The sequence below is a fragment of the Rouxiella sp. S1S-2 genome (assembly GCF_009208105.1).
GTDB lineage: Bacteria > Pseudomonadota > Gammaproteobacteria > Enterobacterales > Enterobacteriaceae > Rouxiella.
In genome coordinates this window covers 1,325,246-1,382,916 of sequence record NZ_WFKL01000001.1, presented here as the reverse complement: position 1 = coordinate 1,382,916, position 57,671 = coordinate 1,325,246, and the positions used below count along the sequence as shown (strand labels likewise).

Sequence of the window (57,671 nt, the reverse complement as noted above, 5' to 3'; positions counted from 1 at the left end):
CTTTTTTTTGCCCATTTTTCAGGCTTGTTTACTGTAATCTTATTTTGCTCATCGACAGACGTCAAAAAGCCCTGCTGTTTAGGCAAGGCTTGTTGTTTCATCCCCTTTCCCGGCGCTTATCTCCGGCACTCGTTTAAAACGGCGTTAGCTCTGCAAGGGGATATTTCTGATAATACGCCTCTGGCCAAATAAGATTTAACAATTCCTGCTCTGCTTATCGTCACCCTTGATGCGTGACTGGCGCGATTTTTCTCCACGCAAACAGTCGCCCCTCTGCGCTAGCTGTTGAGTAATTTCCTCACCGAAATACCGGCCGCCAGCACCGGATTAATAATCGGCAGAGTAGTGTGAGGCGCAACCAGCGCAGCAACGTCCGTCGTTGCCATGCCGGTACAGGCCAGTGCAATGACCTTAGCACCCTCTTTTTCACAGGCTAAAACGGCTTCGATGATCGCCGATTTTCCTGCTTCGGTATGAATATCGTGGGTGCGGTTCACCCCTTTCGGCTTTCGGTAGGTACGCAGTTTGTCGTGTAGAATTTCATAGAATACTTCGGGCGCGCGGGGTTCTATACCTATCACGCCAACGCTGTGGCTAAAGGTAAGCGCTTGCTCACAGCAAGACATGATGCGCGTAAACGCATGACTCAACGCGCTGTATGAATCATAACCTAAAGTCTGTTCGAGGGAAGATATACGCTGATTTTCAGTGCGCATGTGTAGACAGGGTGTCGCGGTACAAAAGTTATGTAGGGAACTCACCGGCGCACGCTCACGCCGATGAGTAGTGCGCAGGTTTAACGCTTTAGGGAGGCACCGTTGCTTTGGATAATATCTTGATACCAATAGAAGCTTTTCTTACGACGACGCTCCAGCGTGCCGTTGCCCTCATCATCGCGGTCAACGTAAATAAAACCATAGCGCTTGGAGAACTCGGCTTTTGAGGCACTGACCAGGTCGATCGGCCCCCAACTGGTATAACCCAAGACTTCAACACCGTCGGCAATAGCTTCGCCAATCTGCACCAAATGATCATTGAGATAGGCAATACGGTAATCATCATTGATTGTGCCGTCAGCGTTAGGTTTATCGTATGCACCCAACCCGTTCTCTACGATAAATAATGGTTTCTGATAGCGGTCGTAAAGTTCATTCATCAGGATACGAATACCCTGCGGATCAATCTGCCATCCCCAGTCGGAGCTAGGCAGGTGTGGGTTAGGCACCATAGAAAGAATGTTGCCTCGCGCTTTCTTATTCAGCTCTTCATCGGTGGTTACGCAGCCGGTCATGTAATAGCTGAAAGAGATAAAGTCGACTGTCGATTTCAGCGCTGCTCTGTCTTCGACGGTGATAGTAATCTCTATGCCACGATCGGCGAAAAAGCGTTTCATATAGGCCGGATAACTCCCGCGAACCTGAACGTCACCAAAAAATAGCCATTCGCGATTCTGCTGCAGAGTTTCCATCACGTCTTCGGGTTTGCTACTTAACGGATAAAGCAGTCCACCCAACAGCATATTGCCGATTTTTGCATCAGGAATAATCTCGTGACAGGCTTTAACGGCTTTTGCACTGGCAACCAACTGATGGTGAATGGCCTGATATATGGCTTGCTGGCTGCTGTTTTCTGGCAGACCCACGCCGGTCAGCGGCGCGTGCAGCGACATGTTAATTTCATTAAACGTCAGCCAATGTTTCACTTTATGCTGATAGCGCTGGAATACGGTCCGCGCGTAGCGTTCGAAAAATTCAATGGTTTGACGGCTTCCCCAACCACCGTGATTAATCACCAGCCCATATGGCATTTCATAGTGCGACAACGTAACCAGTGGCGTGATGTTGTATTTTGCCATTTCGTCAAACAACCGGTCGTAGAATGCCAGACCGGCTTCGTTAGGCTCGAGCTCGTCGCCTTGCGGAAAAATGCGCGTCCAGGCAATTGAGGTACGCAGACAGCTAAACCCCAGCTCGGCAAACAGCTTAATGTCTTGCGGATAGCGATGATAAAAATCAATCGCGACATCTTTAATTCCTTTGTCTCCGGCCACGCGCTCAACCACACCGCCAAAAATACCTTTTGGCTGCACGTCGGAGGTGGAAAGGCCTTTGCCATCGGTCAAATAAGCGCCTTCAACCTGATTGGCGGCAACCGCGCCGCCCCATAAGAAATTATTTGGAAACTGTTGGCTCATCGTCTTTCTCCTGTTTTAACGGACCAAGGTCAATAAAGGGGTATTTTCTTCAACATCGCTGACATCAGAGACAATAACGTCGCTAAAATCATCACTATTGGTGATGAGAATCGGCGTATCAAGGCTATATCCGGCCGCGCGAATGGCGTCAGCATCAAATTCCAGCAGCAGTTGGCCGCGAACGACTTCGTCGCCTTCAGCCACGTGCGGAGTGAAATATTTTCCATCGAGTTTGACGGTATCAATGCCGACGTGAATCAATACTTCGGCGCCGCCCGATGACTCCAGTCCGATGGCGTGAAACGTCTTGAACAATGAGGCCACTGTTCCGTCAACGGGTGACACTACGCGACCTTGGGATGGCGTAATAAATGCGCCTTTACCCAATAATCCTCCGGAAAAAATGGGATCGTCTATTTGTGTCAATGGCTTCAACCTGCCCTGCATCGGACTGGTGATAGTCTCCCGCTCAACCTGCCCATGCGTTTGTGTTAACGATGCGTCCACCGCGCTATCGGCACAGGGAACCGTTTTGGGCGCATTAACTCGCGCAAAGAAATAGGTCAGCAGCGTTGAAAGCGTCAGAGAAACTAACAAGCCAATAATGGCGGCAGTTACCGTGAAATCGTAACCCGTAGGTGGAATAAGCTGTGTGAGGGTGAAAATGCTGGCGAAACCAAACGAATACACCGCACTGTGAAAATAGCCGACTACGCCTGCTCCCGCTGCGCCGCAGAGACAACCAAAAACAAAGGCGCGTCGGTTGGGCAAAGTAATCGCGTAGACAGCAGGTTCGGTAATTCCACAAATCCCAGCCACTAATGCCGATCCTGCGCTACCTTTCAACTGTGCATTTTTAGTGCGTAAAAATATGCCTAAGGTGGCGCCAACCTGCCCAAAAATGGCAGGAACCAGCAGCGGGATCAGTGTGTCGTGACCCGTTATACTTATGTTATTCATCATGATAGGCACCATGCCCCAGTGGACGCCAAAGATGACACAAACCTGCCACAGGCCCCCCATTAGCATACCGGCAATGGCTGAATTAAAGCCGTAAAGCAGTTCGTAACCCAAGGCGAGCATTTTACTCACCCACGTTGCGGCAGGGCCAATCAGCAGGAATGTCAGGGGTACGGCCACCACGATGCAAATCAGCGGGGTGATAAAATTGCGTACTGCACTTGGCAGCCGAAGATAAATTAGCCGCTCAAGCCACGCCGACAGCCAGCAGGCAAAAATAATCGGAATAACCGACGAACTATAATTAATCAAAATTACCGGTAGCCCAAGAAAATGATGCGGCTGCGCACCGGGCATTTGCGAGGCGGTAAAAGCTGCGATCATCAACGGATGGACCAGCGCGCCACCAATCGCCATGCCAATGAAGGGATTGCCCTTAAATTTTTTGCAGGCCGTGTAGCCAAGAAAAAGTGGCAAGAAGTAGAACATCGCATCGCTGGCGGCAAACAGGATCTGGTAGGTACCGTTTTGCGTCGTCAGCCAGCTTGCCACCAGGGCTACCGAGAGCAAGCCTTTAAGCATCCCTCCGGCGATAAGCAGGCTAATAAACGGGGTGAAGATTGCGGAAATGATGTCGATAAAGCGTGCAAAAAAACCTTCGTTTCCCGCTGGCTCAGCAAACTGCTGCTCGGATGCATCACCACCAAGATGGGATGCGATCAGCTCATAAACCTGGCTTACCTCGTTGCCAACCACGACTTGATACTGACCGCCGCTCTCAACCACCATGATAATGCCGGGCGTATTTTTTAATGCCAGGGTTTGCGCTTTGCTGCTGTCACGCAGTTTAAAACGCAGGCGCGTGGCGCAATGAACCAGGCTAATGACATTTTCTGCCCCACCAACCTTTGCCAACACCTCAGTAGCTAATTCATTTAATTTCATATTCTTATCCATTAACTCTGCAAAAAGGCTATGCCCCGCCACACGTCACCTATGGAATTCAGGCCAAAAAAAAACCTAAACCGATGCCCTGTTACTCGCCCAAAAGGCGATAACAAAAAATCGGTTTAGGTTTTGCCTGCTTTCCAGTAACAATCCTAAATTTCAGAAGCAGCATGCCCTTTGAGACGCGTTTACTCAAGGCGGTAAATCTTTGGCGTTCTGGTTTTGTGAACAGGATCCCGAATTAGTCGCCAGTGCTGTTGTTCTGATTCAGCGTTTCTTTACGCACACGCTCAACGTGGATAGCGAGAAACATTTTTTCCTCTTTACTCAACGCATAGTGATAATTTTTCTGAATATGATGTTCCACTTTCAACACACAAAGCCAAGCTTGTGGGTACAGGTTTTTAACCTCATCGTGCAGGGATTCATCGTCACTGTGAACCAAATTTTTGCTGAGCATGCGCTGGGCAAAAAATTTCAAATGGGTAATGAAACGGTGATAGCTCAGAGTTTCTTCGCGGTAATCAAGACGAAGTTGATACTTCACAATATGCATGATTTGCTGAATAATTTGCGTTATTTTCACTACTTCAGACATCTCACCGTTAAGCTGCCCCTTAACCAGATGCTGGGCAATATATCCGGCTTCGTCTTCAGGTAGCCTTACGCCGAGGCGATGTTCGATAATATCAAGCGCCTCAAGACTGACTGCAAACTCACGGTGATAAACGCGTTTGATATCCCACAGCAACGCATTTGGCAACGTTATCCCCTGCTTAAATCGTTCGATAGCAAAATGGCAGTGATCGGTGAGAGCAATATATATATTATTGCCGAGTTTCTCACCAAGGCGAGTCTGCGCCAGGTCGATAATTTTCTCTGTGGTAGTTAATACATCAAGAGGAATTTCGGCCAGCAGTTCGCTAAGCCTCGCATTCAAAGGATTCCCCCGCAGTGAGAAAACCTTTTCAACCTTGTCGGAATCAAGCAGTTCACCGACCTTTTTTTGAAACGCCAACCCCTTCCCCATCATAACTTGTTCATGGAGATGTACGTCGACGGCAATCACCGCATTATTATTTAGAATTTTTATAATTTTCATAATCTTACCCAGCCTAAAACCACAAAATCCGCCTAAAAACCCACTGATGAACGGTGATTATTATTCTTGTAAATCGTGGGAAAAAGCGAGCACTCGTTTCTTATTGAGTAAAATTGGGGTAGGGTTTGCGTGTTTTAAACAGGAGGCTGTAATGAGCGATGAACATTTAATCCAAAGAATTGATCAACTGGAGCGCGTCAACCGCGAACTTCTGGTTCAAGTATCGGCTATGCGCATTTTGTTTGGCAGTGTCGGCAATACCATGAATACAAAGTTTGAAAATAGCTTTACGTCGGGCGTGAAAACCTTCGTTGAGCGCGAGAAAGAGGCGCTCAACGCGAGCGAAATCGAAGATGCATCGAAGAAATTCCGCACCGACGTGCTGAACTGCGTCTCTTCCCTGCTGCCGACCGTGCTGTAACGTCCTTTCAAATCCCTGCAGCACGCTGACTGCAGGGAAATTACTTGTCTTACTTAGCCATACAGCGCTGCCTGCGCTCATCAACCCGTCGAGCAAACCACGCGGTGGTGAGCTTGCGGGTAATTTTCGGGCTATTAAGTTCTATACCCGGCAGCATCTCTCTCGCAACGGATTTACCGGCGGTTTTATCAGCCAAGGCGAACACCAACTGCCAGGTCGGCGTTTTTTCGAAATCTATCGACTCCCCCAGTCTTAAATCGCGTGAAATATTCGAATCGCTAAGATCGAGCTTTTTCCCCAACCTGCGAACCGCCATTTCAGTCTTGCCTGGCTTGTCGTTGTAGCTCACCACGTCGCCATCCAACGCCAAACGCACCCCCGTTAAACGACTCACCGCTTGCTGGAATGCGGCGTTTCTACTGGCGTAGAACCCTGCGTTGTAATCGGCAAAACGATAAAGGGTTTGGCTGTAGTGGGTCGGATAGCCAAGAAGATGCGCAATACCGAAATAGACCCCGCCGCGGCGGCTAAATACTTCTCGTCGAATGCTGCCGTCTATCGGATACGGATAACCTTTGGCTTTTGACTCGGCAAAGGCGATGCTGACCTGCATCGGGCCGCCGGTATGCACCGGATTGAGATTGCCGAACAGTTTTTGTCCCATAGGAACCATGCCGATAAAGTCATCGAAAATGGCACTCAGCTCTTTTTCACTGCGCACATTGTCCAAGCGCTCGCTGTAGGACTTGCCGTTGGGTGAATTAATTTTTAGCGCGGTGTGAACCAGAAAAGCCGGGATATGCACCTCGCCAGCGCGCCGGTCTATTTCCTTCCAGGCAATTTTACCCAGCCCAGGCACCGGTGCATTGGCATTAAAATTTGATTCCTGCTCGGTGACGGCCAAAACGGCACAGATATTGTCTCTTGAAGGGTCAATTTTTTGCGTGGTGAAGGCGGTGTTAATATCTTTCGCCCACCCTTGCTTGTCCGCCACGTTGGCAGGCATCAGACTGACAATATCCGCCCGCACCTGCTCTGGACGCTTGCCATTTTCGGCCGTTTTTTGCGTACTGCACCCTGCGAGCAGCAATAATAGTGCAAAGCCAAGCAGTGGGAAAACCGGCAATTTTACGTGTATCTGCCCAAAGATTCTGGGACTAATTAATTGAATAGTGGAGATGTTAAGCGTCATCGGATCCCTGAAGAGTCTTATTAATTTTAAACTGAGCCAACCACAATTAGACCAATCCGTTCTAATAGTTGTGACTGTTGCCAAATGTCAATTTTGACGCCCTCGAGGTTTACTCGGCGTATATTTAAGTCACCCAGTTCAGAATTTGTAATATCACAGTGAGTGAAGTCAGCCGTGGCCCAATCAATTTGGTGGAACTCTCCGCCCGAAAGATCCGAACCGCTGAAATTTGCCCCCAGAAGATTTGCACCGGTCCAGCGGTTCTCCCACAGTTCGCACTTCTCCAACACCACTTTCTGAAAGTTGGCGTAGCTAAAGTTATTTTTGGTCATATAGGCGCGGCAAAAATAAGATCGGCTGGTGATCATATTCATAAAACTGGCACCGCGAAAATCGGCTCCAGATGCCTTACATTCACGAATTTCACAGCCAATAGCGTCAATATGTTTAAAATTAGCCATGGTTAGATCACAGCGAATAAAACTGCTTTCACGCAGCTGAGCCCGTTCAAATCTGCAGCCGATCTGCTGGCTATCGTCGTAAAAGCTACAGTCAGAAAATGCGGTTTCCGCCAAATCTGCACCGGTAAAATCGCAGCGGATAAAACGGCAGTTTTGCAGTTTTTCACCGCTAAAAGTCGCATCGTCTATGCGCATGTCACTGTAGGTTTTATTTTCGATCATCCTGTTCCTTGTTGACGTTTTTCAAACCTGAAGCTGGCTTTTTTAGCGGAAAAAAAAGGGTAAATCGCGTAATTCCATCCTGACTGCTCACCTGCCAGGTTCCTTGATGCAAACCCATAATACTGCGTACAATCGATAATCCCAGCCCGCTGGCGTGTGCCGTTGTGCTGCGAGAAACATCTGCGCGATAAAAACGGTCAAACAGTCGACTCAGATGCTGCGGCGCGATCGTAGGTCCATAATTGATAACACTTATGCGCGTACCTCCAGGCTCTTGCTCGGCCATTAGAGAAACTTCACTGCCGGTATCGGCATAGCGTATCGCGTTAGCAAGCAGATTAGCCAGCGCGCGTCGCAATAAATTGGCATCGGCCCATACACTGCCGCCACCGCTTAGGCTCACTCGCAGGCCGTGCTCGTCGGCCGGTCCTTCAAAATATTCACCAACCCGCTGAAACTCGTCTTCAACCTGAAGCTCCCCGCGTTCAATTGCGTGGTCCGCGTGCTCTGCGCGAGCCAAAAACAGCATATTGTCGGTCATTTTTGACAACCGAAGCAGCTCTTCAAAATTAGAGCCGAGCAGATTTTCATAATATTCCACGCTGCGTCGCTGACCAAGTGCGACCTCAGTTTGCCCGAGCAGGTTACCAATCGGCGTACGCAAGTCGTGTGCCATGTCAGCAGAAACCTGGCTCAGTTGAGTAAAACTGATTTCAAGACGGTCGAGCATTTGGTTAAAAGCGTCGATCAGCGTTAACAGTTCACGCGGCACCTGCGCATTATTAATACGCACTGACAAGTTTTTAATACCGATTTCCGCTGTTTGACCGGCCAGTCGGCGCAGCGGGCTAAGTCCTCGTCGTGCAATCAGATAGGCCAGAAACGCGGTAAGCGCTGCCGCTGCGATAGCCAACAGAATTATTTGCTCACGATAGACTTCTAAAATACGCGTGCGCTCAGTCATCAGCCTGCCACTGATAATGTCCAGCTGGTGTGGCTGGTCAGACGTTTTTGCCGCGGCAGAAACATAGATAAAAGGCGTGTCATTTTGAGCAATGCTGTGCTGAACCGCTGACAGCGTCAGATCCGCATCGGCGGGAACCGGCGCAATATTCGGTACCGGAGAATGACCAGGATTAACCTCAATCAGTGGGGGTTGTCCCGGAAAACGCAACACCAGCAGCGCTTCATGGTTGCCGAGCATATTGGCGAAAAGCTTGGGTTTGTCGTGAATAAGGTTGATCACGTCTTCATCGCGCAGCAGAGTGCGAATTTGCTCAACGCGCGTAAGAAGCGCGCCGTCATCACGGATGCTGAGCTGCTTTTCCAGCGTGCGATAAAGGGTGAAACCGACCAGTGTGATAATCACAAACGAAAGCAGCGCAAAAATAAGCGACAGTCGAGTCGTTAACGAGAGCCGACGCCTCACCGGCAAAGGGGACGCAGGCTTCATGATTCATCTTCACAGCGATAGCCCACGCCATGTACGGTGTGGATCAGCTTGTTTGCGAAAGGATCGTCAATTTTCTGTCGCAGTCTACGTACCGCAACGTCGACCACGTTGGTATCACTGTCAAAATTCATATCCCACACGCGCGATGCGATAGCCGAACGCGACAGCACTTGCCCCTCGTGCATCATAAATAGCTGGAGCAAATTAAACTCTTTATTCGTCAGACTGATACGATTTCCTGCCCGAATAACACGTCGCTTGGGAATATCCATTTGTAAGTCTGCAAGCTCGACAACTTCCTCCTGCCTGGCCTGACCCCCACGGCGCAGAGCCACCCGGATACGTGCCAGAAGTTCGGCAAAAGAGAACGGTTTAACCAGATAATCATCTGCCCCTAAATCGAGTCCTTTAAGGCGGTCTTCAAGCGTGCCTCGTGCCGTGAGGAAAAGTACGGGCGTTTTAACCTGCTTATCAAGCCGTCTCATCACTTCCCAGCCGTCCATCTCGGGCATCATCACGTCCAGCAGGATCAGGTCATAGAGGAACTCCTGCGCCAGGTGTAATCCGTCAAGCCCATTGGTTGCAACATCAACCACATAGCCGGCCTCGGTCAGACCGTTGCGCATGTATTCACCTGCTTTGGGTTCATCTTCAATGACCAAAATTCTCACGCTACTTCTCCTCTGCCATGCTGGCCGACGGGTACAAAAAACGCATTGTGCCCTGCCCGGTAATCATCGTGTTTATATCGTTGCGACTAGAGCTCGTTGCCTGAGAAGTTTCTTGCTCAATCAAATCTGCAAATAATTGGGTAGTTTGATTGAGCAACCTTATACCAACTTGGTTTCACCTTCCACGCGGGTCTGGAATACAAGCCGAAATGGAAGACACAAAGACACATTTTTTAATGAATTTTTCATGATTCTTCCTTAATGACCGTAGATCTTATGAGGCAGTTGCACCATGAGGACAGTGTATTGATTGGGCTTCCACACTAGCATGACGTAAGCATTACAAAAAAATGACGAGCCTACTTTTTCGTTGCGAATTTTGTTGCGGCGTAGTGTTGCGGATTAAAGCTTGAAAGACAAAAACGCAAAAACCCGCACTAAGGCGGGTTTTTGGTTTGGGGTCACTCAACTGCTCAGGTTTACACCTTCTTCGCTATCGTAAGATTGCCCCGTTGTTCACTTATTACAGTGCAACAACGTTTACTGCTGATGGGCCTTTAGCGCCGCTCTCGATAGAGAACTCAACTTTTTGACCTTCATCAAGAGTTTTGAAATCGTTGCTCTGGATAGCAGAGAAGTGAACGAACACGTCTTTGCTGCCGTCTGCAGGAGAGATAAAACCAAAACCTTTACCAGCGTCAAACCATTTCACTAAACCAGTCATTTTAGTAGACATAATAATTTCCTTTAAATTTTAGCCGCCATAGGGCGAGGGAGGTCTGTTTTTTTAGTTGTGATACTTATGGGGCACTAAAGAAGGAAATTCGCGGTGAAGAGATATCTAGTAAGGATAACGCTAATACAGTGAACTACTTTACTCAAATTGCTTTCATAAGGTCTGTACTACAAACCGAGGAGTGCATTAACGCACGCTGAAAAATTTTACGCAAGGTTTATTTTATTAATGCCTTACAGTGGCCCTGTTAAAAAACATGCGAACTATCAGGTTCATTTTGTTAAAACTTAATCTCAATCACAAAAAAATTTTCGCAACCGCGCCACTATTTGTCTAACAAATGGAGGAAGTACCTATGAACATTACTCACGGTAAGTCTCAAAGCAAAGTGACCATTCAGGACATTGAAGTGCTGGTGGCGATGCTGGCTATTGTTGCGATTATTCTTTGGGAACTTTTTTACTAACGCTGGCGGTTAGAAACCGCTGGCCTCAAGAACAAAGGGGAAGTCAATTATCAGGTTGGCCAACAATACCGCCAGACTGGAGTAAATAACCAATTTCAGCATAAAACCCTCAAAGCACAGCAACAAGGACGCAGAAATCAGTCCTGTTAATTAGTTTTTAGAAACCTGCATCATGAATTGCCAATCCATCAAGGCCATAAAGGCCAGACTGGCTGCACAGGCGACAATAAATACTTTCATAAAAATCCTTTTAAAATAATGACCTAATATGAGGAACAACGACCACGGGTAGTTCAACTGAAGCCAGCGCTGATAACCCCCCGCTGATGACGTAAAGAACCCTTTCTCAATATTGACGCTAGTAATAGCAAAAAGCTTAAATGTGATCAACATCACACTTAAGGCGTAGCATTTTTCATGCTTTCTCCGGGCGTGACACTGCCGCTCATCAGCTTAACTCTGGTTGTCCTCTCTCGCCTTTTTGGTGCAGAATGCCCTATGAGAATTCTTTACAGCCGTTGTCATTACGAGGCCTCCAGTGACTAAACTTACACAACAACAATGCATCATCCTCACCGGTTTTACCGGCATCCTGCACGGTGAATTCGAATGGTTTCACGCGGACTTGGAAAAAAGATTAGGTCGTGAGGTGCAAACATCAGAACTGGGGTATCCCGAATTTATGGACCAGTGCAAGGCCCTGTATGAAGAAGACTTTTCTGCACTCATGCCGGACTGATAGACCACATGTTTCGTTAAGCAGACCACTCTTTATTGTCTTGGTCATGGGCGACCAGCGCACTGCGCGGTTGCTCTAAACACCTTAAATTTTATTTTCTTTCCTGTTAATTATGAAAGTAAGCGCCGCCCTGCCGATTAATATTGAATTTTAACCAACGATTAGGACGAGTACGGAAAAAGGTTACTCGAGGGGAATATCGTTGTATTACATCCTGCTTTGCTATTTAATACACTTAGTTTCACAATCGAAGGTTATCTTAAAACCCTTATTTAAATGAGATATAAAACGGAGTGTCCGTTTTCACCTTCGCTTATTTAATTTAAAGATACATTCAATTATATTTATTCGGGTGATAACGTGAATACAAAAAACATGATGCCAAATATTTTACTTAACGACCCATTTGCCGATTCCCCTGCTATTACCTGCAAAGGAAATCAAATGAATATTAACAATCGAATTTTTGAAGTAACAGAAAAACACAAAAGGTTAATTATTTGCCTATTAAAGGGCATTACTCAAAAAAACGATATTATTAATGTTGTTTGGTATGAACAAGGCGGCATGGTCAGCGACAACAACTATCATCAACTTATCCATAAGTTTCGTAACCTGCTGTCTGAGAACAATCTGCCTAAGGCCATGTTAAGAACTATTCCACGACACGGTGCCATGCTTGACCTTACCCTGTTGCCGGAAATGCCCAGCATCGAATCGAGTCTGCCTGCACAAATTGCAAAAAAGACCTTCAATTTCGCCACATTAGGTGCGGGATTAATGACGAGCTTATCGCTGATCGCCAGGTCGTTTTATCGATAAGGTTGTATACTCAAGATCTCGTGGTACTGTGACTCACGTTATTTTAAGAGTAAGTTGAATGATTAAATGGGCGTTTCCACTGAAATGGTTACTGTTTTCATTGAGTTACTTATCTCTGGCTTTTATTTGCCTCCAAACGCGAGATAACGGCAGCCTATCTTCATCCATCTGGCTTCCCGCCGGACTTACTCTTGGTGTTTTGTGCACCACCTCGGTATCTCGCTGGCCAATATGGCTGGTCAGCGCCGGCATTTTGCATGTTTTCGCCAGTTATCTCCACGACCGGCCGATGGATATCGCGCTGATTTTTGCCATCAATGATCTGATAATCCTTTGTGTTAACGCCATGATTTGGCAGAGTGTGATAAAGGGAAGTGCTCGCGTCAACAACCTGACTGCTATGACTATTTTCATCAGCATTGTGTTAGGTACGAGCGCGGTTGGAGGCATGATAAACGTCTATCTTCTCAGGCTTTTGTCTTACCCAATTGTTTTCTCGCATTTCACCAGTTCCAGCATATCTAACGCGACCGGTTGCCTCGCAATGGCACCTCTCTTTGTGGTTAACCAACTCAGTCAACTTTCTGTAAATAAGCGCACCAATGGCCGAAGCCTGCTGTTGATGAGCAGTATTCTTATCTTGTCCGTTGCCATATTTTTACCCGAAAGTGACTTTGACCAAAGCGTGCCCGCTATAGAGTTTTCACTTTATTTACTGTTTGGCATGACACTACTCTCCTCATTATTTATTAATGAAAAAAAGCTTTCATTTCTCTACGTCGCACTGGCGCTTATCATTAGCATCACGACTATTTATCATCGCGGCCCGTTTTCTGCGGACTATTATGATAACGGCAGTGGAATCACCGCCTCTCAACTTTATCTGTTAGCAATATTTATATCCGGCCTTCTGGTACGCAGCGGCATTACCGACATCTACTTTGAAAAAAAACAAAGCGACCAACAGTTGCTTCTTGCCTATTCTGCAACACCCACCCAGTCCCATTATCAATTTAAAATTAACGTCACACTGCAAAAAATCATCTGGAGCGACCCCGCCAGTCAGTTAATTAATTTCCCGTCTGATTTACTGGCAACACCGGCTCAACTTTTAGGACGAATGACCCCAGATGACCGGATGATATTCACACCTTGGTTTGATGGTACAAATAAAACTGCAGCAACACCTTTTTCACAATCACTCTCATTAGTGTTAACCGACTCAACATTCGTTGATACGCACATTGCTTTGTTATGCGACCACGATAATACTGCCAATACATATGTTAATGGGGTACTGATCGTTTATCAGAACAATCTAAGCCAAACGGGCCGATAAAATGAAAACAGTATTGATAGCAGACGATCATCCGGTCTATCTACTCGGTCTTAAAACGTTGCTCGAAACGCAGTTTAGCCAAGACTTCTCCCTTAGTGGCATGGCCAGCAATGTCGATGAGCTGCTTAATGCGCTTAAAACTTCTCAGCCCGACCTGTTGCTCACTGATTTCACCATGCCGGGAAATCAGCAATCCGATGGACTGCACCTGATACAGTATTTACGTCGCACCTATCCCGCGCTACCTATAGTCGTGATAAGCGTTTTATCTAATCAGGCTATTGTTAACGTTATGCTTAAAGCTGGGGTAATTGCGGTTATAAACAAGCAGAGCCTGGGCACGGAACTTAACGCATGCTTGAAATCTCTGTCCATGGGCCAGGTCATACCCCGCAATAGTAATCCTCAGATTGAAACAATTCCCCAGAACGTCTCGGCCTATGGGCAACTTAGCCCTAAAGAGAGCGAGGTGTTACGTCTCATGAAACTGGGCCATACAGTCAACCAGATTGCCCAGATGTTGCACCGTTCAAAACAGACCATCAGCGGGCAAAAGAAGAGTGCCATGAACAAGCTGGAGCTGTTATCGGACGCCGAGTTGTTTGAATATCTACTTAAGATGGACTTATGAGTCGGTTAAGTGTCCTCTTCGTTATAATAATATTCGTTTGTGCCAATGGAGCATGGGCGGAGTCGTTACGTGTTGGCATTGACAGCGTTGACGTGCGCTACAACGAAATCAGCACCTCTATTCAAGACAATAATGTTGAACCTGCGCTGCTTACGCTGTTAGAAAAACAACTCAAGCAACAAGATTCGGTATTCAATGAATTTAAAATACTTCCCGTCAAAGATCGCAGCAAACGGAACACGCTACTGGCCGATAAAAACGTGGATGCCCTGTTTTCGGAAAGCGCATTCGAATCCATGCCTGGCAACTTGGTTGAAACTCTCCCTCTGTTTACGACTCACTGGCGTTTAGTTTCACTCAGCGGCAGACTGGCGCAGGGCCTTGATTTCAAAAACCTTAACGACGAACGCGTCATTGTCGTTAGCGATGCGCCAATCGAGGCCTTAAAACAGCGTTATCCGCAGGTCACTATTATCGTCAGCGCCTCTCTGGGTGATGCGGTCACACTGCTGAAAGCGGGTGCCGCTGATGGCGTATTTTGCCGAGAGCAGGCAGCCAATGTGCTCAGCGAAAACATATTCCCCGGGCAGTTGCAGGTTTATCATCTTGATTCTCTGATAACTCGAACGCATCTGCTAATGCGAAACGACAATCCTGCCGCCCTGGCTGCGCTTAATCAGGCAATACAGCAGTTACCGCAGGAACAAGTGAACAACATCATCAGCCGTAACTTCACCGTGCAGACACTGATGAATATTGTGCCCCTGCTTCAGCAGAATCATCGCAACTTTGATACTGCCGCAGTGATAGTGGCAGTTATCGCTTTATTTTTAATTGGCATTCTGTTTACTCAGATTTTACGGCGTAAAAAGGTCGAGCGACGCCTTAAGGATGCAATAAAGTTTTGGGAAACCTTGCTCAACAGCCTTTCGACGCCGGTGATGGTTTCTAATTCTGCGGGCGTCATTACTCACGTTAATCAGGCGCTGTGTCAAAGCCTGAAGATCGCGCCTACAGCCGTCATCGGCACTGCAGTTGAGCACTTTAATCAGCAGTTTTTTGCCAACCCTGCGCTCGATACCGCTGGATTAGTGCAGGCAAGCATCGCCACCGAAGCACAATTTTTTGAAGGCAGCTACAGCCTGCATAACAGCCAGCGCAGTATTGCTGGCTGGATAACGCCTTACAGCAATACACACCTAGTGCCACAGGGACTGGTTATCGGCTGGTACGACATGACAGAACGTATTCGCCTTGAAGCCCAACTGGCGCAGGCGCTGGACGAAGCCAACGCTTTCAGCCATGAAAAAAGTGAGTTTTTGGCGCGAATGAGTCATGAAATTCGCTCACCAATGAACGTGATTATGGGCGTACTTGAAATCGAAAATCAGCGCATCAATAATTCACAGTCGCCTATTTCGGTGGCTTATAACGCCTCTCGCGGACTGCTAAGAATAATCGGCGACATTCTCGACCTGTCTAAAATAGAGGCGGGCGAAATGAAGCTGAAACCCGCGCCGGTGTCTCTCTACTTCCTGCTGGAAAACGCAGCCGACGCCTATCAGAATCTGGCAGAAAGAAAAGGGCTGCGTTTGGACAGTGATATAGAAAGCTGCTTCGGCCAGGATTACCTTCTGGACGAAGGCAAAATGGTTCAAATCCTTAATAATCTGCTCAGCAACGCGGTCAAATACACCCAACAGGGTCACATTGCGCTGGCAATAAAGGTGATTGACCTCGGCGATAATACGCATCAAATCACTATTAGCGTCAGCGACAGTGGGATAGGAATTAAAGCGTCGCTGCTGCCGGGTATTATCAAACCTTACCGCCAAATCTCGTCAGCCACGCCTGACAGCACCGGACTTGGCCTGACTATTTGCCATCAGTTGGTCACCCTTATGGGCGGTAAGCTCGACATAACCTCGCTGCAAAACCTAGGCTCGACGTTCACCGTTACCCTACGTTGCCAATGTGTGGCACCTGCTAATGCCCCAGCCATGCCGCCTGCCTCCAGCTCAGACGGCGAGAGCTGCCGGCTGTGGATTATTGACGATTTGCCCGCTAACCTGCTGGTAATGAAGCTGCAACTTACCGCCCTGGGCCATCAGGTGATCACTTTCGACAGCGCCCATGAAGCACTCGAACAGCTGCAGCAACCCACGACTCTGCGACCCGATATGATCCTGACCGATTGCCAGATGCCGGGCATGTCGGGGTATGAATTTGCCACCCAGGTACGCCGTTTTGAAGAGGGTAAAACTGAGCATCTGCCGATCGTTGGGTGTACGGCGAACGCCTTTTCTGATGAGGAGACCAAGTGCATCAGCGCGGGAATGGACGGTCACTTAACGAAGCCTATGACCCAATCAGATTTGAAAAACTGCCTGCATGAAATGTTGTTTAATCGTCATGTCGACCTAAGCGAAGTGCTTTCACTGGCTTCAGGTCAGCAACCAGTGATCATCAAACTGATAGACGAACTGCAAAAAAGCAGTGCGGAGGACCTAATGCTCATTGAAGGTGCCTGGAAAGAAGATGACCTTGAGACGATGAAAAGCAAAATTCATCGTCTCAAGGGCAATTTTGCCCTGACGCATTTTGAAGCAGGACAACATCTCTGCATGATGCTGGAAACAAAGCTAAGCCATGCCGACAGTGATATAGCACTGCCCATGCTGCGACTTCACCACACCACACGCCAGTTTATTGCCCTGCTGCATAACATTTCGCGACAAAAATAAACTCCGCGCCACTGCCTTGGTTGATTAAATTTCGCCCTATCATGTTAATAGGTTGAAACCTGTGACGACGAGAGCGAAAATAGCAGGGTTTGATTCATTCACTTTCACATTCGTTGTCGGACCTATGAGCGCAAGTAAACCACGCCGTCCGCATGGACGTTGGACCTATTACATCATGCACGAAGACATTCTGTGGCCCTGCCCCGTTCGTTGGGAGTGGGAAAATGGATACGGCGGCTGGCTGCCTTTTTATTACTCGCCAACGCTGGAGTTTGTCGCGGGTGACCCTACCAAGGCCACCAAGGTTGCACCCGGTCGCGCCGCTGTCCCGAATAGATACAAACAGCTCGCTTTCTTTGCAACCCAGCATCGCTAATCGTCAGCCAAGTGCCTTTTGTACGGTTTCCGATTGGCGCGGCCCTGGCGTAAAGCCGGTTTTTCTGGCACTGAACGCAATCACCAGACTGATGATCACCAGCAGCAGCATTGCCCACGGAAATGCCCCCACGCCCTGCGATTTAAGCAATACGCCGCCCGCAATACCTCCTCCGGCAATTGCCAGATTCCACGCCACCACAATCATCGATTGTGCAATGTCCGCGCTCTCGCCCGCCGCATCGGCACAGGCGGTTTGCAGCAATGTGGCCGCGCCGCCAAAAGTTGCCCCCCAGGCAAAGATGGCGCAATAAAACACAGGAGCAATGTGGGCCACGCTGCCAAAAGTCAGTGCGCTAAGCGCAAAAATCGCCAGGCTGATAATCACACTCCTGCGCAGCCAACGGTCAACCAGAAAACCGGTCAATCCGATGCCCAACAGTGCACTCAGTCCAAACAAGAGCAGAATACTGTCCGTCTGCCCGGCCAGGCCGAGTGGGGTTAAAAATGGCACAATATAGGTGTAAAGAATGTTGTGCGCGGTTATCCAGGTAAAAATAACCATCAGCACCGGTCTCACGCCGGGCATCCGCCAGACTTGATACAACGAGAGCTGCTTTTGAGGCGCCTCTCCCGGAAAATCGGGCACTTTAGCCACTATCCAGCCAATGAGCAGCAGGGTTAACACGGACATAATGCCAAACGCACTGCGCCAGCCGACCCAGGAGCCAATCCAGGTGCCCAGCGGCACACCCAGTGACAGCGCCAAGGGCGTGCCAATCATCGCCAGCGTCATCGCACGGCCCTGCAGGGCGGGCACAACCATTCTTCGGGCATAACCCGCGATAAGGCCCCAGGCCAATCCTGCCGAAGCGCCAGCAAAAAAGCGCGCCACCAACGTAAGGGTGTAATCCGTTGAAAAGGTGGTCAGAGAGTTAAACAGTAAAAAACCGATGACTGAGCTTAACAATGCACTGCGCCGCCGCCAACCGCGGGTCGCCACGGTCAGGGGAATGGCCGCTACCAGCGAGCCCACCGCGTAAAGCGTCACCATCTGACCGGCCATCGACGGCGAAACATGCAGGCCGTCGCTGATTTGCGGCAGCAGGCCCGCGGGCAGTGTTTCAGTCATGATGGCGATAAATCCGGTCATCGCCAAAGCCAGCAGTCCTGATACCGGCAGTCGTGCGTCACGGCTCATAAGTTATCCCCGTTAAAAAGACTGGCATAGACCGCGTCACGCAGATCACTGACAAACTGCCCTGACATGCCCTCATACAACGTATTGGTCAACGCCACCACCGTCAGTTCACGTTGGCGGTCGACAAACCACGAATGACCGTACGCCCCACCCCAGCGCCAGGTTCCCACCGACTCGGGCGACGCGGCCTCCTGCGGGTCACGAAGTACCGAAAACCCCAGGCCAAAGCCGAATCCCGGCGCATCAGGCAACGCGGCACCCGACGTCTGGTCGCGGCCCATCTCATCAATAAGTGCTGCAGAAATGAGCGGCTCACCGCCCTGGCGCAGCACTTCAAAAAAACGCAGTAAATCAGGTGCGCTGGACACCATTCCCGCGCCGCCAGAGGGAAAAGCCTCGGCATTCAGAATGCGATGTGGCGAGTAAGGTATGCCAACGCTTTCTTCAAATGGCGAAACGGATTCATTTTCAGCCAAAATGTGTGGCCGCGGACGGTCACTGACGTAAGGCGTAGCCAGGCGCTCCGGCTGTCGGGTATAGAAGCCGCTGTCATTCATGCCTAAAGGGCCGGTAACCAGACTTTTTACCGCCTGGTCCAGCCGTTGTCCGCACACCTGCTCAATAACCGCACCCAACACGTCAATGGCCAGTGAATAACACCAAGCGGTGCCCGGTGTATAAAGCAGTGGCACGCTGGCCAACCGACGCAAGTTTTCACTCAGCGACTGCGTTGCGTCGTCCATCCCATCAGAAACACCGGCCTGCGCATAAGGCCCCTGCGCATCACTTTCAAGAAAACGGTATCCCAGTCCGGCGGTGTGGCTCAGCAGTTGGCGCACAGTAATTGTCGCCGCTTCGCCGCTGGCCAAGGTTGGGCGAAAATCCGCCAGCAGCGCGTCCAACGGCTGGTCAAGAGACAAACGCCCCTGACGAATAAGCGCCATTGCCGCCGCCGAGACAATCGGTTTGGACACCGACGCCAGGCGAAACAAGGTGTTCAGCGACATCGATTTCTGCGCTTCACGGTCGGCCCACCCGTCGGCGATTTGAAAGCAAATCTCCCCCCGATGGGCAACGATGACCACCGCGCCCACCAGCCGATTTTCCACTAGTGCCTGGTCGATCACGCTATTAACGGCAGAAAACTGTTCATACTGACTTTTATTATCATGCTGATTTTTGACCCACGAAGCTGACTGTTTCATGCGATATTCCCTGGAAGATTACGTCGTGAACTCAAGATAGAACGCTAGGGAATACGGAAAAAGTGGGGTAAATTTCTTTTATATACGGAACATTTTGTCCGTAATGGGAGATAAAATGGACAGCCTCAGTAGCCTTGGCGTATTTGTGCAGGTCGCAGAAACCGGCAGTTTCGTCGCCGCCGGTGGCACATTGGGCGTTTCAGCATCCGCCGTCGGTAAAAGCATTTCGCGGCTTGAAAACAAGCTCAATGTGCGGCTATTTCACCGCAGTACACGCAGTCTGACGCTGACTGCCGAAGGTCAGCTTTTTCTAGAACGAAGCCGCAGAATACTGGCTGAATATGAGGCCGCCGAGCACGAGCTTAGCCTTGCATCTCAGTATCCACGGGGTCGCCTGCGCATCAGCCTGCCGATGGTCGGCTCCCTGATGCTGCCGGTGCTGAGCGAGTTTATGTCATGCTATCCCGACGTCGAGTTGGAACTGAACTTTAGCGACAAAATGGTCGATGTCATTGAAGAAGGATTCGACGCAGTGATCCGCACCGGTGAAATGACCGATTCGCGGCTCAACCTGCGCAAGCTCGGCGATTACACTAAATTCGTTGTCGCCTCGCCCGCCTACCTCGCCAAACACGGCATTCCTCAGTTACCGGAGCAACTGGCGCAGCACAGCTGTCTGCATTATCGTTTTAGCCGCAGTGGAAAAATTGAACCTTGGCCGCTGGTGCACGAACTGCCGCTTGATCTCCCGCTATCCATGGTTTGCAATAATCTTGAGGCTCAGGTTTATTTCGCCCAGCAGGGCAACGGGATAACCTGCCTGCCAGAATTTGCGGCGCGTGAGGCGCTTGTCAGCGGCAAATTACAAAGTGTGCTTAACGAATTTATCTCACACAGCGCCTCTTTCAATATTCTCTGGCCTTCGGGCGGATACATGACGCCGAGGCTGCGGGCTTTAATCGATTTTCTGTGTGAACACACTTTTGCCCGGAGAAAAGTATGAAGGCCGCTGAAAGCAGTCAATTGATGACCCTTGATCGACTCAGCGATGAGCCTTTTTATCGTCAAATTTATCATCGTATCAGGGCATCAATTGCCGATGCCCTGCTAAAACCTGGCGACAGGCTTCCCTCGGCGCGACAATTGGCGAAAGAGCTTGGGCTGGCGCGTGGTACTATCGAAGCCGCCTATTCTCTGCTGACCGCAGAAGGTTATATTCAGTCCCAAGGCCAGGCGGGTACGCGTGTTACCCCCAACATACCGCCACAGTCTGCCCCAAAAGCCAACGCTGTTCCCGCGCAGATTCACCACGGTGGCATGCAGCCGAGCACGATTATGCCACTGCAAATGGGATTGCCTGCTCTGGACGCTTTTCCGCGAAAAATTTGGGCCCGACTGGGAGCGCGATACTTGCGAGCCATGCAGCCCAACGACATGAAATATCCCGCTCACCTTGGTCTACCGGCGCTGCGCAACGCGATTGCGGCCTACTTGCAGATAGCAAGAGGGATTAACTGTAACGGTTCGCAGGTGTTTATCACGTCGGGGTATCGCGGCACGCTGCAGCTGATTTTACACACACTGCTCAAACCCAACGATGAAGTGTGGGTGGAGGACCCCGGTTTTCCCCTGACCCGCGAACTGCTGCGAGGTGCGCAGATAAAGCAAATTGCCGTGCCGGTTGATGCACAAGGAATTCAGGTGTCTGAGGGAATGAAACGGGCGGAACACGCCCGTGCGGCCATTGTGACGCCAGCGCATCAAAGTCCGCTGTGTGTTTCGCTCTCACTGCCCAGACGTCTCGCGCTGCTTGAATGGGCCGCGTGCCAGCAGGCATGGATTATTGAAGACGACTACGACGGAGAATATCGCTACGTCAGCCGTCCACTTCCGGCGTTGAAAAGCCTGGATAATCAGGGGCGGGTTTTATACTGCGGCACCTTTAGCAAGGTACTTTTTCCGGGGATTAGGCTGGCCTATCTAGTGGTGCCCGAGCAACAGGTCGAACACTTTGAGCGCGCCAGCCTGAGTTTTTTTGAAGGAATGAACGAAATGCCGCAGGCTATCGTCAGCGATATGATGATGGAGGGGCATTTTTCGCGACACATTCACCGAATGCGAAAACTCTATGCAGAACGGCGAGCGATGGCGGTAGCCGGGCTGAGTAAGATACTCGGCCACTATATAACCATCGACCCGCAGCCCGGCGGCATGCATTTGGTTCTGCGTTTACGCGCTCCGCTCAACGACGCCAGAATTGCCGCCCGCATGCGCGAGAACGGGCTTTATACTCACGCGCTGTCGAGCTGGAGCAACAACAGCCAGGGTGAGCGCGGACTGCTTATCGGCTTTACCAATATTGAATCGCAGCACCAGGCCGAGAAAATCGGCCTAAAGATTCTGGCATTGCTGTGAGAAGTATTGCGCGGCACCTTATCCGTAATAACGCTAAGCTGCCGCGATAACGCCAATGTCGCGCGACGCAAACTCAGTTAAGCCCTGCCTTATCAAGCCCGTACGCGGCGTCGGCCGATCCCGGCTTCATGCGAACAGCAACGTTTAGACGGTTCCAGCCGTTAATCGCCACCACCAGGAAGCTGAGGTCGGAAAGTTCCTCTTCTGAAAAGTGGGTACGCACGTGGTCATAGATTTCATCCGACACGCCTTGAGCAGAAAGCGTGGTCAGCGCCTCGGTCCACTCCAGCGCCGCCCGTTCGCGGGGGCTAAACAGCGGTGACTCACGCCAGATAGCGATGTGGTGCACTCGTAGCTCGCGTTCACCCCAAATCTTGGCTTCTTTAACGTGCATATCCAGACAAAAACCGCAGGCATTAATCTGCGAGGCTCGCACGGTGACCAGTATCTTGAACTCCTTCACCACCGCGCTGTTGCCTACCGCAGTATTAAAATCGAGATATTTTTTAGCCAGTGCGGAAGAAAGCTGGAAGTAATCTAAACGCTGGTTCATTGGAAACCCTTTTCACTGTTGAATGATAGTTAATACAATAGGCATCGTGGCCGCGGCCTCGCTACCTGATGCAGACCATCATCGTAGAACTTGGCTCAGTGAGAAAGCGCCAAGAATCGCCTTATCGACTAGTCCATGATGGGCGAATCCCCCTCCCGGTGGTTCGCCTGTTCAACCAGCTTGAAATAACGGTTTAATTTAAAAAATCTGATACAAAAAGATTTTGCATAATTGTTATTCTTTAATCATGCTTATTTAGTGAAATTCACTTTTCAATAAAGCTGGAACTATTTTGCAAAACCTTAGAGCCTCTGCGCTCAACGCTATCAAGCGTACCCCTTGGTATCCCAAGCGGCGTTCCTATCGGGTACTGTTTTGGCGAGAGATAACGCCGCTGGCCGTGCCTATCTTCTTTGAGAATGCCTGTGTATTGCTGATGGGGGTGTTAAGTACCTTTCTTGTCAGTTGGTTAGGCAAAGAAGCCATGGCTGGTGTAGGTCTGGCAGACAGCTTTAATATGGTGGTAATTTCATTTTTTGCCGCTATCGATCTCGGTACTACGGTGGTGGTCGCCTTTAGTCTCGGTAAGCTTAATCACGAACGCGCACGCGATGCTGCCCGGCAGTCGCTTATTATCATGACGTTGTTCGCCATTATTCTCGCGCTTATCATCGAATTTTGCGGACAAAGTATTATTAATTTAATTGCCGGTAATGCGGCGCCGCAAGTAAAAGCCTTGGCGTTGAGTTATTTGCGGGTCACGGTGTGGAGCTATCCGGCGGCGGCTATTGCACTTATCGGCTGTGGAGCACTGCGCGGGGCAGGTAATACTAAAATTCCGATGCTGATTAACGGCGGCATGAACATTCTTAACATCGTGATTACCACCGTACTGATCTATGGCTGCTTTTCGTGGAAAGGTCTGGGCTTTATCGGTGCGGGATTAGGCTTAACGATTTCGCGCTATATTGGTGCCGCCGCGGTGCTGTACGTGCTGGCTATCGGCTTCAATCCCTCGTTAAAAATCTCATTAAAAAGCTATTTTACCCGTATCAACACCAACATTTTGGTTGAGGTGTTGGGCATTGGTATTCCGGCCAGCATCGAGTCTGTGCTATTTAACGGCGGCAAGCTGCTGACGCAAGTTTTCGTTGCCGGCATGGGTACCAACGTGATTGCCGGTAACTTTATCGCCTTCTCCATTGCGTCGTTAATTAACCTGCCGGGTAACGCCCTCGGCTCATCGGCCACGATTATCGTCGGCACCCGCTTGGGCAAAGGCGAAATAGGTCAGGCCGAGTTTCAGCTACGCCACGTTTACTGGCTTTCGGCCATAGGCATTTGTTCGCTGGCACTGCTGTCGGTGCCGCTGGCAGGCATGCTCGCATCATTTTACACCCGCGAAGAAGACGTCATTGACGTGGTGAAAATTTTGGTTTGGCTCAACGCCGCCTTTATTCCATTCTGGGCCGCCTCCTGGGTGTTACCCGCAGGATTAAAAGGCGCGCGCGATGCACGCTTTACCATGTGGGTTTCAATGCTCGGAATGTGGGGGTGCCGCATCGTGGCGGGTTATACCATGGGTGTCGTGCTGGGCTTTGGCGTAGTCGGCGTGTGGCTGGGCATGTTCCTGGACTGGATTGTGCGCGGGGCGTTCTTCTATTGGCGCATGGCCAGTGGTCGCTGGCTCTGGAAATATCCACGGCCGCCAAAAGACCTGCAGTCCACTAAAGAGGAGGTGACAGCCAATGGATAATTCAGCACCCTATCTGCAGCCAGGTGAACGCGTGATTATCTACGACGGCGTTTGTCGGCTCTGTAACGGCTGGGTCAACTTTCTGATTCGCCACGATAAAAAACACAGCGTTAGAATGGCACCGGTGCAATCCGAGGCGGGACGCGCGCTGTCGATTTGGGCCGGACTCTCACCCGAAAACGTCAATACTATTGTGTTGATTGACGGCGACCACGTTTATAAACGCTCAGAAGCCATATTTCGCGTCATGTCTTTTTTACCCTTTCCTTGGCGAGCGATGGCCGCGTTGCGTATTTTGCCGCTGCGTTTCAGAGATGCCTGCTACAACGGGATTGCGCTCAATCGCTACCGCTTATTTGGCCGTTATGACAGTGTAAAAAAGTTAGAAGCCGACCATAGTCAGAGATTTTTAAAAACGGGGGAAGAGGCTGGAGGATGACCACTGAAGTTTCAGCGGTCATCTGAGAAAACGCTATTGCGCACTGCGGGTCAAAATGAGTTGCCTAAAAAAATTTAATTATCTAACTCATATTTAAGGGTAATTTCAGCTTTAAGCAGTTTCGACACTGGGCAACCTTCTTTAGCCTTTTTGATGATGCTGTCGAATTTATCTTCTGAAATCCCCGGCAGTTTGATGTGACTGTCTAACGCGATTGCACTGATCGCAAAACCGCCGTCGACTTTATCAAGTGAAACTGTCGCTTTAGTATCAATGCCTTCGGGAGTGAAACCTTCTTCTCCCAGCATTAATGAAAGTGCCATCGAGAAACAGGCTGCGTGTGCAGCGCCAATCAACTCTTCTGGGTTTGAACCGGCTTTCCCCTCAAAACGGGTATTGAAGCCGTAGGGCTGATCTTTCAGAGCACCACTCTCCGTCGTAATGGTCCCTTTACCCTGCTTGATGTCGCCTTCCCAATGAGCCTGTCCATACTTTTTGATAGCCATAATTTCCTCTGCTCTGTTTAACACAGGAATAAGTATAGACGCTGATTCGGATAGTGACAGGGACTCCCCCTCCCGGCGCTTATCTCCGGCACTCGCTTGAGACGGCGTTAGCTCTGTATAAGGGGGGACTAAAAGCATATTAACATTTAAGATTTATCTGACGAAAGTTACTTTACGATTAATAATCATTATCATTTGAAAATTTACACAAGTGTTACTAAATATATCGCTCAAATCACTGTTTGGACGATTGTCTACTGGTCGTTCAGTTTACACTGTAGGCATATTTCGCTGGCTGACGAAGCATCACTGATGGCGTACGCGCAAGATGGCGGCATAATCAGACCAATAGGAAATCAAAAACCATGAGTGAATTTACACCTGCGATGCTGACCATGATTGCGGCTACCTTCTTGCTGGCCGGAACGATTAAAGGCATTACCGGCATGGGGCTGCCGACAGTGGCGATGGGGCTGCTGGGTTCACTTATTTCACCGGCGACGGCGGCAGGACTGCTGCTTTTACCCTCGTTCATCACTAACTTGCTGCAGCTGCGGGGGACAACTGGCCTGACTCGACTCTGCGTTCGACTGTGGCCGATGATGGTAATGATTGTTGCAGGCACTATGCTCGGCAGCCATTGGCTGGCGACGGGCAGTAATCATCACACCACGCTGGCGCTGGGTATGGCTTTAGTGGTTTACGCTGTCTGGACCCTGTTTGCCAAACCACTTTACGTCGGCGCACGGCTAGAAGTGTGGCTGTCGCCGCTGATTGGCCTGACAACCGGCCTGCTTACCGGGGGAACCGGCGTCTTTGTTATCCCCGCGGTACCCTGGCTACAGTCGCTGGGGCTGGAAAAAGACTCGCTAGTGCAGGCGCTGGGCCTCTCTTTTACCGTCTCGACCTTTGCGCTGGCCGCAGGTTTAGGCTGGCATGGTGCGTTGCATACCGAGGCTTTTGGCACATCGGCACTGGCGGTTATCCCAGCCATGCTCGGCATGATCGGTGGACAAAAGCTGCGCCAAAAAATCAGCCCGCAGGCATTCAAGCGCGGTTTTCTTGTTTGCCTGCTGCTGCTTGGCGTTGAAATGATTTGGCGTTCACTGTAAAAAATCTCATCAACCTGGAGAAATGTATGCCCGCCAATCAGACACCCACGGCAGTTTCAGCTACCCACCCAGAGGATCGTTTGGCGGCTACGGCGGCCGCGATGGCGGATAAGTCTCGTGCCCGCATGCTGTGTGCACTCATGGACGGACGTGCCTATACCGCCACCGAACTCAGCGCCGTGGCAGATATTTCGGCCTCCACCGCCAGCGCCCATCTCGCGCGCCTGAGTGAAGAAGGTTTTATCAACTGCCTGTCTCAGGGGCGGCATCGTTACTATCGTTTAGCCGGTCACGACGTTGCCGAGCTATTGGAATTAATGATGGGAATGTCGTGGAGGGCGCAACCGCGTCCGCCGGTGACAACGCCGGTTCACCTGCGGCAGGCGAGAACCTGTTATGACCATCTGGCGGGTGAGATTGCCGTCGCCGTATATCAGTTTATGCAGGCTGAGCTGTGGATCTCCGCCGAGGGTGACGCACTGACTGCGCGGGGTCAACGTCAGCTTGAGGCGCTTGGCCTTGTCTGTTTTCCTGCCCTTTCACGCCGGAAATTCTGCTGTCCCTGCCTGGACTGGAGCGAACGCCGCTATCATCTTGGCGGCCAACTCGGTGCCGCCCTGCTCACCCTGTTTGAAAACAAAGGGTGGGTAACCCGCCACCTAGACGGCCGAGGCCTGGATTTCAGCGACCAAGGCCAAAAAGGGCTGCAAAAGATTTTTGGTATCGCCAGGCATTTATAACGATCGGTCTGTGAGATTTAAAGCGTTTCGGTTATCTTTGCGGCATTACTGTTGTGTTGAAACTCACCAAAATCTAAGGTCCAGAAAATGGAAAAGCTCCCCACAGTCACTATCAAATATTGCTCTCAATGCAACTGGCTGTTGCGCGCCGCGTGGATGGCACAGGAGCTGCTTAACTCTTTCAGCACTGACCTCGGGTCGGTGACGCTGGTTCCCGGCACTGGGGGTATCTATGAAATCACCCTCGATGAGCACCTTCTTTGGGAGCGAAAAAGGGACGGAGGTTTTCCTGATGCCGCACAGATTAAACAAAGAGTGCGTGATATCTGCTTTCCCGAACGTTCTTTAGGCCACGTTGACGGCAAAAAGATTGAGAAATAAGCGCACGCAATCGTTAATCTGTCGAGTTAATTAAGCTGGAACTGTTTATCCGGCAGCAGCTTTTGCGGCAGTTCAGTTTCGTTATTCATCTCACGAAGATTAATTTCGATAGCGTTACACATCGCGTTTAACGGCAGGTCATTTGGCGCGGTGCCAAAGGGGTCTTCCAGCTCTTCTGCCAGAGCATCGAGAGAAATAAAGGTGTAGGAAATAAACACCGAAACCAGAGGTGTCATGTAGTGCAGGTCGGGCACCAGCGCAAAAGGCAGCAGTGTGCAAAACAGATAAACCGTGCGATGCACGATCAGGCTATAGGCAAAGGGGATTGGCGTATTAGAGATACGTTCACACCCCGCCAGCACCGACGACAGCTGATTAACGTTCAGATCGATGCTATGAAAAAGAATATCCGAAATATCCCCTTCCTGACGTCTTTTCCCCAGCCACTGTCCAATTAACAACAAGATTTGGTTACACGGCGAGGCGCTATTGGCGATCGCTTGCGTATCGTACCCCACAAGCAGTCGTGACAAATCCTCTTTCATCGGCGTCTTACGCAACTGATGCTTCAGGCAGTAGCTAAACGCCATCAGCAGCGCGGCAAACTCCTGCGCCAAGTCGGGCCGCTGCACAAGAATGCTTTTTATCTGTCGCAGCAGTGAGCGATTAACAATAAGCAAATTTCCCCACATCATCCGCGCCTCGGTAAAACGGGCATAGCTGACGCTATTGCGAAAGCCGAGGAAAATAGCAATTGCCACGCCGAGCAGGCTAAAAGGCGCCAAGGTGAGTTTAACCCCCAGAGCCTCGTACCACTGAAAACACAGAATAGCGACCACGGACATGGCCAGATTGAGGCTCAGGCGAAATAATATTTCCGACAACACCGAGCCGTGCCAAACAAACAGTCTTCGAAACCAATGTTGGTGGGGTCTGACAATCATAAAAGCGGAATGAATTTTTAAGGGGGTTAAGCTTTTGTTATAGCAGATTCATTTGATGAATATCAATGATGATAATAAGCGTCTTAATCTCTAATCAGGATTTACTCAGTTCTTAGAAAATCTGATTAATGTCGTAGAAGTCTTATTTTAAGGTCAAATGAATAGCTCATGCTTGTACAGAGGGATAAATTATGGGTTACGGCAGTTAACTCAATAAGTTAAGTGGAATTTAATATGTCCTTCAAAGGTAAAGTTTGGCTCGCATTATTCGTTTCAATGGTTTCATTTTGGACCGCCGTGGGTTACGCCGGTTATGCACTACTGACGCTTTAGCATCTAAATATTTACCCTCGAATTACGGTAATATCTCATAAAATAATCTGTCAGAACGCCCTAAAAATGTACTGCTCTCGCTGGCGGCTGTTTTTTGCCCAACAAGCAACTGCAGTATTTGATGCACCGTCAACGTAGCCCCCCTCTTTCTCGTCTCAACTCAGAACGGCACTGTTTTCCGTGATGCACCGCTTTTATGTCCTTATAAAAAAGAAACCTCGACTAGATCACATAAATCCGTATGAAACATTCTCCCAATCCATAAAATTCCATTTAAATTAAAAAGTTAGATTAAATTGTGAAAAATTTAATCTATTTTTTAAATTGTAGCCCCCCTCACATTAATGAAATGAATCATTCACTAATATTCATTTGCGAATATTTATTTCAAAAACAATTTAAATAGAATATCTCATCAACCTGTAAAAAACCTTTCACACATCAGACAGTTAGTTGAATAGGTGAAAAGGGAGGGTAAAAATGGCTACAAATAAGACTCATTACAACCTTGTCTACCTGATGCTCTGTTGCACCGTCGCCGCGTTTGGCGGCCTGTTGATGGGCTATGACAGTTCAATCATTTCAGGGGCGATTGAACCGTTAAGCACCTATTTCCAACTTACGCCGGCAGAAACTGGCTGGGCAGTGTCCTGTATTCAGGTATCAAGCCTGGTAGGTTGCCTGGTGGCACCAAAAATCAGCGATCATTTCGGCAGAAAACGCTCCCTCTGCGTCACGGCAATTATCTTCGCGGTTTCTATTATCGGCACCGCACTGGCACACAATTTTACCGCCTTTATCCTGTTTAGATTGATTGGTGGCTTGGCGATAGGCTTGGCCTGCGTTATTTCGCCTATCTATCTGGCAGAGCTTTCGCCCTCCCGCTACCGTGGCAGAACCACCGCGCTATACTCCATTTGCTGTGTTGGTGGCCAAAGCGTCGTGATGCTGACTAACTTCTTCATCAGTAAATCAATGACATCTGATGTTTTAGTCGATACCGGCTGGCGTTATATTCTTTCATCGGCGCTGGTTCCCTGCGTCGCGTTGTTGGTGTTTATCGCCTTTATCCCTGAGTCTCCGCGCTGGAGCGTATTCCGCGGACGCGATAAAGAGGCCCTCACCACGTTAGGTAAAATCTCCAACCCTGAACATGCAAAAACAGTGTTCAGCGAGATACGAGACTCAATCAAAACCGATATTAACAACAGCGGCAAAACGAAATTCAAACTGAATAAAAAAACTATTCCACTCTTAATCATCGGTATTGGCTTGGCCGTGGGTAATCAGTTAAGTGGTGTAAATGTGATTCAGTATTTTGGTCCTACGCTGATGAAAAACATCACTACCGATAATAACACTGCCATGTTCCTGGCATTTGTTCTGGCATTTGCCCAGTTCCTCGGCGTAGTGGTCGGCATGATGCTGCTGGATAAAATAGGTCGTCGCAACCTGCTGCTGTGGGGCGCGCTGGCGTCAACGGTCTGCCTCGCCTACTCCTTCGCAGCGTTTTATCTGCGCTTCCCGGGCGTGTTTTCCGTACTGGGTCTGTTTACCTTTATGTTCCTGTTTGGCATCACATGGGGTCAGGTTATCTGGACCGTACTGGGCGAAATCTTCCCAATGGAAATTCGCTCCATCTGTGTCGGCATTTCAGTGTGCTCACTTTCCATTGCCAACTTTGCCGTCAGTACCACTTTCCCTATCATGAACAGTAACCCTTATCTGCAGGAAGTGTTCCACGGTGGGTTCCCTCTTCTTCTGTTCTCCGGATTCTCACTGCTGATGTTCGTGTTTACCTACCGCTTCGTCCCTGAAACGGCGAATGTACCTTTGGAAAGAATTGAAGCCATCGCACTGAGAAAATTTTATGGTCGAGATATCGAAGAAGATGTCGAGCCTGTCAACGCTAAATCCTCTGTCATCTAAGCAATGGCATTAAATAAATTTATCCGCTAACGCACTATCTGCTGCAGCGTTTGACCCGATGGCCTGAATTCTGCCTCTCGCAAATTCAGGCCTTTTTTATTTGAGGCCATTTTTTAAGCGGAATTGTGTGGCGCAGATCAAAAATGAAGTAAAAAATCCAAAAAAGGATGTTTCATTTCATTTTCAATGAAAGTGATTAAATTAAAAATAAATACATAAATATCAATTAACTAGCAAACATCTCCTCATGATATAAAAGACTAAAATTAATAATCTGTGAGCATTATCATAAAAACAATGCGTTTAATAATTTCATTTTTATTGAAAATGAAATTATTAAACCTTAGTATGTTTTAAAGGCCATTTAGCTTGGGTTGAGGATAGGAAGATGAATAACATGCAAAAGAAACTGGATGTAATCTGTTTAGGACGCATAGCCGTTGACTTGTACGGACAGCAAATTGGCGCACGTCTGGAAGACGTCGGCACCTTTGCCAAATATCTCGGCGGTTCGTCAGGCAATGTGGCATATGGCACGGCCATTCAGGGGCTACGGTCCAGTATGTTGGCGCGCGTAGGTGATGAGCATATGGGCCGCTTTCTGCGCGAAGAGTTAATTCGCGTAGGCGTAGATACCCAAAGTTTGATTACCGATAAAGAGAGGCTTACCGGTTTGGTGTTGTTAGGGATTAAAGATCAAGACACGTTCCCGCTGATCTTTTACCGCGACAACTGTGCCGATATGGCGCTGACGCCGCAAGACATTAATGAAGACTATATTGCCTCATCGCGTGCGCTGGCGGTGACGGGAACTCATCTATCTCATCCTCAAACCCGTCAGGCAGTATTAAAGGCGCTAGAATATGCCCAAAAACATGGCCTGCGCCGTGCACTGGATATCGACTATCGCCCGGTACTGTGGGGGCTGACCTCGCTGGGCGATGGCGAAACCCGCTTTGTCTCTTCTGAAAAAGTGACCCGCGAAATTCAGGAAGTGTTGCATCATTTCGACCTGATAGTCGGTACTGAAGAAGAATTCCACATTGCCGGTGGCAGCACCGACACCCTTGCTGCACTAAAACACGTTCGTGAACACACCGATGCCACACTGGTGTGCAAACGCGGCGCGTTGGGATGCTCGGTATTCGAACAGCAAATCCCTTCTTCGTGGGAAGAGGTGAAACTGCATTCCGGCGTTCGTGTTGAGGTGCTTAACGTACTGGGCGCGGGCGACGCGTTTATGTCCGGTTTGCTGCGCGGATATCTTAATGACGAAGGCTGGGAGCAGGCGTGTCGCTATGCTAACGCCTGCGGTGCACTGGTGGTTTCACGCCACGGCTGCGCACCTGCCATGCCAACTAAAAAAGAGCTTGATGACTATCTGCTGCGCGACAAGTCGGTCCCCCAGCCGGACAAAGACGCTCGCCTGAATCATCTGCATCGGGTTACCACCCGCAAACAGCAGTGGCCCGAACTGTGCATTTTTGCCTTTGACCATCGCAAGCAGCTGGTGGATATGGCACAGGAAGTTGGTGCTGACGTTGACGAGATCCCGCGTTTAAAAGTGCTGCTGCTAGAAGGTGCACGTCAGGCTGCTCAGGAAGCCGGTCTGCGCAACAACAGCGGTATTTTGGCTGACACGACTTTCGGCCAAAATGCGCTGAATGCCATTACCGGTGAGGGCTGGTGGATTGGCAGACCGATTGAGCAGCCAAGTTCACGCCCGCTGCGCCTGGAACACGGTAACATTGGTTCGCAGTTAATCGACTGGCCGCTGGAGCACGTAGTGAAATGCCTGATGTTCTATCATCCAAAAGACGATGCGGCACTGCGTGAAGAGCAGGAAGCGCTGGCGCTGGAAGTGTATCGGGCGTGCTGCAAATCAGGTCATGAGCTGCTACTGGAAATCATTCTGCCTGCCGAAAATCCGGACCAGAACGAGAAGTATTATGCGCAAACCGTAGCGCGTTTTTATGCACTGGGGATCCAGCCGGACTGGTGGAAACTTCCAGCGCAGACTGTTGCAAGTTGGCAAGTCATTAGCCAGCTTATCGATGAAAACGATCCTGAGTGTCGCGGTATATTGATACTGGGTCTTGATGCCCCGGAGTCCACCTTGAAGGCCGGTTTCGCCGCCGCTGCAGATATTCCATGGGTTAAAGGCTTTGCCGTAGGACGTACTATTTTCGGCGACGCCTCCCGTCAGTGGCTGGCTAACAAATTTGATGACCAACGGCTGATCGATGACGTGAAGCAGCGCTATCTCACGTTGATTAAATACTGGCGCGAGTACCGTCCCGCAAGCCATCGTTAAACGCCCCTCCCCTCCGACCTCTTTAGCCGCAGGGGGGGACTTTCGAGGTTACGCGTCTGTGTTGTTGCACTGGAGCTGCCGAACATATTTTGCAGAAATGAATTATTCGTTCCGTGAAAATGAAACGAAAAAGGGTTTTAATCGATTAAAACACATTCGACTTTTATCACCCTCATTTCTTTTTCATCACACGCCAACATTAAATATTATGTATAAAAATCAATAATTTAATTATTTATTGTTTGAAACTCTGATTTAAATACGCTAAAAATTCCGCCTAAGATCACAGAAATATAAATTCCATTAAATTTAATTTGAAATATTTAGTTCAAAGCAATAGAGTAATTTCTGACAGGCAACCCCTTAGCAGGGTCCAGATAACTCATCACGGTTCTGAGGTAAGGTAGAGAAGATGGAAACAATTGCGAATTTCATAAACGGCCAGCGCTCAACGAGCAGCAGCAAAGAAACACTTCCCGTCACCAATCCGGCAACCGGTCAGGTTATCCGTCAGGTCACACAAAGCACCGAGCAGGAAGTATTGCAGGCGATTGAGCATGCGCACACGGCTTTTCCCACGTGGGCCAAAACCCCGCCACTGCGCCGCGCACGCATTCTTTTCGAGTTTAAAGCCTTAATCGAAAAAAACCGTGAAGAGCTGGCTGAGCTGATTGTTAGCGAGCATGGGAAAGTTTATTCCGATGCACTGGGCGAGCTGACCCGTGGTCTTGAAGTGGTCGAATTTGCCTGCGGTATTCCGCACCTGTTGAAAGGTGAGTATTCCAACACCGTCGGCACCGGCGTAGACAGCTTCTCGGTCATGCAGCCACTGGGCGTGGTGGCGGGCATTACGCCATTCAACTTCCCGGCGATGGTGCCAATGTGGATGTTCCCAGTCGCCCTGGCCTGCGGTAACACCTTTATTCTCAAGCCACCAGCGCCCGCGCCTTCAGCCTCACTGCGCCTGGCTGAACTGCTGAAAGAAGCAGGATTACCGGACGGCGTATTCAACGTTATTCACTGTGGTAACGAAGCCGCCAGCCTGCTGACCCGCGATGAACGTATTCAGGCCGTGAGCTTCGTGGGTTCTTCCGCCGTAGCTCAACATATTTACGCCACTGCCAGCGCCCACGGCAAGCGCGTTCAGGCATTTGGCGCAGCCAAAAACCACGCGATTGTCATGCCAGATGCCGACTTAGATGCCACCGTACAGGCAATTATGGGCGGTGCGTTTGGTTCAGCCGGTGAACGCTGTATGGCGTTGCCGATTGTGGTTGCGGTAGGTGATGACACTGCCGACAAACTGATTGCCAAACTGACGCCGCTGGTCAATGCGCTGCGCATCGGTCCGGGCAACTTGCGCGGTAAAGAAGAAAATGAAATGGGTCCGGTTATCTCGAAAGCCCACCAAACCAAAGTTCTGGGCTATATCGATCAGGGCGTTGCAGAAGGTGCGAAACTGGTTATCGACGGCAGAAATCACAAGGTTGAAGGTCATCCAGAAGGTTTCTACGTGGGCGGCACGCTGTTTGACAACGTCACCACTGACATGAAAATCTACCGCGAAGAGATTTTTGGACCGGTACTGGGCATCGTTCGCGAGAAGGATTTCGAGTCCGCGCTAAACACGGTTAACGGTCACGAATTTGGCAATGGTAGCGCCATTTTCACCACCAATGGCCATTACGCGCGTGAGTTTGTGCAAAACGTTGAAGCCGGTATGGTGGGCGTAAACATTCCTGTACCCGTCCCGGTAGCCTTCCACTCATTTGGCGGCTGGAAACGTTCGGTGTTTGGCGCACTGAACGTTCATGGGCCAGACGGCGTGCGCTTCTATACCCGCATGAAAACTGTCACCACGCGCTGGCCGACCGGGCAGCACACTGTTGCCGAATTTAGCATGCCAACTTTGGGTTAAAATTTTCAACACAAGGAGAGGGACATGACCCGCTTGCTCAGTAAGCACGCACCGTCGCAAGGCGGGCGTATCCAACACATCACACCAGAAAGTGCAGGCTGGAAATATGTTGGTTTTGACGTCTATCAGCTTGAAGAGGGTCAGACACTGACCCTGCCTGCGGATGATAAAGAACGCTGCCTGGTGCTGGTATCAGGAAGGGCAAGCGTGGTGACTCCGGCAGAGACGTTTGCCCATATTGGCGAACGTATGAGCCCTTTTGAACGTATTCCGGCGTGGTCGGTTTATGTGCCACACAGCACCCACGCCGACGTAAAGGCTGAAACCGACCTGGAGCTGGCAGTGTGCAGCGCACCCGGCTTTGGTCATCTGCCCGCTCGCCTTATCGCCCCAAAAGACGTGGGCGTTGAGCGTCGTGGTAAAGGACGTAATAAGCGCCTGGTGCACAATATTTTACCCGACGACCAGCCGGCAGACAGCCTGTTAGTCGTGGAGGTGTACACCGATGAAGGTGCCACCAGCTCTTACCCCAGCCATAAGCACGATACGCCGGTAGAGGGTAAAGAGACTTATCTTGAAGAGACCTATTATCACCGTTTTGATCCGCCTCAGGGCTTTGCACTGCATCGGGTTTATACCGACGATCGCAGCCTTGACGAATGCATGGCCCCCTATGACCGGGACGTGGTGCAGGTTCCCCGCGGTTATCATCCTGTGGCGACTATCGCCGGTTATGACAACTACTATCTAAACGTGATGGCGGGGCCGGAGCGCAAGTGGCAGTTTACCTGGGAGAAAGATCACGCCTGGGTAAACTCAGATAAATATCCGAGAAATAAGGACTAATCAGTTGATTTTTCACCTTACTTCAAACTTTTAAGCAGCCCCAGGGCTGCTTTTTTTACAATTTTGGATTAGGAAAACTACTATGTCTGCTCTTAACTCCTCCCCTTTTCAACTGGCTGTATGTGCCGAAATGGTTTTCCTCGACCTGCCCTTTGTTGAGCGGGTAAAACGTATTCATGAGGCAGGATTTTCAGTCGAAATATGGGACTGGACGCAAAAAGATATCGATGCACTGGCGTCGACCGGGGCGCGCTTTACCTCCATGACCGGTTATATCGACGGCAACCTGCTCGACGACGATCAAATTGGACGCCTGCTGGAAAGCGCCGAGACCTCAATTGAGGTGGCTAAACGCCTTGACTGCCCGAGTCTTAATTTGCACGGCACCGGGCTGGACGGCCAGGGGTTGCCGGTTAATCCCCAAAATGAAGTCACCGGGGCGATGTGGATTAAAGCCTACAAAACGCTGTGTGAGATTGCGAAATTAGGCGAGCGTCATCAGAAGGTGTTCCTGCTAGAAAACCTCAACACCCAGGTTGACCACCCAGGCACGCCTTTTGCCCGAGTCCAGGATACGTTAACGCTGATTTCGGCGGTGAACAGCCCTTGGCTGAAGATGAATCTCGACCTCTATCATGCACAGATTGGCGAAGGTAATTTGATTGAGCTGATTCGTCAGTCTGCACCGTACATTGGTGAAGTTCAGGTGGCAGACGTGCCAGGCCGTCAGGAACCTGGCACCGGTGAAATCAATTATCCGGCCATCGCTAATGCCCTGTACGCGACCGGTTATCGCGGCGTGGTTGGCATGGAGGCGTGGGCATCGGGGGATTCCAATAAAGCGATTGAGCGCTTTTTAAGGGCGTTTTCAGTGGGGGGATGAAGGAACGGCAACGCGCCACTCACGGAGATCGCTGGAAAGATCTACACACGTGAGCATCGATACGTGTAAACGAGGATACAGCGCGGGAGCTCAGAGGGCGCGCGCTTACGCGCCTTCTGTAATTAGAATCTAAAAATCAACCCGCGTGATTCAACGCCAAAGACACCGCCAAGGTTTGCGCCAAACACATCGACGCAACCTGTGAACGAAAACCGTCAAGCTGGGCTTCACGTACCACAAAACATACGTCGCTGAATGCCGCCAGCGGGCTAACCTGGCTGTCAGTTATGGCTATTTGACGCGCTCCACGGCGGGCGCCGAGCTGAACCAACTCCATCGCTTCGCTAGCGTAGGGAGAATAGCTGATGGCGATCACCACGTCTTTTGTGCTCACCATGCTTAGCTGCTCAGAAAACATGCCACCCAACCCATCAATCAGAAAGGCGCGGCGCTCAAGATGGCGCAGGGCGTAGGTCAGATAACTGGCCACGCTAAAAGAGCGGCGCAAACCGATGATATAAATGTTGTCCGCCTGCGACAGCATCTTAATTGCCTCGTTGAGCTGCTCGGCGCTTATTTGCGTCGGCAACTGCTGCAGCGCCTGGGCGTTGACCATCGAGAACATATTCAGAACTTCATCAGGTTTTTCAGGCACGGCATCACCGTCATCCGCGCTAGATTGACGATATAAACGTGCCCTTTCGGTGTAGCTGACGGTCTCTTCCATCAGATGCTGACGGAATACCTGTTTCATTTCATTGAAGCCGCTAAAGCCAAACGCACTGGCAAAACGTATCAACGTGGAAGGAGGTACGTCGGCTCGTTGAGCAATAGACGCCACCGTATCAAACGCTACGCTATTGCTATTATCAAGAATATACCGTGCCACCTGCTTAAGACGCTTGCTCAGACTGTCGTAACGGTTACGAATGTCTTCCTGTAAAATAGACAATTGAGTTGAGTGCTTCGACACAGGAAATCGCCCTTTATAAACATTGTGGTGAATACTTCAGTCTAACAAAATGAATAAAAAATTTCATTTCGTTTGACCCTGAGTCGGAATGAGCCGTTCGCGGCACCCTACCCCGTTGTAACCCGTAGCGCGCACCGCCGCTATCCAGGCGGCAATATCCACATCGCTTCTCCTGGCTGATAATCGCGCTGTCCCCATTCGCTCCACTCTTCTCCAATATGCGCCAGGCGGCCATCACAGAAATGTTAGCAATGGCTTACCTATACAACCTTGTCCGTTTTTAGCTGCTGTATAACATACACTGTGCACAGAACGAAACAAACAAGCCATTTTTATATCCAATGGAATACTAATATCGTGATAGCCATCAAATTAAATGATGGAAAAACATCAAGGCGATGCAGGTCGTTCTCGGCATGCTATCTCGACTGGCTAAAGCGTTCGTTCAATCGTAAGCAAAGCACATAGAAGGCCTCAAGCAGAGCTTCAAGATTCGTCTCTTCATCAAAACAGGCATCGTCCACCAGCGCTTTCAACTCATAGCCTTCGCTGCCTAATCCCAGCACCGGCTGGCCCGTCACCACCCAGCAAATAGCCTCCTGCAACTCCTCCCATAGCTCGGTTCCCCAGGAAGAAAGCGTTGAACTGTCCATCCAGCTCAGCGCGCTCCACAGCCACAGCCTTTCATCAATCACGGAGAAAAACAGGCTTGGAATATTGGAAAAACTGATCTCTATAGTAGAGTGCGCATCGAACTGATGGGATTCAACGGGATATCCCATGTTGCTCAGGGTTTTACGCAAACGCTCTGCAATGTTGTAGTGCATGTAATCTATCCTTAGAATTCATAAATAATTAGTGAAAAACAGCAACCTGCCACGGCGTACAAGCTAAATCGGTTCTGTCTTATTAACAGCTATAAATCGCTCAAATAGGAGGAAAAATGCACCCTGAGCTCAAACACAGTTTTTCTGTTGAGATACGCGTTGATAAGCCAACGGTCATTAATGCCACCGCAGACGGCGGAAAACGCCAGCTTATTGCTATTGTGGAGGGGAAGGTCACCGGCAGATTAACGGGTTCTGTCTTGCCGGGCGGCATTGACAGCCAAATCGTGCATCCAGATGGTACCTGCCACCTTTCGGCGCGCTATGGCCTGCAAACCCGCCAAGGCTGTGTTTACATTGAAAACAACGGTATTCGCCGTATCCCTGAGGAATGGCGCAATAAATTGTTTGGGGAAGACATGTCTTTCTTCAACCAGATCCCGCCTGAAGAAATCTATTTCAAAGCAGTACCTAAATTTGAAGTTTATAGTGAAGCACTGCGCTGGATGACCGAATCGATTTTCATCTGCACCGGACAACGCACCGCAGAGGGGGTTTCGCTGAAGTTTTATGAGCTTTTATAGGTAGAGCTTTGCCGTCGTGCTGTTATTCATCTCTCGTTGGCAAGCCGTGTGGCATAAAATTCGGCAAGTCCTTCATCTGCGCCCTTGGTGAAACAAGCCACGGTTATCGGATCATCGCGGTCGGGAAAATGATAGACCGCGTTTACGCAGAATGGTCCGGCGCCTGAATGGCCAATGGCCCTTATCCCCTGCTCTACTTTGCCGCTCATCAGCCCCAAACTGTAGCCACACTCGGTCCACGGCCGTCCAGGGATCACACCGCCTAACGGATAGCGTACCAGCATTTGTTCACGCAGGGTCTCACTCAGTAATTCACCACTAAACAGCGCGTGCAAAATTTTGGCGGCGTCGTTTGCGGTTCCCGTCAGGCAGCCATGATAGACCCAACCAGGATGATACTGCGCGGCGGCCTGCCAATGCAGACTTGCAAACTGTTTTTGCGTAGTGGCAAGCTCAACGCTCTGTAAACCCAGCGGAGTAACAATTAACTTCTCCAGCAAATCTGCAAAACGTTGCCCTGAGGCGGACTCAAGATGTTCACGGGCCAGCATATAGCCGACGTTGGAATAGGCCCATCCGCCGCCCGGAGGAAACAGCGTACCTTTCTCCCTTACGGCGGCCAACAGTTTTTCTCGCGGCCAGGGCAATTGCTGAGCTGCAACGTCGCGATGATAATCGGCAATCTGCCCGTAGTCAGCAATACCGGCGGTATGCTGGAGCAATTGACGCAGCGTATAGGCTTCACCATCAAGGTGAGTATCGAGCTCAACTACACCAATTTCAGAAAGCTTTAAGGCACAAATGGCAATAACGGTTTTGGTAAAACTCCAATAAGGAAAACGAGCCGTCACTTGTGCACTTGCGTCTTGATGACCTTCACGCGTAATCCAACTCCAATGAAACGCCTTATCTGACATATTCATTTCTCATTAATCAGGCCCTACCGATTAAGTTAAACAATATTCCCATCAACGTCATCCAATATATTATAAAAAAACGAGCATAATTATTTATCTTCTGGCTAACGGAGTAGATAGGTCTACACTGCCAATATCCATAACAAAAAGGAGGTTATTGTGTTTAATCTAAAAGAAGTCAAATCGACCATTGAAAATGACAGATATAATTTCACAAAAAGACTTATTTCATACATCAACCAACAAACGCCCTGTAATATTGAAGGAAGTGTTATTGATATCGATAAAATCTTGAGCGATGCCTATGATGAAAATTCTTTAGATGCGCAAAAAGTGATTCACAATGCGCTATTTATGATTTACCAAATAAATTTATGCAACCCATTATCTACCGCCGCCACGCATCAATATGATCCTATCTTGCTCAGCATCAGAAATAAAATTGAAACCCGATGGCTCTCGCACGAATTTACCGACCTGCAGAGTATTAACCTTTCTTCCGGTTATGAAAACTGCGCTAAATTCTTGATAAATCTTTGGAGAAACCACAACGCCTCTCATCACCCATTGTTCGATTTTATAGAGAAAGAAGCGACAGAAGAACAACTTTATCTATTTCTAAAGAGTGACAGCGCCCTTAATTTGCTTTTTTTCGACCTGGTAGCTTATACGCTAATTGGTGCACCACCGGAAACCCGAGCGACTATCAGTGAAAATATCTGGGATGAAGTCGGTCACGGAGATAACGACTTTACTCACGTAAATCTGTATAAGGACCTGCTTGAGAGGCGAGCTATTTCCCTGCCGGAGAGCCATTATATTGAGCTGTATGGGGTGGAGGCGATTGCAGGACATAATGCTTTTATGCTCGGAGGCATTAACCGCCGCCATTACTACAAGCTACTCGGCGTAATGGCAATGACCGAAGTACTCGACCCACCACAATATTCAAAACTGGTAAAAGGCTGCACACGACTCGGGCTCACGGTCAGAGACATACATTATTATACCGAACACATCGAGGTCGATATCAAACACGGCGAAGACTGGCTTTATAAGGTCATTAATGTAATTACCCAACAACACCCTGAGGCAGCAAACGAGTTTTACCTTGGCAGTGTATTACGATTAAATACGGCTGAAAAATATTATGACAACTTACTTAGCGAATTTAAAAAAATATAATCAACATGCAAAAAGTTACATATTCAGTGGCCTTAGGGCCACTCCAGGAAAAAAATGCCTTATTTATTACTGATTTTAGCGACACTTTTTTGGGGGGGTAATTATGTTGCCGGTCATATGCTGGTCAGCACGGTTAATCCCTATTTATTAAGCCTGATTCGTTGGGGGCTCACTTCGGCACTGATGTTTTCACTCTATTGGCAAACCATCAAAAATGAGTGGCACTACCTGACAGAAAATCTGCTAATAAATTCACTCTACGCTTTTTTGGGCCAGGTTTGCTTCCCTCTCACCCTATACATTGGACTGCAGTATACAAGCGCCTTGAACGCCGCCATCTATATCTCCGTTACACCCTGCCTGGTCATCATCATAAATTTTTTGTTTTTTCACGAAAAGATTACCCGCAGGAATATCGTCGGTGCTGGTGTCAGCACGGCAGGCGTTATCTATCTGGCTTATGCTAATGCCAGAGGGGGTTCATCGTTTTCTGCATTTGGGGTCGGTGATATTCTCACCATTATATCGGCATTAAGCTGGGCGTTTTACTGCGCATTATTGAGATTGAAAGACAAGCGAGTGACCAATACCGCCTTTGTTGGCTTCTGCTCGTTAGTGGGTACGATTATTCTGCTGCCAATCTATCTTGGATACCGCTTGTTTTCACATGATGACTCACTGCTAACTCAGGCGATCAATTTCCCTACTGTTTTAGGCGTGCTATATCTCGTGATTTTCCCTTCATGGTTGGCTTATGTTTTTTGGAACAAAGGGGTATCGATGATAGGCACCACCCGCAGCGAGATATTTACCCATATTATCCCTGTTTCCGGCGGCCTGCTCAGTATCCTGTTATTAGGTGAGACCTTTCAAACCTATCATCTGATCTCACTCGTCCTTATCGTGTTTGGTATTACTTGCTGCTCGGGAAAAAGTAAACTGGAGTGATATGTGTGACGTTTTCAGTTATCGCCGATGTTAGATAACAAAACCTTTTTAACCCAAGCTTACTCCGGCTCCATCCAGGTGGTTTTGAAGTCAAACCAGCCGAGGTTATTAAGGTGGATACCCTGCGCCTGCTCGGGTCCTTTTAGGCGCATCCAGTGGTGGAAAAGCGGCTGAAGCCATCCCTCACCCACCACGTTTTGAACCAACTGCTGTGAGCTTAAAGTCTGCTCGCGCCACTGCTGTAACCATTCTAAAAAAAGCGAGTTATCTCCCCCCGAGAGGCAGTGTTTTAGAAGCGGCATGCCCAGCATCCATGCGCCCACATTCCACTCTTCGGGAACCGCGAAGTTCACCGTTCCCAGCCACAGGTCAGCCTCCGCGCCACCTGTTGCCCAGCGCTCATAGTCAAGCTCAAGCACCTCAAGTTCCACCCCCTCGGCGGCAAGAATTGTCTTCATGTCATTAGCCAACATAGAGTATTCAGGATGCTGCTCGTGATAGGCCAACCTCAACCTGGCAGGAAGATGCGGAGCCTGAGATTTTCCGGCATCCATGCAGTGAAACCACGAAGGCAACAGGCTTCCAGTGGGCACCCAAAACTGGCGGATAGGTTCAATAAGCTGCTGAATCAGTAAATTTGGATTGAGCTTTTCACGCAGCCAGCGGCGTTGCTCAATGGTTTTCCAATGTTCGGACCGGCTGTCACAGAGCAAGAAGTACCCGCCCCTTTCCAGAAACATTTCACTCGAAAGGTCGGAAGGTTTACCGGTAAAATTCACCGCGTGACCAGCAACGTAGTCCACATCACTAATACTCGAACTTAGCCAGGCCGCGGACTGCGCAGGTATAGCATTAGAAGAGGAGGCGCTTTTATCCGTTAATGACAGCGTTGCCAGGTCAGGCCACATCAATACCTCAACCTCGTCCAGCAGTGCCCTGAATCCAAAATAGTGGTCGAAAGCCTTCAATAACAGCCGCCAGTCGTTGTTTTCACTGACCTGATAAGGACCGGTTCCAATGGGGCGTGAAGCAAAATCGATGCGAGAGGCGTGGTCTGCTGGCAAAATCATCGCCGCGGGATGAGACAATAAAAGAGGAAGCTGTGCATCTGGCTGAGTAAGTTCGATCACAACGCTCAGCGATCCGCTCTGATAAATCTGCTTGATGTGAGAAAAAAGCGACTGTTGCGCGCAACGAGTCAACGACACCACCACGTCGAGACTCCCCAGTTCGCGACCGTCATGAAACTGCACGCCGGGGCGCAGGTAAAAACGCCATTGAAGTGGGTCAATTTGTCGCCATTGATGCGCAAGGTCTTGCTCAACGCCGCCACTTTTCTCGTTGATACGCGTTAGTCCGTTAAAAATCTGTCGAACCAGATGCAACTCGGAACGTCGTAGCGGCGTACCCGGATAAAGGTTAGGCATCGTTCGGTAGTAAGGCACTCTTATTGACTGATATTCATCGCGAATACTGTATCCAAGCTTACTGCGCAACAGTGAGGTCACCAGCTGTTTTTCATCGCCAAGCAGGTTAATCGCCTCGTCGAAATTGCCTTCATCCAATAGTTTATCGGCTTTTGCCACCAGCAGTTGGTGGGCATTTCTTAGCAGGACCAGTTGCGAACGATGGCCACGTCCGGCGACTGACTGCCAGTCAATCCACTCCAATTCCTGCATTTGAACCAGCAGACTGCGCATGTGCCTTTTGCTGCAATGAAGTTGGTCCGCCAACTCCTGAAGCGTGGTGCTCACCTTCTGCATCGGGAAAAAGTCCAGCAGGCGCAAATATTGCTGTTCAAGACGACGGCTTGGCATAAAAGAGGAACTCCAGACAGTAAAAGTCAGCAATTTTTAATATCACCTTTTTAAGCGATTATTTCTAAAATCGCAATAGCCGACGATCCGCATTTGTCTCGCCTCACCTGCGTATCAAAAAAAGTGAAATACAGGACTCAGTTATGACCAAACATTTGAACAAAGACACCACCATCTGCATGTCGCTCGCCGCCCGTCCGAGCAATTTCGGTACGCGTTTTCATAACTATCTCTACGATGCGTTGGATCTCGACTACTTGTACAAGGCATTTACCACGCAAGACCTCAAAGGGGCCATAGGTGGCGTACGCGCATTAGGCATTCGCGGCTGTGCGATTTCAATGCCGTTCAAAGAAGAGTGTATTCCTATGCTCGATGAACTGGACGCTTCGGCTAAAGCCATTAACTCTGTAAATACTATCGTTAATTCAAACGGTTACCTTAAAGCCTATAACACCGACTACATCGCAATTGCCACTCTGCTCAAGCAATATAAAGTTCCCAATGACTTCACTTTTGCCCTGCGCGGCAGCGGTGGCATGGCTAAAGCCGTGGCCTGTGCGCTGAAAGATGCCGGATTTAAACAGGGTTTTATCGTCGCCAAAAATGAAAAAACCGGCACTGATCTGGCCAAACTCTACGGCTTTGAATGGCGTAAAGATATGACCGATCTCAAACCTGACTTGCTGATTAACGCCACCCCCATTGGCATGGCGGGCGGTGAAGACGCCGACAAGCTTTCGTTCAGCGAGCAGCAAATCAATTCCGCACAGGTTATTTTTGAAGTGGTCGCCCTGCCTGCTGAAACGCCCCTGCTTAAATACGCAAAAAGTCAGAATAAAGCGGTGATTACCGGTTCTGAAGTGTTCGCGATTCAGGCGGTAGAGCAGTTTGTTCTTTACACCGGTGTTCGCCCTAACGACGAACTGTTCCAACAGGCGGCTAAACATGCACGTCAGGGTGCATAGCGTCGTCATTAAGCCTCAGTCTTTTATATAAAAAAAACCTGTCGATACTTGTATCCGATGACATAAAAATAGAAGGCGTACCCTATGAATAAAGGCATTTATAAGCATCTCATGACCGGCGTTTCACATATGTTACCTCTGGTTGTCGCCGGAGGATTGTGCATCGCCCTCTCCTTTGTCTTTGGCATTCAGGCGTTTAAAGAGCAAGGTACGCTGGCTGCCGCCCTCATGGACATCGGTGGTAAAGCTGCCTTTGCCCTGATGGTGCCGGTGCTGGCGGGATACATCGCCTTTTCTATCGCCGACAGACCGGGGCTCGCACCGGGATTAGTCGGCGGCATGCTGGCAAGCCTGGGTGGAGCAGGTTTTTTAGGCGGCATTGTGGCCGGTTTTCTCGCCGGTTATACCGCTAAGTTTCTGGTTGAAAAAGTCAAACTTCCCGCCGATATGGAAGCCTTAAAACCGGTATTAGTGGTGCCCTTACTGGCAACGCTGTTCACCGGTTTGGTGATGATTTATGTCGTCGGGGGTCCAGTGGCAGCAGCCATGAGCGCATTAACCACCTTCCTGGCGGGCATGACCACCGCCAATGCCGTACTGCTCGGGGTGTTGCTCGGCGCGATGCAGTGTTTCGACCTAGGCGGACCCGTTAACAAGGCAGCCTACACCTTCGGCGTGGGGCTTCTCGCCTCGCAAACCTATGGCCCGATGGCCGCAATTATGGCCGCAGGAATGGTACCGGCACTGGGAATGGGTGTGGCGACCTGGTTGGCCAAATCCAAATTTACCCAATCCGAGCGTGAAGCAGGAAAAGCCTCATTTGTGCTCGGTCTGTGCTTTATTTCCGAGGGCGCGATCCCCTTTGCGGCAAGGGATCCGATGCGGGTTATCCCCTCAACGATGGCGGGTGGTGCTTTGGCGGGAGGCCTTTCCATGTTTTTTGGCTGCACGCTAATGGCGCCGCACGGAGGGCTTTTTGTTCTTGCCATCCCCCACGCCGTGGGCAACGTGGGGATGTATCTACTGTCAATTATTGCTGGAACGGCAGTGACGGGCGTGATGTATTCGGTATTAAAACCGGCAATGGTTGAAGTTAAGGAGGAGGCAGAAGTGGCGGAAGGGAGTTCCGCTTTTAGAGTGGGAAATTAGATCATATCCACATTGCCGACTATGCTTAAGGATAAGCTTATATTTCAATACGGTAAGGAAAAATCAATGATGGATAATGCGCATAAAAGACTCACTCGAGGCATCAATCATATCGGTCTGACAGTGCCAGATTTGGAGCAGGCGACTGCATTTTTTAAACAGGCATTGGATGCAAAGTTTGTTTATAACGGTCTGACAACCGACGATGAGCCGCGAAAAGGGGCAACAACGGAGAAACAGTTGGGCCTCTCAACGGGTACGAGGGTTATCAAGCAACGTCTGCTACGCATTGGTAATGGTGCGAATCTGGAGCTGTTCGAGATAGTCAGCAACAAGCAGGCATCTCCGGTAGGTCTTGAAGATATTGGCTGGAATCACATCTGCTTTTATGTGGATGACATTGAATATACGATTAAAAGCGTGACGTCTGCGGGCGGCACGCTTCTTTCCGAAGTCCATGAAAACTCCCGCCATGAAGATACCGAAGGCAACGCCAGCGTTTACTTTACCACCCCTTGGGGCAGTCTGGTCGAGCTGCAGTCAATCCCCAACGGCTACTATTACCCAGAAAACAGCGAAACCGAAACGTGGATCCCGCAGGCAGACTCTCAATAAAATCCGCCGAGCGTTGACATAATCTTTAAACAACTCACATTAGGGATCAGCAAGCTGAATCGATATCAAATTCTTTGATCCCTAAAATCGTCACTCACATCTTATTATGAAATATGCTGCTTAAATCATCATAAATCGTGATATACCCCTCATTTCAATCAGCTTATTCACCTAAATATCTCGCAGGTGATACCCCTCACATATTTACCGCCCTTAACTTTGTAGTCTGCCCTTGGTTTAAGCTAAATCAATTCAGCTAAAGGAAGAGAATAATGAAAAAGCGTATTCTGGCAGGGGTAATTCTGGCATTAATCAGCTCACAGGTGGCGGCAAAAAGTTGGATGCTGACCGATGCTGACACCAGTACGGAAAAGGGAAATTGGCAGATAAACAGCTCACAGCTGAAGTTAGGTAATGAACCTTTCAGCATTGAGCAAAAGGTGCTTCACGGCGGTAAACAGGAGGGATCGAAGGTTATCACGTTGACCAGTAAAAATGGCCTGACTATCATGCTAAGCCCGACGCGGGGTATGGACCTGCTGCGCGTAACCGGACACGGCGTGCGCCTTGGTTGGGATTCGCCGGTCAATGAAGTGGTGAATCCTGCTTATATAAATCTTGAAAGCCGTAACGGCCTTGGCTGGCTGGAAGGTTTCAATGAGATGATGGTGCGCTGCGGATTCGAATGGACCGGCCATCCGGTCACCAAAGACGGTGTAATTTATACTCTGCACGGCAAGGCAGGAAATACGCCGGCTTCAAAAGTTGAAGTGATTGTTGATGATAAAGCGCCGCACGAAATCCGCATTCGCGGCCTGCTGAAAGAGCACACATTTAAGAAAGCTAACCTCGAGACCTGGACCGAACTCCGCTATGTGCCGGGCAGTGACTCGTTTACGGTTCATGACGTATTGACCAATAAAGCAGACTATCCGCACGACTATCAGATTATCTATCACAGTAACTTCGGCACGCCTATCCTTGAAGAAAATGCGCGGTTTATCGCTCCGCTGGAGTCGGTATCACCGTTCAATGAATATGCCAAAAAAGGATTAGACCACTGGGCAACCTACGGCGCGCCGACCAAAGACTTCGATGAGATGGTGTTTAACCTGAAGCCCAAAGCAGACAGCAGCGGTAAAACATTAGCCGCGGTGATTAACAGTAAGGGTGATAAGGGTGCATCGATTGAATTTGATACCCATCAGTTGCCGCTGCTCACTATGTGGAAAAACACCGACACCTTGAAACAAGGTTACGTTACCGGCATTGAGCCTGGCACCAACTATGCTTATCCGGTCACTATCGAGAAAGAGCAGGGGCGCGTTAAGCAATTGCAGGCGGGACAAAGCACAGAATTCACGCTGACCTATTCGTTGCTTAAAGATGCCGCTGCTGTTTCGAAAGTGGAACAGCGAGTAAAAGATATTCAGGGCAATGAGTCGGTAAAAGTGGATGAAAAGCCGATTGCCGTAGAGTAAGGCGCGCTCAATACGTAGGCAGACGCGATCCATTTTCGTCTTAATTATTTAAGTATCTGAAAAGAGAAAAACCGGTGTCGCATTATGCTTCACCGGTTTTTTTAGCCTCAGGCTGTAGAAAGAAATAGCCCGCGAACTTAGCCGTTAAGGGCTAAGGTCTCACTAAATCATCCCCGTAACCGATCCACTTATAAGTGGTCAGTGCTTCGAGGCCCATCGGCCCTCGGGCGTGGAGTTTTTGGGTGCTTACCGCCACTTCAGCGCCCAGGCCAAATTGGCCGCCGTCGGTGAAGCGCGTGCTGGCGTTAACGTACACTGCCGAGGAGTCAACCTCGTTAACAAAGCGCTCCGCGCTGCTGATTGAACGCGTCAAAATGGCGTCGGAATGCTCGGTGCCGTAGTGACGGATGTGCGCCACGGCGGCCTCGAGGTCTTCCACCACGGTAACGTTGAGATCCAATGACAGCCACTCGTCCTGATAGTCTTCGTCTTTCACTTCAACGACAGTGGCAGGTCCGTTTTTAAGCCAAGGCAACGCGGAAACGCTGGCGTGCAAAGTGACGCCTGCAGCCTGCATCTTCTCGCTAAGCGCAGGCAGGAAGCGGCTGGCAATCGCTTCATGCACCAGTAGCGTCTCGAGGCTGTTACAGGCGCTCGGGCGCTGTACTTTGGCGCTTTCAATTACCGTCAGCGCTTTGTCGAAATCAACGCTTTCATCAACAAAGGTGTGACACACGCCAATGCCGCCGGTGATGACCGGAATAGTCGACTGCTCGCGGCACAGTTTATGCAACGCAGCACCACCGCGCGGGATAAGCATGTCGATGTATTTATCAAGGCGCAGCATCTCGGCCACCAGCGCGCGGTCCGGGCTTTGAATAGCCTGAACGGCGGCGCCGGGCAGTCCACACTGTTCAAGCGCTTTCTGAATAACGTTTACCGTTGCCAAATTAGTATGATGCGTCTCTTTACCGCCGCGCAGAATGACGGCGTTGCCGGTTTTCAAACACAGGCTGGCAACGTCAATGGTGACGTTGGGACGCGCTTCATAAATCACGCCGACGACGCCAAGCGGCACGCGTCGACGCTGCAGCTTTAATCCGCTGTCCATCTGCGCGCCGTCGATCACTTGACCCACCGGGTCACTGAGGCGGCACACGTCGCGCACGTCGTTGGCAATGGCGGTCAGGCGTGCCGGGGTCAACAGCAGGCGGTCGAGCAGTGACTCTTTCATGCCGTTTTCGCGCGCGGCGGCCATGTCGAGTTCGTTAGCCTGAATAATGCTCTGGCTGTTGGCCTCAAGCATGTCGGCAATCAGCATCAGCGCGGCATTTTTTTGCGCGGTGCTCAATGTAGAAAGCTGGTAAGACGCCTGTCTGGCGGCTTTGCCCATTTGCTCCAACATAAATACTCCTTAACTAACGATCATATCGTCGCGGTGAACGGCAACAGGACCGTATTCATATCCGAGAATATCGTTGATTTGCTGGGAGTGGTGCCCGGCAATCATGCGCATTGCATCACTGTTATAGCGGCTGACGCCGTGTGCCAAATCGCGACCGGTAAGATTGCGAATGCGGATCACTTCGCCGCGCGAGAAATCACCTTTCACGTCGCGAATGCCTTTGGGCAGCAGCGAGCTACCGCGCTCGAGCATCGCGGAAACAGCGCCGTCATCAATGGTAATTTCACCGGCAGGCGGCGCACCAAAGATCCAACGTTTGCGGTTCTCTAACGGGGTTTCCATGGCATGAAAACGTGTGCCGACCGAGTTACCGGCTATCACATCGCCAACTACGCCAGGCAGGCTGCCCGCGGCAATAATCGTGTCGATACCGGCGCGGCATGCAATGTCGGCGGCCTGCAACTTAGTCGCCATACCGCCGGTGCCAAGCCCGGAGACGCTATCGCCGGCAATGCCGCGCAGTGCATCGTCGATACCGGTCACTTCGCGAATTAACTCCGCGTCGGGGTTGGTACGCGGATCGGCGGTAAACAGGCCCGGCTGGTCGGTCAACAGCAGCAGTTTATCGGCACCGGCCAAAATGGCGGCCAATGCGGAAAGATTGTCGTTATCGCCAACTTTAATTTCGGCAGTAGCGACCGCGTCATTCTCGTTAATCACCGGCACGATGTGGTTATCGAGCAACGCATTCATGGTGTCGCGGGCGTTGAGAAAGCGTTCGCGGTCTTCGAGATCAGCACGGGTCAGCAGCATCTGCCCAATGTGGATGCCATAAATAGAGAACAGCTGTTCCCACAGTTGAATCAAACGGCTCTGCCCTACCGCCGCCAATAGCTGCTTGGAGGCGATGGTGGCGGGGAGTTCGGGGTAGCCAAGATGTTCGCGTCCGGCCGCAATGGCGCCAGAAGTGACGATAACGATACGATGCCCTGCCGCATGTTGCTGAGCGCACTGGCGCACCAGTTCAACAATGTGGGCACGGTTAAGGCGGCGTGAGCCACCGGTGAGCACGCTGGTGCCCAGTTTTACAACCAACGTTTGGCTGCCACTCATAATCTTTCTGCCGTTTGTATTGAATTAAAATCGAAAGGTCGACGTCATCGCCTGTGCTGTATATCTAACAGCTGGAACGCGTTATGCCAACTGACATAACGCTAAATAATGACATACAATTGGGGTGGAGCGAAATCAGTCTTTACGCTGAAAGCTTGATGGGGTCTTTAGCAAAATCGTGTGCGGGTTCGAGCTTAAGTTCCATTTCCACAATCATGGCGTTCAGATTTTTGAAAAAGGTCTGTAGCGTAGTTTCAAGTTTATCGACCACTTCAGCATTTTTAATCTGTTGAGCTTTCCAATTGCCATCTTTGTCAAACAGGCCGTACTCGTAGATATAAGTAAATCTGTCACTTTCTGCCTGCAGCTCAATCCACCAGCCCCAAAACTCACGTTTTTCTGGTGCTGGCTTCACGTTTACGCAAACTGCCAGACAATCGAAGAAGAAACGCTCTTTTTCGCATTTCGCTTCGCGGATATAAGGCCCTAACGTGCCGAAACGTTTCATCAGTCTGCTTTTAGGATGACCACTAGGTAACGTCATGTACAATCTCCTTATGTAGGCCTCCATTTGTAGCAAACCGTTTAAAATTAGCAAACAATTTCGTTATGACAATTTTAATTTTAACCACTGGCAAATATCGTTGAGCGCCTTGTCAAAACTGCCATACAGCGGCTGCGAGGGGATGACGATAGTTTTTCCATCCGCGCTGGAGGCCGCAATAAGTCTGGATTCTTCCTTTGGACTAAAGGGATCGTTCTCCCAATAGCATGACAGCATCGGCACCGGCGTTCTTCTGCCCAGCAGGCCCTGCGTTTTAAGAGAATACCGATTAAGCTCAACCTTTAATGCCGCGTCGCTGGCGTAAGGCATGCCAATCCGGCTCGCCAGCACGTCCATATACATATCAGGTACGCGTTTCTGGCAGTTTGCATCGGTCAACATTTGATGAACAATCGGACCCAGGCAGGCAACTGCCTTGATTCTACGTGGCTCAAGATAGCCCAGGCGCACGGCAACGTTACCGCCAAAACGGGTGCCTAAAACGGCGACGCGCGTCCCGTTTACCCAGGGAATTTTATCAAGCTGCTGTAGCACCTGCTGATGCCGTACGCTGGTATCCTGCGTTAGCTTGGTGTGCGATGAAAACCCGACCGACGGCATGTCGATAGTTATCATGGCTATGCCCAGCGGAGCCAGATAGCTGCGAAACAGGCGATGATAGTCGCTTTGCAAAGAATCCAGGCCACCACAAACCAACACCGCCGGGAAAGGTGCGGTGCCACTGTTTGGCAGGTGCACAAATCCGATAATCGGCTTGCTGCCTTCCACCGGCAGTGAAAACTCTTTTAACTTATAGGATGAACCTTCGGTAGATTTTTCGAAGGCTTTATTAGCCAGAACCTCGGCCTGTTCTGCCAAGGCATCGCCTTTTATGTGTGGATAGCCGGCAACGCTGTAAAAATTAGCCGCCCGCAGCCAATATTCGCTGGCCTTCTCCGGGTCCTGCTCATCCTGCGCTTTCTGCTGCCAACTCATCGCCTGATTCGACCACTCATAGATCCAGTTACCGTTGCGATAACCGACGACGGTATCCAACAGTTGGTCATCGGTGCGTTCGGCGGTTGAAACGGCAATGCGCGACAACACTTCTTCAACCTCCAAAGGATCAATACCGCGCCACAGCCACATCAGACGATTGAGAGTGCGGTACCAACAAGGTGCTGAATCGCCTTCAAGCGCGGAATGAATCGGCGGAGAAGAGTGACGATCGGCTCGTGGAACGAGCGTCGAGGTCTCAGGATATTTAAATCGAGGTTTAAACAGTTTTACAGAAAGATTAGTGGGTGCCATAACAGTTAACATCCTCTTTTGGCAGGTAAGAAGGCGCGGGCGCACCCTCTCCAGTGGAGGATTATAACAAAGTCTGCGGAGGTCGGATCAGAACATAAATCAAAAACGCCCGCATAAGCGAGCGTTTAAATAACAACTGTTGAGAAACGATCCTCTAAAGTCTTTGAGTTGCCGGAAGGCGGCAACCAAGCATATTCCCAGGCGCTGACTCAGGTCAGTTATCAGGGCGGCCAACGCATCTGCGGCTCAAAGGGTAACGAGGATTTATTTGCCCGCGATAGGTGGGACGAAGACTACGCCCATATCCCATGGCTGTTCAATCCAGGTATCCTGTGGAATATCAATTACATAATCATCAACCAGCGGACGACCGGCCGGTTTGGCGAACACGGTGACGAAGTGCGCTTTTGGGTACATTTCGCGGATTGCCTGTGCGGTTCCGCCAGTGTCTACCAGATCATCAATGACGATAAAGCCTTCGCCGTCACCTTCAGCGCGTTTAACAATTTTCATTTCACGCTGATTGTCGTGGTCATAGCTGGAGATGCAAACGGTATCAACGTGACGGATATTTAACTCGCGAGCCAGCAACGCTGCTGGGACCAGGCCACCGCGGCTGACGGCAATAATGCCGGTCCATTGTTCTACCGGCAGCAGGCGTTTTGCCAGTGTGCGGGCGTGAATTTGCAGCATGTCCCAAGTTACAACGTACTTTTCGCTCATTTTTTAACTCTCAAAAAAGGGATATCCCAGCCTGTAATAAGATTAACGGCTTTTAACAAAATTATTCAGGGAAAAATTGTTGCGCGAGATTATAGTGAGTCCTGCGGTTAAAAACCAGCGCTTATCCCGCACAGAAAGGCCACGTTTAGCGGATTGTCATCTTTGCCTGACGCGCACAGTGCGGGAGAAAGTGATATTCTGTCCACCATCTCGTCAACTTTTTTCGACCTACCAACCGGGAGACTTACAGTGTCTGAACTGTCTCAGCTTTCACCACAACCTCTGTGGGATATTTTTGCCAAAATTTGTTCAATTCCGCACCCTTCTTATCATGAAGAAGAATTGGCTAAACACGTTCTAGACTGGGCCGCCGAGCAAGGCCTTCACGCCGAACGCGACCAGGTTGGCAACATTTTGCTTCGCAAACCCGCGACTGCCGGAATGGAAAACCGTAAACCTGTCGTGCTGCAAGCCCATCTGGACATGGTTCCGCAAAAAAACAACGACACGGTGCATGACTTCCTTAAAGACCCTATTTTGCCTTACGTTGATAACGGCTGGGTGAAAGCCCGTGGCACCACGTTAGGTTCCGATAACGGTATCGGTATGGCGTCTGCGCTGGCGGTACTGGCGGATAAAAGCGTTGAGCACGGCCCGCTAGAAGTGCTGCTGACCATGACCGAAGAAGCCGGTATGGACGGCGCATTTGGTCTGCAGCCTAACTGGCTGCAGGCCGAAATCCTGATCAACACCGACTCGGAAACCGAGGGCGAAATTTACATGGGCTGTGCCGGTGGAGGCGACTTTATTACCACTTTGCCGCTCCAGCGCGAAGCAGTTCCGGTGGGCTTCACCACGCTAAAACTGACGCTGAAAGGCCTGAAAGGCGGTCACTCTGGCGCTGAAATTCATTTAGGCTTGGGCAATGCCAACAAACTGCTGGCGCGTTTCCTGTGCGAACATGCACAAACGCTGGATGTTCGCCTGCTGGACTTGACCGGTGGCACCCTGCGCAACGCGATTCCACGTGAAGCTGTTGCTCAGTTGGCTATACCTGCTGATAAAGTTGAAGCATTTAAGGCCGCCGCGGATGCTTTCCAGGCTACCGTTCAGTTCGAACTGGCCGCCGTTGAGAAAAACATCAAGCTGGTGATAGAAGCGCTGAACAGCGATGCCAAAGCGTTGAACAAAGACAGCCAGAGCCGTTTTCTGGGCCTGCTAAACGCAACGCCGAACGGCGTTATTCGCATGAGCGACGACGTAAAAGGCGTGGTTGAAACCTCGCTGAACGTAGGCGTTGTGACCATGACCGAAAGCGAGGCTGAAATCGTCTGCCTGGTCCGCTCCCTGATCGACAGCGGTAAAGACTATGTGGTTAGCATGCTGACCTCTGTGGGCCAGCTGGCGGGCGCTAAAACGACACCAAAAGGCGGGTACCCTGGCTGGAAACCTGATCCAACTTCACCGGTAATGGCGCAGGTTCGTGAGATTTATGAAGGTCTGTTTAACAAAACGCCAAACATTATGGTGATCCACGCGGGTCTGGAATGTGGTTTGTTCAAGAAGCCTTATCCTGACATGGATATGGTCTCAATCGGACCGACCATCACCGGGCCTCACTCCCCGGATGAGCAGGTGCACATCGGCAGCGTTGACCTTTACTGGCAGCTGCTGACCGCATTACTGAAAGCCATTCCAGAACGCGGTTAATGCTCAGTAAATATCCGGTGGATTTCGAACGACAGGAAGGCGGCAACTGAACGATGCCCCAAGAGCTTACACGAGTCAGTGACTGGGGTGAGAGAAGGCAGCCAACGCCTCTGTCGTTTGAAAGATACAGATATTATTCCCACGGCAGCAACAGCTGCCGTTCTAACTGTGGATCCTGCAAAGTGACGTGCAGCCCAACCAGCCTTACACCTCGCCCTCCGCGACGCGACTCCCAGGCTTCTTGCGCGACTTTAAGTAAATCGGCTTTATTTAATACCGGCCAAACGTGCTCTTGCGTAGTTTGCTGAAAATCATGAAACTTGAGCTTTACGCCCTGCCGGGCAATGCGTAAGTCCGGGCTGACACGCGTTAATCGGGTTTCAAGCTCGGGATACAGGCGTTCAATCAGCTCAACACAACTTTCCCAATCGTGAATATCCTCCGCCAGCGTGCGCTCAACGCCTACTGACTTGCGCAATCGTTCCGATGAGATTTCGCGTTCATCAATACCCTGACAGCGCTCCCACAATACCCGCCCAAATTTTCCGAATCTTTTCAGCAACAGCGACAAATCATAGCGTTGCACGTCACCACAGGTGATTAAACCGTTTTCTTCCAGCTTGCGGGCCGTGACTTTCCCTACGCCTGGGATCTTGGCCAACGGCAAATCCAGCAGGAATTCATCCACCTTATCAGGAGTTATGACAAACTGGCCGTTAGGTTTATTAAGGTCTGAGGCAATTTTGGCGAGAAACTTGATAGGCGCAATACCGGCCGACGCCGTGAGGTTAAGCTCGTCGAAAATAGCCTGGCGAATTTCACTGGCCATTAACGTCGCCGATCCACTGCAGTGCGTACTGTGAGTCACGTCGAGGTAGGCTTCATCCAAAGAAAGAGGTTCGATCAGCGCGGTGTAGCGGGCAAAAATTTCGCGAATATGCAGCGATGCTTCCTTATAGGCCTCGCCCCTGCCGGGAATCACTTTAAGGTGCGGGCAAAGCTTTAACGCCATGGCGGTGGACATGGCGCTGTGAACACCATAGCGTCGCGCCGGATAGTTAGCGGTGCTTATTACGCCGCGCCGGTCTTTGCTGCCACCAATTGCCAACGGAATATCGCGCAGGGAAGGATCGTCGCGCATTTCTACAGCTGCATAAAAGCAGTCCATATCGACGTGTATGATCTTGCGCATAATCCTCCCCTTCACCTCTCGATAACTGTATAAGTATACAGTTAGGTTTCTAAATCTCAAGCACCGTAAATGCGCGCTGTTGATCTAAAATTTGGCTTAATTGGCGGGACTTTTGTAAAAACCTGCAAATAAAGGCTTTTTTTATCTCAATCGCGAAATAAATTACATTTCAAACCATTGATAAAAATTTAATCAGTATTAATATGGCTGCGTTCAAGATATTGAATATCAGTGGCGGTCCGCGACGCTAAGTCAGCGGATAAAAAATAATAGAGTTGTAAATAATGCAGGATTAAGAATGGTCAGAATCGCGCTGCTGCTTGCGATGCTTTTTAGTTTTCCCTTTTTTAGCGTGAGCACCGCTGTCGCCAGCGAACAGGCTCCTGTAGAAACGGGTGTTCAACAGCAATTATTAGGTTCCCCTGTTTATATTCAGATATTTAAGCAAGAGCGCACTCTCGAACTCTATGCCAAAGTTGAAGATAAATTCCAGCTGGTTGGCGCTTATCGTATTTGCGACTTCTCGGGTGGATTAGGTAACAAACGTCGTGAAGGCGATTTTAAAAGCCCGGAAGGTTTTTATAACATCGATATTCATCATTTGAAGCCTGACAGCAAGTTTTATCGCGCCATTAATATTGGTTTCCCAAATGATTACGATCGTGCGCAGGGATATTCAGGTAAATACCTGATGATCCACGGTAACTGTTTATCTATCGGTTGCTACGCCATGACCGATGCCTATATGAACGTTATTTTTAATTACGTTCAGGCAGCCTTCAACAACGGCCAGCGCAACGTTGAAATCAGCATCTATCCTTTCCGGATGACTGACGCCAACATGCAGTTAAACAGAAACTCCTACTATATTAATTTCTGGCGCCAGCTGCAGCCCGGCTATGCGTACTTCCAAAAGTACCACCAGCCGCCGAGCGTTTCAGTGGTCAACGGCGGTTATGTCGTTAATCAGACACAGACTCTGACACCACCGGCTTCACAGCTGGCGTTCGCCACAGTGAAATAATGCAAACTCGCCTGGAGCAATTTTGTTCCAGGTTTCATTGCCTGTCAGCGGTTGGGTTGCAATGACCGTCACAACATCGTCAGGCGTCGTCTGCTGCTGAAAATCAATTTCCACATCCTGATCCAACAAGGTCGCTTTCCCAAACGGCGCACGACGCGTTATCCAGTAAAGGTTAGTCGAGCAGTAGGCCATCACAAAACGCCCATCCGACAGCAGCATGTTAAACACCCCTTT

General features: G+C 49.9%; 53 protein-coding genes and 1 pseudogene (2 of these 54 running past the window's edge). 28 read left to right on the top strand and 26 right to left on the bottom strand.

Annotated elements, in window-relative coordinates:
- The 5 genes from GA565_RS06425 to licT all read right to left on the bottom strand — a co-directional run.
- Positions 1–101, bottom strand: the 5' end (the start) of a protein-coding gene (locus GA565_RS06425) for a hypothetical protein (protein WP_152197797.1). 142 nt of this gene lie to the left of the window's left edge; 101 of the gene's 243 nt are visible here — the first part of the coding sequence; the start codon lies at positions 99–101; its stop codon lies off the left edge, out of view.
- A gap of 177 nt (positions 102–278) precedes the next feature.
- Positions 279–716 (bottom strand): aspartate/glutamate racemase family protein, encoded by a 438-nt coding sequence (locus GA565_RS06420; protein WP_226950917.1) that lies wholly within the window; start codon positions 714–716, stop codon positions 279–281.
- Positions 717–796: 80 nt separating this feature from the next.
- Positions 797–2,194, bottom strand: coding sequence for a glycoside hydrolase family 1 protein (locus GA565_RS06415; RefSeq protein WP_152197796.1), 1,398 nt, complete (start codon positions 2,192–2,194; stop codon positions 797–799).
- A gap of 15 nt (positions 2,195–2,209) precedes the next feature.
- Positions 2,210–4,099 (bottom strand): PTS beta-glucoside transporter subunit IIABC, encoded by a 1,890-nt coding sequence (gene bglF / locus GA565_RS06410; protein WP_152197795.1) that lies wholly within the window; start codon positions 4,097–4,099, stop codon positions 2,210–2,212.
- A gap of 244 nt (positions 4,100–4,343) precedes the next feature.
- On the bottom strand, positions 4,344–5,204 hold the full coding sequence (gene licT, locus GA565_RS06405; protein ID WP_152197794.1) for a BglG family transcription antiterminator LicT: 861 nt from the start codon (positions 5,202–5,204) through the stop codon (positions 4,344–4,346).
- Positions 5,205–5,355: 151 nt separating this feature from the next.
- Between licT and GA565_RS06400 the strand changes: the two genes are divergently transcribed.
- Positions 5,356–5,625, top strand: a complete 270-nt coding sequence (locus tag GA565_RS06400) for a hypothetical protein (protein ID WP_226950916.1) — start codon at positions 5,356–5,358, stop codon at positions 5,623–5,625.
- Positions 5,626–5,674: 49 nt separating this feature from the next.
- Here GA565_RS06400 and GA565_RS06395 read toward each other — a convergent pair whose 3' ends face one another.
- The 5 genes from GA565_RS06395 to cspA form a co-directional block, all read right to left on the bottom strand.
- Positions 5,675–6,817 (bottom strand): DUF1615 domain-containing protein, encoded by a 1,143-nt coding sequence (locus GA565_RS06395; RefSeq protein ID WP_152197793.1) that lies wholly within the window; start codon positions 6,815–6,817, stop codon positions 5,675–5,677.
- 26 nt (positions 6,818–6,843) lie between these two features.
- Entirely contained in the window at positions 6,844–7,500 is a 657-nt protein-coding gene (locus tag GA565_RS06390; protein ID WP_370518022.1) for a Qnr family pentapeptide repeat protein, read from the bottom strand.
- Positions 7,487–8,953, bottom strand: coding sequence for a heavy metal sensor histidine kinase (locus GA565_RS06385; protein WP_152197792.1), 1,467 nt, complete (start codon positions 8,951–8,953; stop codon positions 7,487–7,489). The genes GA565_RS06390 and GA565_RS06385 overlap by 14 nt, the downstream gene beginning before the upstream one ends.
- Complete coding sequence (locus GA565_RS06380) at positions 8,950–9,624, bottom strand: heavy metal response regulator transcription factor (protein ID WP_152197791.1); 675 nt, start codon at positions 9,622–9,624, stop codon at positions 8,950–8,952. Before GA565_RS06380 ends, GA565_RS06385 begins: the two co-directional genes overlap by 4 nt.
- Positions 9,625–10,147: 523 nt before the next feature.
- Entirely contained in the window at positions 10,148–10,360 is a 213-nt protein-coding gene (cspA, locus tag GA565_RS06375) for an RNA chaperone/antiterminator CspA (RefSeq protein WP_055781380.1), read from the bottom strand.
- A gap of 1,004 nt (positions 10,361–11,364) precedes the next feature.
- Between cspA and GA565_RS06370 the strand changes: the two genes are divergently transcribed.
- The 6 genes from GA565_RS06370 (at position 11,365) to GA565_RS06345 (ending at position 17,477) form a co-directional block, all read left to right on the top strand.
- On the top strand, positions 11,365–11,565 hold the full coding sequence (locus GA565_RS06370; RefSeq protein WP_152197790.1) for a hypothetical protein: 201 nt from the start codon (positions 11,365–11,367) through the stop codon (positions 11,563–11,565).
- A gap of 360 nt (positions 11,566–11,925) precedes the next feature.
- On the top strand, positions 11,926–12,387 hold the full coding sequence (locus tag GA565_RS06365) for a hypothetical protein (RefSeq protein WP_226950915.1): 462 nt from the start codon (positions 11,926–11,928) through the stop codon (positions 12,385–12,387).
- A gap of 58 nt (positions 12,388–12,445) precedes the next feature.
- Entirely contained in the window at positions 12,446–13,726 is a 1,281-nt protein-coding gene (locus GA565_RS06360) for an MASE1 domain-containing protein (protein WP_152197789.1), read from the top strand.
- Position 13,727: 1 nt separating this feature from the next.
- Positions 13,728–14,357: a response regulator transcription factor gene (locus GA565_RS06355; protein ID WP_152197788.1), complete on the top strand. Its 630-nt coding sequence runs from the start codon at positions 13,728–13,730 to the stop codon at positions 14,355–14,357.
- Complete coding sequence (locus GA565_RS06350) at positions 14,354–17,101, top strand: response regulator (RefSeq protein WP_152197787.1); 2,748 nt, start codon at positions 14,354–14,356, stop codon at positions 17,099–17,101. The genes GA565_RS06355 and GA565_RS06350 overlap by 4 nt, the downstream gene beginning before the upstream one ends.
- Positions 17,102–17,225: 124 nt before the next feature.
- Complete coding sequence (locus GA565_RS06345; RefSeq protein ID WP_152197786.1) at positions 17,226–17,477, top strand: hypothetical protein; 252 nt, start codon at positions 17,226–17,228, stop codon at positions 17,475–17,477.
- Between the two features lie 3 nt (positions 17,478–17,480).
- Here GA565_RS06345 and GA565_RS06340 read toward each other — a convergent pair whose 3' ends face one another.
- Together GA565_RS06340 and GA565_RS06335 are read right to left on the bottom strand one after the other, a co-directional pair.
- Positions 17,481–18,677, bottom strand: a complete 1,197-nt coding sequence (locus GA565_RS06340; RefSeq protein ID WP_152197785.1) for an MFS transporter — start codon at positions 18,675–18,677, stop codon at positions 17,481–17,483.
- Positions 18,674–19,882: a serine hydrolase gene (locus tag GA565_RS06335; RefSeq protein WP_152197784.1), complete on the bottom strand. Its 1,209-nt coding sequence runs from the start codon at positions 19,880–19,882 to the stop codon at positions 18,674–18,676. The genes GA565_RS06340 and GA565_RS06335 overlap by 4 nt, the downstream gene beginning before the upstream one ends.
- Positions 19,883–19,997: 115 nt before the next feature.
- On the opposite strand from GA565_RS06335, the gene GA565_RS06330 reads away from it, so the two are divergent.
- Together GA565_RS06330 and GA565_RS06325 are read left to right on the top strand one after the other, a co-directional pair.
- Entirely contained in the window at positions 19,998–20,885 is an 888-nt protein-coding gene (locus GA565_RS06330; RefSeq protein WP_152197783.1) for a LysR family transcriptional regulator, read from the top strand.
- Entirely contained in the window at positions 20,882–22,297 is a 1,416-nt protein-coding gene (locus GA565_RS06325) for a PLP-dependent aminotransferase family protein (protein WP_152197782.1), read from the top strand. The genes GA565_RS06330 and GA565_RS06325 overlap by 4 nt, the downstream gene beginning before the upstream one ends.
- Positions 22,298–22,370: 73 nt before the next feature.
- Here the strand turns inward: GA565_RS06325 and GA565_RS06320 are convergent, their stop codons facing one another.
- Positions 22,371–22,850: a carboxymuconolactone decarboxylase family protein gene (locus GA565_RS06320; protein WP_152197781.1), complete on the bottom strand. Its 480-nt coding sequence runs from the start codon at positions 22,848–22,850 to the stop codon at positions 22,371–22,373.
- Between the two features lie 292 nt (positions 22,851–23,142).
- Between GA565_RS06320 and GA565_RS06315 the strand changes: the two genes are divergently transcribed.
- Together GA565_RS06315 and GA565_RS06310 are read left to right on the top strand one after the other, a co-directional pair.
- Positions 23,143–24,606 carry an EmmdR/YeeO family multidrug/toxin efflux MATE transporter gene (locus GA565_RS06315; protein ID WP_152197780.1) on the top strand — a complete coding sequence of 488 codons (1,464 nt, stop codon included), beginning with the start codon at positions 23,143–23,145 and terminating at the stop codon, positions 24,604–24,606.
- The gene (locus tag GA565_RS06310) at positions 24,599–25,045 is read left to right on the top strand and encodes a thiol-disulfide oxidoreductase DCC family protein (RefSeq protein ID WP_152197779.1); all 447 of its coding nucleotides are present in this window, start codon (positions 24,599–24,601) and stop codon (positions 25,043–25,045) included. The genes GA565_RS06315 and GA565_RS06310 overlap by 8 nt, the downstream gene beginning before the upstream one ends.
- Before the next feature lie 74 nt (positions 25,046–25,119).
- On the opposite strand, the gene GA565_RS06305 is transcribed toward GA565_RS06310, so the two are convergent.
- Positions 25,120–25,551 (bottom strand): OsmC family protein, encoded by a 432-nt coding sequence (locus GA565_RS06305; protein WP_152197778.1) that lies wholly within the window; start codon positions 25,549–25,551, stop codon positions 25,120–25,122.
- A 365-nt stretch (positions 25,552–25,916) separates the two neighbouring features.
- Between GA565_RS06305 and GA565_RS06300 the strand changes: the two genes are divergently transcribed.
- The 3 genes from GA565_RS06300 to GA565_RS06290 all read left to right on the top strand — a co-directional run bounded on the left by GA565_RS06300 (position 25,917) and on the right by GA565_RS06290 (position 27,784).
- Positions 25,917–26,663, top strand: coding sequence for a sulfite exporter TauE/SafE family protein (locus GA565_RS06300; RefSeq protein WP_152197777.1), 747 nt, complete (start codon positions 25,917–25,919; stop codon positions 26,661–26,663).
- Positions 26,664–26,689: 26 nt separating this feature from the next.
- Positions 26,690–27,403, top strand: a complete 714-nt coding sequence (locus tag GA565_RS06295; RefSeq protein WP_152197776.1) for a helix-turn-helix transcriptional regulator — start codon at positions 26,690–26,692, stop codon at positions 27,401–27,403.
- An 87-nt stretch (positions 27,404–27,490) separates the two neighbouring features.
- Complete coding sequence (locus tag GA565_RS06290) at positions 27,491–27,784, top strand: SelT/SelW/SelH family protein (RefSeq protein ID WP_152197775.1); 294 nt, start codon at positions 27,491–27,493, stop codon at positions 27,782–27,784.
- A gap of 26 nt (positions 27,785–27,810) precedes the next feature.
- Here the strand turns inward: GA565_RS06290 and GA565_RS06285 are convergent, their stop codons facing one another.
- Positions 27,811–28,728 carry a bestrophin family protein gene (locus GA565_RS06285; protein WP_152197774.1) on the bottom strand — a complete coding sequence of 306 codons (918 nt, stop codon included), beginning with the start codon at positions 28,726–28,728 and terminating at the stop codon, positions 27,811–27,813.
- A gap of 813 nt (positions 28,729–29,541) precedes the next feature.
- Here GA565_RS06285 and GA565_RS06280 point away from each other — a divergent pair.
- The 5 genes from GA565_RS06280 (at position 29,542) to GA565_RS06260 (ending at position 36,951) form a co-directional block, all read left to right on the top strand.
- Positions 29,542–30,990, top strand: a complete 1,449-nt coding sequence (locus tag GA565_RS06280) for a sugar porter family MFS transporter (protein ID WP_152197773.1) — start codon at positions 29,542–29,544, stop codon at positions 30,988–30,990.
- A gap of 388 nt (positions 30,991–31,378) precedes the next feature.
- The gene (gene iolC / locus GA565_RS06275) at positions 31,379–33,304 is read left to right on the top strand and encodes a 5-dehydro-2-deoxygluconokinase (RefSeq protein ID WP_152197772.1); all 1,926 of its coding nucleotides are present in this window, start codon (positions 31,379–31,381) and stop codon (positions 33,302–33,304) included.
- A gap of 412 nt (positions 33,305–33,716) precedes the next feature.
- Positions 33,717–35,222, top strand: coding sequence for a CoA-acylating methylmalonate-semialdehyde dehydrogenase (locus tag GA565_RS06270; protein WP_152197771.1), 1,506 nt, complete (start codon positions 33,717–33,719; stop codon positions 35,220–35,222).
- Between the two features lie 24 nt (positions 35,223–35,246).
- The gene (gene iolB, locus GA565_RS06265) at positions 35,247–36,068 is read left to right on the top strand and encodes a 5-deoxy-glucuronate isomerase (protein ID WP_152197770.1); all 822 of its coding nucleotides are present in this window, start codon (positions 35,247–35,249) and stop codon (positions 36,066–36,068) included.
- An 82-nt stretch (positions 36,069–36,150) separates the two neighbouring features.
- Entirely contained in the window at positions 36,151–36,951 is an 801-nt protein-coding gene (locus GA565_RS06260; RefSeq protein WP_152197769.1) for a TIM barrel protein, read from the top strand.
- A gap of 136 nt (positions 36,952–37,087) precedes the next feature.
- Here the strand turns inward: GA565_RS06260 and GA565_RS06255 are convergent, their stop codons facing one another.
- Together GA565_RS06255 and GA565_RS06245 are read right to left on the bottom strand one after the other, a co-directional pair.
- A complete protein-coding gene (locus GA565_RS06255) occupies positions 37,088–37,924 on the bottom strand; it encodes a MurR/RpiR family transcriptional regulator (RefSeq protein WP_152197768.1) in 837 nt (278 codons plus the stop codon).
- A 419-nt stretch (positions 37,925–38,343) separates the two neighbouring features.
- Positions 38,344–38,751 carry a type III secretion apparatus InvB gene (locus tag GA565_RS06245; protein WP_152197767.1) on the bottom strand — a complete coding sequence of 136 codons (408 nt, stop codon included), beginning with the start codon at positions 38,749–38,751 and terminating at the stop codon, positions 38,344–38,346.
- A gap of 116 nt (positions 38,752–38,867) precedes the next feature.
- Between GA565_RS06245 and GA565_RS06240 the strand changes: the two genes are divergently transcribed.
- Positions 38,868–39,335: a DUF3237 domain-containing protein gene (locus GA565_RS06240; RefSeq protein ID WP_152197766.1), complete on the top strand. Its 468-nt coding sequence runs from the start codon at positions 38,868–38,870 to the stop codon at positions 39,333–39,335.
- A gap of 26 nt (positions 39,336–39,361) precedes the next feature.
- Here the strand turns inward: GA565_RS06240 and GA565_RS06235 are convergent, their stop codons facing one another.
- On the bottom strand, positions 39,362–40,252 hold the full coding sequence (locus GA565_RS06235; protein ID WP_152197765.1) for a serine hydrolase: 891 nt from the start codon (positions 40,250–40,252) through the stop codon (positions 39,362–39,364).
- 159 nt (positions 40,253–40,411) lie between these two features.
- Here GA565_RS06235 and GA565_RS06230 point away from each other — a divergent pair, with 159 nt between their 5' ends.
- Both GA565_RS06230 and GA565_RS06225 read left to right on the top strand, forming a co-directional pair.
- Positions 40,412–41,437, top strand: a complete 1,026-nt coding sequence (locus GA565_RS06230) for an iron-containing redox enzyme family protein (protein ID WP_152197764.1) — start codon at positions 40,412–40,414, stop codon at positions 41,435–41,437.
- A gap of 54 nt (positions 41,438–41,491) precedes the next feature.
- Positions 41,492–42,385, top strand: a complete 894-nt coding sequence (locus tag GA565_RS06225) for a DMT family transporter (RefSeq protein WP_152197763.1) — start codon at positions 41,492–41,494, stop codon at positions 42,383–42,385.
- A 59-nt stretch (positions 42,386–42,444) separates the two neighbouring features.
- Here GA565_RS06225 and GA565_RS06220 read toward each other — a convergent pair whose 3' ends face one another.
- Positions 42,445–44,202, bottom strand: coding sequence for an SgrR family transcriptional regulator (locus tag GA565_RS06220; RefSeq protein ID WP_152197762.1), 1,758 nt, complete (start codon positions 44,200–44,202; stop codon positions 42,445–42,447).
- Between the two features lie 143 nt (positions 44,203–44,345).
- On the opposite strand from GA565_RS06220, the gene GA565_RS06215 reads away from it, so the two are divergent.
- The 4 genes and pseudogenes from GA565_RS06215 (at position 44,346) to GA565_RS06200 (ending at position 48,415) form a co-directional block, all read left to right on the top strand.
- Positions 44,346–45,170, top strand: a complete 825-nt coding sequence (locus tag GA565_RS06215) for a shikimate 5-dehydrogenase (RefSeq protein ID WP_152197761.1) — start codon at positions 44,346–44,348, stop codon at positions 45,168–45,170.
- A gap of 93 nt (positions 45,171–45,263) precedes the next feature.
- Positions 45,264–46,319, top strand: a pseudogene (locus GA565_RS06210) (fructose-specific PTS transporter subunit EIIC); the annotation flags it as partial.
- A gap of 66 nt (positions 46,320–46,385) precedes the next feature.
- Positions 46,386–46,934, top strand: coding sequence for a VOC family protein (locus GA565_RS06205; RefSeq protein WP_152197759.1), 549 nt, complete (start codon positions 46,386–46,388; stop codon positions 46,932–46,934).
- 272 nt (positions 46,935–47,206) lie between these two features.
- On the top strand, positions 47,207–48,415 hold the full coding sequence (locus GA565_RS06200; RefSeq protein WP_152197758.1) for an aldose 1-epimerase family protein: 1,209 nt from the start codon (positions 47,207–47,209) through the stop codon (positions 48,413–48,415).
- 151 nt (positions 48,416–48,566) lie between these two features.
- Here the strand turns inward: GA565_RS06200 and proA are convergent, their stop codons facing one another.
- The 5 genes from proA to gpt form a co-directional block, all read right to left on the bottom strand.
- Positions 48,567–49,820, bottom strand: a complete 1,254-nt coding sequence (gene proA / locus GA565_RS06195; RefSeq protein ID WP_152197757.1) for a glutamate-5-semialdehyde dehydrogenase — start codon at positions 49,818–49,820, stop codon at positions 48,567–48,569.
- A gap of 9 nt (positions 49,821–49,829) precedes the next feature.
- Positions 49,830–50,933: a glutamate 5-kinase gene (proB, locus tag GA565_RS06190; protein ID WP_152197756.1), complete on the bottom strand. Its 1,104-nt coding sequence runs from the start codon at positions 50,931–50,933 to the stop codon at positions 49,830–49,832.
- Between the two features lie 142 nt (positions 50,934–51,075).
- Entirely contained in the window at positions 51,076–51,477 is a 402-nt protein-coding gene (gene crl / locus GA565_RS06185; RefSeq protein WP_152197755.1) for a sigma factor-binding protein Crl, read from the bottom strand.
- A 63-nt stretch (positions 51,478–51,540) separates the two neighbouring features.
- Positions 51,541–52,788, bottom strand: coding sequence for an esterase FrsA (gene frsA, locus GA565_RS06180; RefSeq protein WP_152197754.1), 1,248 nt, complete (start codon positions 52,786–52,788; stop codon positions 51,541–51,543).
- A 264-nt stretch (positions 52,789–53,052) separates the two neighbouring features.
- Positions 53,053–53,511 carry a xanthine phosphoribosyltransferase gene (gene gpt, locus GA565_RS06175; RefSeq protein WP_055781250.1) on the bottom strand — a complete coding sequence of 153 codons (459 nt, stop codon included), beginning with the start codon at positions 53,509–53,511 and terminating at the stop codon, positions 53,053–53,055.
- Between the two features lie 249 nt (positions 53,512–53,760).
- On the opposite strand from gpt, the gene pepD reads away from it, so the two are divergent.
- Positions 53,761–55,221, top strand: a complete 1,461-nt coding sequence (pepD, locus tag GA565_RS06170) for a beta-Ala-His dipeptidase (RefSeq protein WP_152197753.1) — start codon at positions 53,761–53,763, stop codon at positions 55,219–55,221.
- A 133-nt stretch (positions 55,222–55,354) separates the two neighbouring features.
- On the opposite strand, the gene dinB is transcribed toward pepD, so the two are convergent.
- Positions 55,355–56,413, bottom strand: a complete 1,059-nt coding sequence (gene dinB, locus GA565_RS06165; RefSeq protein ID WP_152197752.1) for a DNA polymerase IV — start codon at positions 56,411–56,413, stop codon at positions 55,355–55,357.
- 298 nt (positions 56,414–56,711) lie between these two features.
- Here dinB and dpaA point away from each other — a divergent pair, with 298 nt between their 5' ends.
- A complete protein-coding gene (dpaA, locus tag GA565_RS06160) occupies positions 56,712–57,437 on the top strand; it encodes a peptidoglycan meso-diaminopimelic acid protein amidase (RefSeq protein WP_055781238.1) in 726 nt (241 codons plus the stop codon).
- Here dpaA and GA565_RS06155 read toward each other — a convergent pair.
- A protein-coding gene (locus GA565_RS06155; protein WP_152197751.1) for a class II glutamine amidotransferase crosses the window boundary here: on the bottom strand, positions 57,408–57,671 show its final stretch. Its footprint extends 504 nt past the window's final position; 264 of the gene's 768 nt are visible here — the last part of the coding sequence; its start codon lies off the right edge, out of view; its stop codon occupies positions 57,408–57,410. The two genes, dpaA and GA565_RS06155, sit on opposite strands and share 30 nt — an antisense overlap.

Excerpts from the sequence above, each read along its gene's own strand:
- GA565_RS06420 (WP_226950917.1), bottom strand. The coding sequence starts at position 716 with ATGCGCACTGAAAATCAGCGTATATCTTCCCTCGAACAGACTTTAGGT.
- GA565_RS06415 (WP_152197796.1), bottom strand. The coding sequence starts at position 2,194 with ATGAGCCAACAGTTTCCAAATAATTTCTTATGGGGCGGCGCGGTTGCC.
- bglF (WP_152197795.1), bottom strand. The coding sequence starts at position 4,099 with ATGAAATTAAATGAATTAGCTACTGAGGTGTTGGCAAAGGTTGGTGGG.
- licT (WP_152197794.1), bottom strand. The coding sequence starts at position 5,204 with ATGAAAATTATAAAAATTCTAAATAATAATGCGGTGATTGCCGTCGAC.
- GA565_RS06400 (WP_226950916.1), top strand. The coding sequence starts at position 5,356 with ATGAGCGATGAACATTTAATCCAAAGAATTGATCAACTGGAGCGCGTC.
- GA565_RS06395 (WP_152197793.1), bottom strand. The coding sequence starts at position 6,817 with ATGACGCTTAACATCTCCACTATTCAATTAATTAGTCCCAGAATCTTT.
- GA565_RS06390 (WP_370518022.1), bottom strand. The coding sequence starts at position 7,500 with ATGATCGAAAATAAAACCTACAGTGACATGCGCATAGACGATGCGACT.
- GA565_RS06385 (WP_152197792.1), bottom strand. The coding sequence starts at position 8,953 with ATGAAGCCTGCGTCCCCTTTGCCGGTGAGGCGTCGGCTCTCGTTAACG.
- cspA (WP_055781380.1), bottom strand. The coding sequence starts at position 10,360 with ATGTCTACTAAAATGACTGGTTTAGTGAAATGGTTTGACGCTGGTAAA.
- GA565_RS06360 (WP_152197789.1), top strand. The coding sequence starts at position 12,446 with ATGATTAAATGGGCGTTTCCACTGAAATGGTTACTGTTTTCATTGAGT.
- GA565_RS06355 (WP_152197788.1), top strand. The coding sequence starts at position 13,728 with ATGAAAACAGTATTGATAGCAGACGATCATCCGGTCTATCTACTCGGT.
- GA565_RS06350 (WP_152197787.1), top strand. The coding sequence starts at position 14,354 with ATGAGTCGGTTAAGTGTCCTCTTCGTTATAATAATATTCGTTTGTGCC.
- GA565_RS06345 (WP_152197786.1), top strand. The coding sequence starts at position 17,226 with ATGAGCGCAAGTAAACCACGCCGTCCGCATGGACGTTGGACCTATTAC.
- GA565_RS06340 (WP_152197785.1), bottom strand. The coding sequence starts at position 18,677 with ATGAGCCGTGACGCACGACTGCCGGTATCAGGACTGCTGGCTTTGGCG.
- GA565_RS06335 (WP_152197784.1), bottom strand. The coding sequence starts at position 19,882 with ATGAAACAGTCAGCTTCGTGGGTCAAAAATCAGCATGATAATAAAAGT.
- GA565_RS06330 (WP_152197783.1), top strand. The coding sequence starts at position 19,998 with ATGGACAGCCTCAGTAGCCTTGGCGTATTTGTGCAGGTCGCAGAAACC.
- GA565_RS06325 (WP_152197782.1), top strand. The coding sequence starts at position 20,882 with ATGAAGGCCGCTGAAAGCAGTCAATTGATGACCCTTGATCGACTCAGC.
- GA565_RS06320 (WP_152197781.1), bottom strand. The coding sequence starts at position 22,850 with ATGAACCAGCGTTTAGATTACTTCCAGCTTTCTTCCGCACTGGCTAAA.
- GA565_RS06310 (WP_152197779.1), top strand. The coding sequence starts at position 24,599 with ATGGATAATTCAGCACCCTATCTGCAGCCAGGTGAACGCGTGATTATC.
- GA565_RS06305 (WP_152197778.1), bottom strand. The coding sequence starts at position 25,551 with ATGGCTATCAAAAAGTATGGACAGGCTCATTGGGAAGGCGACATCAAG.
- GA565_RS06300 (WP_152197777.1), top strand. The coding sequence starts at position 25,917 with ATGAGTGAATTTACACCTGCGATGCTGACCATGATTGCGGCTACCTTC.
- GA565_RS06295 (WP_152197776.1), top strand. The coding sequence starts at position 26,690 with ATGCCCGCCAATCAGACACCCACGGCAGTTTCAGCTACCCACCCAGAG.
- GA565_RS06290 (WP_152197775.1), top strand. The coding sequence starts at position 27,491 with ATGGAAAAGCTCCCCACAGTCACTATCAAATATTGCTCTCAATGCAAC.
- GA565_RS06285 (WP_152197774.1), bottom strand. The coding sequence starts at position 28,728 with ATGATTGTCAGACCCCACCAACATTGGTTTCGAAGACTGTTTGTTTGG.
- GA565_RS06280 (WP_152197773.1), top strand. The coding sequence starts at position 29,542 with ATGGCTACAAATAAGACTCATTACAACCTTGTCTACCTGATGCTCTGT.
- iolC (WP_152197772.1), top strand. The coding sequence starts at position 31,379 with ATGAATAACATGCAAAAGAAACTGGATGTAATCTGTTTAGGACGCATA.
- GA565_RS06270 (WP_152197771.1), top strand. The coding sequence starts at position 33,717 with ATGGAAACAATTGCGAATTTCATAAACGGCCAGCGCTCAACGAGCAGC.
- iolB (WP_152197770.1), top strand. The coding sequence starts at position 35,247 with ATGACCCGCTTGCTCAGTAAGCACGCACCGTCGCAAGGCGGGCGTATC.
- GA565_RS06260 (WP_152197769.1), top strand. The coding sequence starts at position 36,151 with ATGTCTGCTCTTAACTCCTCCCCTTTTCAACTGGCTGTATGTGCCGAA.
- GA565_RS06245 (WP_152197767.1), bottom strand. The coding sequence starts at position 38,751 with ATGCACTACAACATTGCAGAGCGTTTGCGTAAAACCCTGAGCAACATG.
- GA565_RS06240 (WP_152197766.1), top strand. The coding sequence starts at position 38,868 with ATGCACCCTGAGCTCAAACACAGTTTTTCTGTTGAGATACGCGTTGAT.
- GA565_RS06235 (WP_152197765.1), bottom strand. The coding sequence starts at position 40,252 with ATGTCAGATAAGGCGTTTCATTGGAGTTGGATTACGCGTGAAGGTCAT.
- GA565_RS06225 (WP_152197763.1), top strand. The coding sequence starts at position 41,492 with ATGCCTTATTTATTACTGATTTTAGCGACACTTTTTTGGGGGGGTAAT.
- GA565_RS06220 (WP_152197762.1), bottom strand. The coding sequence starts at position 44,202 with ATGCCAAGCCGTCGTCTTGAACAGCAATATTTGCGCCTGCTGGACTTT.
- GA565_RS06215 (WP_152197761.1), top strand. The coding sequence starts at position 44,346 with ATGACCAAACATTTGAACAAAGACACCACCATCTGCATGTCGCTCGCC.
- GA565_RS06205 (WP_152197759.1), top strand. The coding sequence starts at position 46,386 with ATGATGGATAATGCGCATAAAAGACTCACTCGAGGCATCAATCATATC.
- GA565_RS06200 (WP_152197758.1), top strand. The coding sequence starts at position 47,207 with ATGAAAAAGCGTATTCTGGCAGGGGTAATTCTGGCATTAATCAGCTCA.
- proA (WP_152197757.1), bottom strand. The coding sequence starts at position 49,820 with ATGTTGGAGCAAATGGGCAAAGCCGCCAGACAGGCGTCTTACCAGCTT.
- proB (WP_152197756.1), bottom strand. The coding sequence starts at position 50,933 with ATGAGTGGCAGCCAAACGTTGGTTGTAAAACTGGGCACCAGCGTGCTC.
- crl (WP_152197755.1), bottom strand. The coding sequence starts at position 51,477 with ATGACGTTACCTAGTGGTCATCCTAAAAGCAGACTGATGAAACGTTTC.
- frsA (WP_152197754.1), bottom strand. The coding sequence starts at position 52,788 with ATGGCACCCACTAATCTTTCTGTAAAACTGTTTAAACCTCGATTTAAA.
- gpt (WP_055781250.1), bottom strand. The coding sequence starts at position 53,511 with ATGAGCGAAAAGTACGTTGTAACTTGGGACATGCTGCAAATTCACGCC.
- dinB (WP_152197752.1), bottom strand. The coding sequence starts at position 56,413 with ATGCGCAAGATCATACACGTCGATATGGACTGCTTTTATGCAGCTGTA.
- dpaA (WP_055781238.1), top strand. The coding sequence starts at position 56,712 with ATGGTCAGAATCGCGCTGCTGCTTGCGATGCTTTTTAGTTTTCCCTTT.